Origin of the sequence: Oceanihabitans sp. 2_MG-2023, from assembly GCF_030547245.1 — a bacterium.
GTDB lineage: Bacteria > Bacteroidota > Bacteroidia > Flavobacteriales > Flavobacteriaceae > Oceanihabitans.
On sequence record NZ_JAUOQT010000011.1, the window covers coordinates 1 to 57671 of the forward strand.

The 57671-nt window shown below is 31.0% G+C and carries 58 protein-coding genes and 1 tRNA gene (1 of these 59 running past the window's edge); 38 read left to right on the forward strand and 21 right to left on the reverse strand.

The genetic code is table 11. The features are described from left to right. From Q4512_RS15580 to Q4512_RS15590, 3 genes are all read left to right on the forward strand, one after another. A partial coding sequence (locus tag Q4512_RS15580; RefSeq protein ID WP_303426256.1) for a gliding motility-associated C-terminal domain-containing protein occupies positions 1–1179 on the forward strand: 1179 nt, incomplete at its 5' end. Between the two features lie 62 nt (positions 1180–1241). Then, on the forward strand, positions 1242–2177 hold the full coding sequence (locus Q4512_RS15585; protein WP_303426257.1) for a type IX secretion system membrane protein PorP/SprF: 936 nt from the start codon (positions 1242–1244) through the stop codon (positions 2175–2177). Between the two features lie 10 nt (positions 2178–2187). Next, positions 2188–4131: an OmpA family protein gene (locus Q4512_RS15590; protein ID WP_303426258.1), complete on the forward strand. Its 1944-nt coding sequence runs from the start codon at positions 2188–2190 to the stop codon at positions 4129–4131. Between the two features lie 111 nt (positions 4132–4242). Here Q4512_RS15590 and Q4512_RS15595 read toward each other — a convergent pair. Together Q4512_RS15595 and Q4512_RS15600 are read right to left on the reverse strand one after the other, a co-directional pair. After that, positions 4243–4316 (reverse strand) — tRNA-Arg (locus Q4512_RS15595). Between the two features lie 238 nt (positions 4317–4554). Continuing rightward, entirely contained in the window at positions 4555–4707 is a 153-nt protein-coding gene (locus tag Q4512_RS15600; RefSeq protein WP_303426259.1) for an SsrA-binding protein, read from the reverse strand. Between the two features lie 606 nt (positions 4708–5313). Here Q4512_RS15600 and Q4512_RS15605 point away from each other — a divergent pair. Further along, positions 5314–7293 (forward strand): endonuclease, encoded by a 1980-nt coding sequence (locus tag Q4512_RS15605; protein ID WP_303426260.1) that lies wholly within the window; start codon positions 5314–5316, stop codon positions 7291–7293. A 58-nt stretch (positions 7294–7351) separates the two neighbouring features. On the opposite strand, the gene Q4512_RS15610 is transcribed toward Q4512_RS15605, so the two are convergent. Together Q4512_RS15610 and Q4512_RS15615 are read right to left on the reverse strand one after the other, a co-directional pair. Further along, positions 7352–9007 (reverse strand): M56 family metallopeptidase, encoded by a 1656-nt coding sequence (locus tag Q4512_RS15610; RefSeq protein WP_303426261.1) that lies wholly within the window; start codon positions 9005–9007, stop codon positions 7352–7354. A gap of 2 nt (positions 9008–9009) precedes the next feature. Continuing rightward, positions 9010–9369 carry a BlaI/MecI/CopY family transcriptional regulator gene (locus tag Q4512_RS15615; protein ID WP_303426263.1) on the reverse strand — a complete coding sequence of 120 codons (360 nt, stop codon included), beginning with the start codon at positions 9367–9369 and terminating at the stop codon, positions 9010–9012. Positions 9370–9534: 165 nt separating this feature from the next. Between Q4512_RS15615 and Q4512_RS15620 the strand changes: the two genes are divergently transcribed. Continuing rightward, positions 9535–10476, forward strand: a complete 942-nt coding sequence (locus Q4512_RS15620) for a calcium/sodium antiporter (RefSeq protein WP_303426264.1) — start codon at positions 9535–9537, stop codon at positions 10474–10476. Between the two features lie 59 nt (positions 10477–10535). On the opposite strand, the gene Q4512_RS15625 is transcribed toward Q4512_RS15620, so the two are convergent. Then, entirely contained in the window at positions 10536–11561 is a 1026-nt protein-coding gene (locus Q4512_RS15625; protein WP_303426266.1) for a glutamine synthetase beta-grasp domain-containing protein, read from the reverse strand. A 179-nt stretch (positions 11562–11740) separates the two neighbouring features. Here Q4512_RS15625 and Q4512_RS15630 point away from each other — a divergent pair, with 179 nt between their 5' ends. The 8 genes from Q4512_RS15630 to Q4512_RS15665 all read left to right on the forward strand — a co-directional run bounded on the left by Q4512_RS15630 (position 11741) and on the right by Q4512_RS15665 (position 21390). Beyond that, entirely contained in the window at positions 11741–13927 is a 2187-nt protein-coding gene (locus Q4512_RS15630; protein WP_303426268.1) for a glutamine synthetase III, read from the forward strand. Between the two features lie 461 nt (positions 13928–14388). After that, positions 14389–15060 (forward strand): Curli production assembly/transport component CsgG, encoded by a 672-nt coding sequence (locus tag Q4512_RS15635; RefSeq protein WP_303426270.1) that lies wholly within the window; start codon positions 14389–14391, stop codon positions 15058–15060. A gap of 41 nt (positions 15061–15101) precedes the next feature. Continuing rightward, a complete protein-coding gene (locus Q4512_RS15640) occupies positions 15102–16280 on the forward strand; it encodes an AIR synthase related protein (RefSeq protein WP_303426272.1) in 1179 nt (392 codons plus the stop codon). Positions 16281–16639: 359 nt separating this feature from the next. Continuing rightward, positions 16640–17047: a hypothetical protein gene (locus Q4512_RS15645; RefSeq protein ID WP_303426273.1), complete on the forward strand. Its 408-nt coding sequence runs from the start codon at positions 16640–16642 to the stop codon at positions 17045–17047. 123 nt (positions 17048–17170) lie between these two features. Continuing rightward, on the forward strand, positions 17171–18136 hold the full coding sequence (locus tag Q4512_RS15650) for a DUF3078 domain-containing protein (protein WP_303426274.1): 966 nt from the start codon (positions 17171–17173) through the stop codon (positions 18134–18136). A 400-nt stretch (positions 18137–18536) separates the two neighbouring features. Further along, complete coding sequence (prfA, locus tag Q4512_RS15655) at positions 18537–19613, forward strand: peptide chain release factor 1 (protein ID WP_303426275.1); 1077 nt, start codon at positions 18537–18539, stop codon at positions 19611–19613. A 128-nt stretch (positions 19614–19741) separates the two neighbouring features. Beyond that, positions 19742–20560, forward strand: coding sequence for an orotidine-5'-phosphate decarboxylase (gene pyrF, locus Q4512_RS15660; RefSeq protein ID WP_303426276.1), 819 nt, complete (start codon positions 19742–19744; stop codon positions 20558–20560). Between the two features lie 44 nt (positions 20561–20604). After that, positions 20605–21390: an ABC transporter substrate-binding protein gene (locus Q4512_RS15665; RefSeq protein ID WP_303426277.1), complete on the forward strand. Its 786-nt coding sequence runs from the start codon at positions 20605–20607 to the stop codon at positions 21388–21390. On the opposite strand, the gene Q4512_RS15670 is transcribed toward Q4512_RS15665, so the two are convergent. From Q4512_RS15670 to purU, 4 genes are all read right to left on the reverse strand, one after another. Further along, positions 21362–21508: a hypothetical protein gene (locus Q4512_RS15670; protein ID WP_303426278.1), complete on the reverse strand. Its 147-nt coding sequence runs from the start codon at positions 21506–21508 to the stop codon at positions 21362–21364. The genes Q4512_RS15665 and Q4512_RS15670 overlap by 29 nt on opposite strands. Positions 21509–21598: 90 nt before the next feature. After that, positions 21599–21796 carry a Lacal_2735 family protein gene (locus Q4512_RS15675; protein ID WP_303426279.1) on the reverse strand — a complete coding sequence of 66 codons (198 nt, stop codon included), beginning with the start codon at positions 21794–21796 and terminating at the stop codon, positions 21599–21601. Positions 21797–22032: 236 nt separating this feature from the next. Then, positions 22033–22737, reverse strand: a complete 705-nt coding sequence (locus Q4512_RS15680; protein ID WP_303426281.1) for a DUF4197 domain-containing protein — start codon at positions 22735–22737, stop codon at positions 22033–22035. A gap of 132 nt (positions 22738–22869) precedes the next feature. Next, positions 22870–23724, reverse strand: a complete 855-nt coding sequence (gene purU / locus Q4512_RS15685; protein ID WP_303426282.1) for a formyltetrahydrofolate deformylase — start codon at positions 23722–23724, stop codon at positions 22870–22872. A gap of 199 nt (positions 23725–23923) precedes the next feature. On the opposite strand from purU, the gene Q4512_RS15690 reads away from it, so the two are divergent. From Q4512_RS15690 to Q4512_RS15715, 6 genes are all read left to right on the forward strand, one after another. Beyond that, entirely contained in the window at positions 23924–27337 is a 3414-nt protein-coding gene (locus Q4512_RS15690; RefSeq protein ID WP_303426283.1) for a methylmalonyl-CoA mutase family protein, read from the forward strand. A gap of 39 nt (positions 27338–27376) precedes the next feature. Then, entirely contained in the window at positions 27377–27850 is a 474-nt protein-coding gene (locus Q4512_RS15695) for an OsmC family protein (protein ID WP_303426284.1), read from the forward strand. A 91-nt stretch (positions 27851–27941) separates the two neighbouring features. After that, positions 27942–28445, forward strand: a complete 504-nt coding sequence (locus Q4512_RS15700; RefSeq protein WP_303426285.1) for an antitoxin Xre-like helix-turn-helix domain-containing protein — start codon at positions 27942–27944, stop codon at positions 28443–28445. A 10-nt stretch (positions 28446–28455) separates the two neighbouring features. Next, the gene (locus tag Q4512_RS15705) at positions 28456–28920 is read left to right on the forward strand and encodes an RES family NAD+ phosphorylase (RefSeq protein ID WP_303426287.1); all 465 of its coding nucleotides are present in this window, start codon (positions 28456–28458) and stop codon (positions 28918–28920) included. Between the two features lie 245 nt (positions 28921–29165). Further along, positions 29166–29705 carry a sigma-70 family RNA polymerase sigma factor gene (locus Q4512_RS15710; protein ID WP_303426289.1) on the forward strand — a complete coding sequence of 180 codons (540 nt, stop codon included), beginning with the start codon at positions 29166–29168 and terminating at the stop codon, positions 29703–29705. A gap of 62 nt (positions 29706–29767) precedes the next feature. After that, complete coding sequence (locus Q4512_RS15715) at positions 29768–30382, forward strand: DEAD/DEAH box helicase (RefSeq protein WP_303426291.1); 615 nt, start codon at positions 29768–29770, stop codon at positions 30380–30382. Here the strand turns inward: Q4512_RS15715 and Q4512_RS15720 are convergent, their stop codons facing one another. Beyond that, the gene (locus Q4512_RS15720; protein ID WP_303426293.1) at positions 30383–30778 is read right to left on the reverse strand and encodes a hypothetical protein; all 396 of its coding nucleotides are present in this window, start codon (positions 30776–30778) and stop codon (positions 30383–30385) included. A 117-nt stretch (positions 30779–30895) separates the two neighbouring features. Between Q4512_RS15720 and Q4512_RS15725 the strand changes: the two genes are divergently transcribed. After that, entirely contained in the window at positions 30896–31336 is a 441-nt protein-coding gene (locus tag Q4512_RS15725; RefSeq protein ID WP_303426294.1) for an Lrp/AsnC family transcriptional regulator, read from the forward strand. A 191-nt stretch (positions 31337–31527) separates the two neighbouring features. Here the strand turns inward: Q4512_RS15725 and Q4512_RS15730 are convergent, their stop codons facing one another. Continuing rightward, the gene (locus Q4512_RS15730; RefSeq protein ID WP_303426296.1) at positions 31528–32757 is read right to left on the reverse strand and encodes an MFS transporter; all 1230 of its coding nucleotides are present in this window, start codon (positions 32755–32757) and stop codon (positions 31528–31530) included. Between the two features lie 277 nt (positions 32758–33034). On the opposite strand from Q4512_RS15730, the gene Q4512_RS15735 reads away from it, so the two are divergent. Continuing rightward, on the forward strand, positions 33035–33634 hold the full coding sequence (locus Q4512_RS15735; RefSeq protein ID WP_303426298.1) for a DUF1684 domain-containing protein: 600 nt from the start codon (positions 33035–33037) through the stop codon (positions 33632–33634). 40 nt (positions 33635–33674) lie between these two features. On the opposite strand, the gene crcB is transcribed toward Q4512_RS15735, so the two are convergent. Both crcB and Q4512_RS15745 read right to left on the reverse strand, forming a co-directional pair. Then, the gene (crcB, locus tag Q4512_RS15740) at positions 33675–34040 is read right to left on the reverse strand and encodes a fluoride efflux transporter CrcB (RefSeq protein ID WP_303426300.1); all 366 of its coding nucleotides are present in this window, start codon (positions 34038–34040) and stop codon (positions 33675–33677) included. A gap of 69 nt (positions 34041–34109) precedes the next feature. Next, positions 34110–35147 (reverse strand): GyrI-like domain-containing protein, encoded by a 1038-nt coding sequence (locus Q4512_RS15745; protein WP_303426301.1) that lies wholly within the window; start codon positions 35145–35147, stop codon positions 34110–34112. A gap of 495 nt (positions 35148–35642) precedes the next feature. Between Q4512_RS15745 and Q4512_RS15755 the strand changes: the two genes are divergently transcribed. Beyond that, complete coding sequence (locus Q4512_RS15755; RefSeq protein ID WP_303426305.1) at positions 35643–36029, forward strand: nucleoside triphosphate pyrophosphohydrolase family protein; 387 nt, start codon at positions 35643–35645, stop codon at positions 36027–36029. A 49-nt stretch (positions 36030–36078) separates the two neighbouring features. On the opposite strand, the gene Q4512_RS15760 is transcribed toward Q4512_RS15755, so the two are convergent. Next, complete coding sequence (locus Q4512_RS15760) at positions 36079–37122, reverse strand: branched-chain amino acid aminotransferase (protein ID WP_303426306.1); 1044 nt, start codon at positions 37120–37122, stop codon at positions 36079–36081. Positions 37123–37263: 141 nt separating this feature from the next. Here Q4512_RS15760 and Q4512_RS15765 point away from each other — a divergent pair, with 141 nt between their 5' ends. The 3 genes from Q4512_RS15765 to mnmD are packed head-to-tail and all read left to right on the forward strand — an operon-like array spanning position 37264 to position 38894. Next, positions 37264–37779 carry a DUF4920 domain-containing protein gene (locus Q4512_RS15765; protein ID WP_303426307.1) on the forward strand — a complete coding sequence of 172 codons (516 nt, stop codon included), beginning with the start codon at positions 37264–37266 and terminating at the stop codon, positions 37777–37779. After that, on the forward strand, positions 37780–38211 hold the full coding sequence (locus tag Q4512_RS15770; RefSeq protein WP_303426308.1) for a hypothetical protein: 432 nt from the start codon (positions 37780–37782) through the stop codon (positions 38209–38211). Between the two features lie 8 nt (positions 38212–38219). Next, positions 38220–38894 carry a tRNA (5-methylaminomethyl-2-thiouridine)(34)-methyltransferase MnmD gene (gene mnmD / locus Q4512_RS15775; RefSeq protein WP_303426310.1) on the forward strand — a complete coding sequence of 225 codons (675 nt, stop codon included), beginning with the start codon at positions 38220–38222 and terminating at the stop codon, positions 38892–38894. Here mnmD and Q4512_RS15780 read toward each other — a convergent pair whose 3' ends face one another. Then, positions 38895–39329, reverse strand: coding sequence for a hypothetical protein (locus Q4512_RS15780; protein WP_303426311.1), 435 nt, complete (start codon positions 39327–39329; stop codon positions 38895–38897). Positions 39330–39558: 229 nt separating this feature from the next. Beyond that, complete coding sequence (locus Q4512_RS15785) at positions 39559–40227, reverse strand: YceI family protein (protein WP_303426313.1); 669 nt, start codon at positions 40225–40227, stop codon at positions 39559–39561. A 158-nt stretch (positions 40228–40385) separates the two neighbouring features. On the opposite strand from Q4512_RS15785, the gene Q4512_RS15790 reads away from it, so the two are divergent. The 6 genes from Q4512_RS15790 to Q4512_RS15815 all read left to right on the forward strand — a co-directional run bounded on the left by Q4512_RS15790 (position 40386) and on the right by Q4512_RS15815 (position 46636). Further along, on the forward strand, positions 40386–40910 hold the full coding sequence (locus Q4512_RS15790) for a nucleotide exchange factor GrpE (RefSeq protein WP_303426314.1): 525 nt from the start codon (positions 40386–40388) through the stop codon (positions 40908–40910). Between the two features lie 7 nt (positions 40911–40917). Then, the gene (dnaJ, locus tag Q4512_RS15795; RefSeq protein WP_303426315.1) at positions 40918–42042 is read left to right on the forward strand and encodes a molecular chaperone DnaJ; all 1125 of its coding nucleotides are present in this window, start codon (positions 40918–40920) and stop codon (positions 42040–42042) included. A gap of 350 nt (positions 42043–42392) precedes the next feature. After that, entirely contained in the window at positions 42393–43319 is a 927-nt protein-coding gene (locus tag Q4512_RS15800) for an ABC transporter ATP-binding protein (protein ID WP_303426316.1), read from the forward strand. A 4-nt stretch (positions 43320–43323) separates the two neighbouring features. Further along, the gene (locus tag Q4512_RS15805) at positions 43324–44634 is read left to right on the forward strand and encodes an ABC transporter permease (protein ID WP_303426317.1); all 1311 of its coding nucleotides are present in this window, start codon (positions 43324–43326) and stop codon (positions 44632–44634) included. Position 44635: 1 nt separating this feature from the next. After that, the gene (locus Q4512_RS15810; protein WP_303426318.1) at positions 44636–45460 is read left to right on the forward strand and encodes a mechanosensitive ion channel family protein; all 825 of its coding nucleotides are present in this window, start codon (positions 44636–44638) and stop codon (positions 45458–45460) included. 12 nt (positions 45461–45472) lie between these two features. Beyond that, on the forward strand, positions 45473–46636 hold the full coding sequence (locus Q4512_RS15815; RefSeq protein WP_303426320.1) for a sigma-54 dependent transcriptional regulator: 1164 nt from the start codon (positions 45473–45475) through the stop codon (positions 46634–46636). 64 nt (positions 46637–46700) lie between these two features. Here Q4512_RS15815 and Q4512_RS15820 read toward each other — a convergent pair whose 3' ends face one another. Further along, positions 46701–47216 carry a flavodoxin family protein gene (locus Q4512_RS15820; protein WP_303426322.1) on the reverse strand — a complete coding sequence of 172 codons (516 nt, stop codon included), beginning with the start codon at positions 47214–47216 and terminating at the stop codon, positions 46701–46703. A 127-nt stretch (positions 47217–47343) separates the two neighbouring features. After that, on the reverse strand, positions 47344–48558 hold the full coding sequence (locus Q4512_RS15825) for a hypothetical protein (RefSeq protein WP_303426324.1): 1215 nt from the start codon (positions 48556–48558) through the stop codon (positions 47344–47346). Between the two features lie 153 nt (positions 48559–48711). Between Q4512_RS15825 and Q4512_RS15830 the strand changes: the two genes are divergently transcribed. From Q4512_RS15830 to Q4512_RS15850, 5 genes are all read left to right on the forward strand, one after another. Then, positions 48712–49590 carry a PPK2 family polyphosphate kinase gene (locus Q4512_RS15830; RefSeq protein ID WP_303426325.1) on the forward strand — a complete coding sequence of 293 codons (879 nt, stop codon included), beginning with the start codon at positions 48712–48714 and terminating at the stop codon, positions 49588–49590. Positions 49591–49601: 11 nt separating this feature from the next. Next, positions 49602–49967: a DUF2200 domain-containing protein gene (locus tag Q4512_RS15835; protein ID WP_303426326.1), complete on the forward strand. Its 366-nt coding sequence runs from the start codon at positions 49602–49604 to the stop codon at positions 49965–49967. 40 nt (positions 49968–50007) lie between these two features. After that, complete coding sequence (locus tag Q4512_RS15840) at positions 50008–50826, forward strand: alpha/beta hydrolase (RefSeq protein WP_303426327.1); 819 nt, start codon at positions 50008–50010, stop codon at positions 50824–50826. Between the two features lie 27 nt (positions 50827–50853). Continuing rightward, entirely contained in the window at positions 50854–51267 is a 414-nt protein-coding gene (locus Q4512_RS15845) for a hypothetical protein (RefSeq protein WP_303426329.1), read from the forward strand. Between the two features lie 124 nt (positions 51268–51391). Further along, a complete protein-coding gene (locus Q4512_RS15850) occupies positions 51392–52795 on the forward strand; it encodes a M20/M25/M40 family metallo-hydrolase (protein WP_303426331.1) in 1404 nt (467 codons plus the stop codon). Between the two features lie 25 nt (positions 52796–52820). Here Q4512_RS15850 and Q4512_RS15855 read toward each other — a convergent pair whose 3' ends face one another. Continuing rightward, entirely contained in the window at positions 52821–53333 is a 513-nt protein-coding gene (locus Q4512_RS15855; protein WP_303426332.1) for a nuclear transport factor 2 family protein, read from the reverse strand. Between the two features lie 276 nt (positions 53334–53609). On the opposite strand from Q4512_RS15855, the gene Q4512_RS15860 reads away from it, so the two are divergent. Next, a complete protein-coding gene (locus Q4512_RS15860; RefSeq protein WP_303426333.1) occupies positions 53610–54605 on the forward strand; it encodes a T9SS type A sorting domain-containing protein in 996 nt (331 codons plus the stop codon). A gap of 39 nt (positions 54606–54644) precedes the next feature. Here Q4512_RS15860 and Q4512_RS15865 read toward each other — a convergent pair whose 3' ends face one another. Both Q4512_RS15865 and lysA read right to left on the reverse strand, forming a co-directional pair. Next, positions 54645–55583: a sterol desaturase family protein gene (locus Q4512_RS15865; RefSeq protein WP_303426334.1), complete on the reverse strand. Its 939-nt coding sequence runs from the start codon at positions 55581–55583 to the stop codon at positions 54645–54647. Between the two features lie 133 nt (positions 55584–55716). Beyond that, the gene (lysA, locus tag Q4512_RS15870) at positions 55717–56955 is read right to left on the reverse strand and encodes a diaminopimelate decarboxylase (protein WP_303426335.1); all 1239 of its coding nucleotides are present in this window, start codon (positions 56953–56955) and stop codon (positions 55717–55719) included. A gap of 198 nt (positions 56956–57153) precedes the next feature. On the opposite strand from lysA, the gene sucC reads away from it, so the two are divergent. Beyond that, a protein-coding gene (sucC, locus tag Q4512_RS15875; RefSeq protein ID WP_303426336.1) for an ADP-forming succinate--CoA ligase subunit beta crosses the window boundary here: on the forward strand, positions 57154–57671 show its start. It continues 676 nt past the right edge of the window; 518 of the gene's 1194 nt are visible here — the first part of the coding sequence; its start codon is at positions 57154–57156; its stop codon lies beyond the right edge, outside the window.

The window sequence follows — 57671 nt, forward strand, 5'->3', positions numbered from 1 at the left end:
ACAGATGGAGACGGACTTACAGATTGTGAGGAAACTACAGGAATCGATGATCCAAATACACCATTAGATCCAAATGATTTCGGAGATGGTATTTCAGATCCAACAGATCCATGTGATCCAATCGGAATTGATAGTACAGATACGGATGGAGACGGACTTACAGATTGTGAGGAAACTACAGGAATCGATGATCCAAATACACCATTAGATCCAAATGATTTCGGAGATGGTATTTCAGATCCAACAGATCCATGTGATCCTACAGGTTTATGTGATACCGATGGAGATGGAGTATTAGACGCTACTGAAATCTTAAATGGTACAGATCCAACAGATCCTTGTTCTTATAATGTTGAAGATGTTACAGAACCAATTATAGCAGCAATAGATTGTGATGGTGATGGAGTTATTGATGCTGACGAGATTATAGATGGTACAGATCCAACTAATAGCTGTGATTTCATAATTGATAGCATGACACAAGAACCATCTGCAGCTTGGGCAGCAGGTGATTGTGATAATGATAATGTACTAAATGGAGAAGAGTTAGGTTATGGAGATACTGATGGAGATGGCATGCCAAACTTTAATGATACGGATGATGATAATGATGGTGTATTAACTATTAATGAAGATTATACCGATACAGATGTGTCTGATGGAGAAGTTGATCCGACAGGAGATAATGATCCAACAAACGATGATACTGATGATGATGGTACACCTGATTACTTAGATACGGATGATGATGATGATGCGATCCTAACTAGTGATGAATATCCTGGAGATGGTTTTGGCTTCGATGCATTTGATAGTGATGGTGATGGTTTGCCTGATTACTTAGAAGTAGATAATGGGGTATTAACAGAATCCGATGATGATATTGAAATATTCAATGCTGTAACCCCTAACGGAGATTACGATAATGATGTATTTACAATTGAAAACATTGAGCTATTCCCTGAGAACCAAGTAAGAATCTATAATAGATGGGGAGTATTAGTATATGATGCTTTAGGATATGGACAAAATGGAGAGTATTTTAGCGGTAGATCTAACGGTAGAGTTACTATTAGTGAAGATGAATTATTACCAGCAGGAACTTACTTCTATATTGTAACCTATGTTAAAAATGGGGAAACTAAAGAAAAAGCAGGTTATTTATACATTCATAGATAGAATTAAAAAGGAGGTAGATTAATGTCTACCTCCATTTAAAAAATAAAACATAACAAATTAGAATGAAAAATAAAATCTTACTACTAGTTATTAGTATTAGCACTATTTTTTGCTTTGAAAATTTTGCGCAGCAAGAAGCACAATATACTCAGTACATGTATAATACAATGAGTATAAACCCTGCATATGCTGGATCAAGAGAAGTCTTAAGTATAGTTGGTTTATACCGAACACAATGGGTTGGCTTAGAAGGAGCTCCAAATACACAAACATTAAGTGTTCATTCTCCAATTGGAAGTAGTGAAAAACTAGGTTTAGGATTATCTATTGTTAATGACAATATTGGTCCAACACATGAAACTAATTTTGATATTGATTTATCTTACACCTTGCATACTTCAGATAAAGGAAGATTCTCCTTTGGTTTAAAAGCAGGAGGTCATTTAATGAATATTAATTATGATGAATTAAATCGATACAATGAAGGAGATGCTGTATTGCCAACGGGTTCTATAAGTGAATTTTCCCCAAATGTAGGTGTTGGTTTATATTATCGTCATGCTGATAAATGGTATTTAGGTGTTTCTGCTCCTAACTTATTAGAAACAGAACATTTAGATGAAATAAGCTTATCTACAGCAAAAGAAAGGATTCACTATTACTTAATTGGTGGTTATGTTTTCGATTTAACAGAGAATTTAAAATTCAAACCAGCATTTTTAGGTAAAGCTGTAGAAGGTGCTCCATTACAAGTAGATTTAACCGCAAATTTTTTAATTAACGACAAACTTACTCTAGGAGCTGCATATAGATGGAGTGCTGCAGTTAGTGCTTTGGCTGGTTTTCAAATTACAGAAGGATTAATGATTGGTTTAGCATATGACAGAGAAACTACTGAGCTTGGTAAAACCAAATTTAATGATGGTTCTTATGAAATCATGCTAAGATTTGAATTGTTTAAAAAAGATAGTAAAATTATTTCTCCTAGATTCTTCTAAATAAAAGATTATGAAATTATATAAACTTACATTAATTGCATTTTTTGGTCTCTTTGTATCTTTCGGATATGCCCAAAAAGGAAAAATAAAAAAAGCAAATAAAGATTACGACCAATTCAGCTATGTAAAGACAAGTGAAGTTTTACTAGAAGTAGCAGAAGCAGGTCACAAATCTGTCGATTTATTTCAAAAATTAGGTAACTCATTCTATTTTAATAACAAAATGGAAGAAGCTGCTAAATGGTATGGAGAATTAATGGATTTAAACGAACCTATAGATGCTGAATATTACTTTAGATATGCACAAGCATTAAAATATGGTGAAAACTATGAAGAGTCCGATAAATGGATGCAAAAGTTTAATGATTCTAGATCTAATGATTCTAGAGGAAGAGCTTTTGCTTCTACAGTAGATTATCTTGCTAAAATTGAAAAAGCTAGTAAAGATTTTGAAGTAACCAATATGGACTTTAATTCTGAAGTTTCTGATTTTGGAACTACACAATATAAAAACAAACTAATATTTGCTTCTTCAAGAGGGGATGGTAATATTTATAAATGGAATGATCAACCATTCTTAGATTTATACGCTGTAGAAAAACAAGAAGATGGCTCTTATATTAATGTAGAAAGCTATGATGAAACTGTAAATACTCCTTATCATGAATCTACACCTTCATTTACTCCAGACGATCAAATAATGTTTTTTACACGTAATAATTATACGAATAAAAAACTAAAAAAAGATAGTGAAGATGTTACTAGATTAAAACTATATAGAGCTAGATTACAGGAAGATGAAACATGGGGAGATGTTGAGTCAATTCATTTTAATAGCAATCAGTATAGCGTTGCACATCCAACAGTTAATGTATATGGTACAAAACTATATTTTGCTTCCGATATGCCAGACACACAAGGTGAATCAGACTTATATGTTGTAGATATTAATACAGACGGTACTTTAGGTACACCAAAAAATTTAGGATCTAGAATTAATACAGAAGGACAAGAAACATTTCCTTTTATAAATGAAAAAGGAGATTTATTCTTTTCCTCTAACGGCTATCCTGGTTTAGGAGGATTAGACGTATACGTGATTAGAGATTTTGAAAATAAATACGAAAGCGCTTCTACATTAGTAGTAGAAAATATAGCGAAACCAATTAACAGTCCGCAAGATGATTTTGCATACTATGAAAACTTAGGAACTAATGAGGGATTCTTTTCTTCAAATAGACTAAACGGAAAAGGCGATGATGATATCTATAGTTTTGCAGCTATTGAAAATAAATGCGAACAAATAGTGGAAGGTATTGTTAAAGATAAAAATACAAGAGAATTATTACCAGAGTCTACAGTTATCTTATTTGATAAAGACGGTAAAGAAAAAGAAAGGTTAGTTGTTGGAGAAGACGCTACTTTTGCTTTTAACCTAGCATGTGAAGAAGAATATTTAGTTCGTGCTCAGAAACAAGATTATGCTTCCGATGAAGTACGTTTTACAACACCTAGTACTAAACAAGAATTAGAGTTAGAGCTTAACTTATCTAAAGAAGTTAGAGAAATTAAGGTAGGAACAGATTTAGCTAAAGTATTAGATATTCCAATTATTTATTTCGACTTTGATAAATCTAATATTAGACCAGATGCTGCTTTAGAATTACAAAAAGTAATTGCTGTTATGAAGCAATATCCTAATATGAAAATAGATGTACGTTCTCATACAGATTCTAGAGCTCCTTATGCGTATAACGAAGCCTTATCTAAAAGAAGAAACAAATCTACTATAGCACATATCATTAACGTTGGTTTAATCGATGCTAATCGATTAACAGGTAAAGGATATGGAGAAAGAGTTTTAACGAATAGATGTTCTGATGGTGTACCATGTACAGAAGAAGAACACCAACTTAACAGACGTAGTGAATTTATTGTAGTTTCGATGGACTAATAATAAAAAAATAGTAATAAAAAACCACCAATAAATTGGTGGTTTTTTTATTTAAAATCCATTTTTTATTTAAAAAAAAGCAAGCTTAAATTAAGCTTGCTTTTTTTGTAGTGACCTCGACAGGATTCAAACCTGTAACCTCTTGAGCCGTAATCAAGTGCGCTATTCAGTTGCGCCACGAGGCCATTTTTGTGGGTGCAAATATATTTCTTTTTAATAGAATCACAAAGTAAAGAGGAAATTTATTTTAAATTTTATTAAAGAGAAAAACTTCTAATTCATAACATGTGTTTTAAAGCATTTATGAAGATAAGGTATATTATTGTGTTACATTTTATTTCATAGCCTAAAAGCATAAGAAAATAGCTCTAAGAGATGAAATACAAGGTAGAAACTAATGTAAGATGAGCATATGTATAACGCTTAATCCAAAGCATTTTTAGTCACATAAACTTTCCAACCAAAAATTGCCATTTGTATTTTTGAAGCTTTACTTAAATCTAAACCTTGTTTTGTGTAACTAGGCAATACTATTTTATTCGCTTTAGCTAACAATTTAAATATTTTCTTTTTCATGACTTAAAAGCAATGTATTAAGTTGTAAACTTATTGCTTTACATGCACTTTGCCAAATATTGATTATAAAGAGTAAAACTCATTCTAGACTAAGTTTTACTTTTGTTACATACTATAAATTAGTAAGTATTAGTTCAATTAATGTTTTAGCAAGAGTTAGCATAGTTTTTAGTTTTTAAAGATTAATAAGCGTTTTGTTTTTGTAATGTTTTTTCAATATATATTTTTTCGAAACTATAGTCCAAATGTTTCTAATAAAAAGAATGGTTTTGAATATTATATTACAACAAAAATAACGCATTGTATATTAAATTGTAACCTTATCCTCTTAGTTTGTGTTTTGTTTTGTAGCTGTTAACCGGTTTTATGTTTTATAGTGTTATTTTTTAAGGAGGTTTTTAGCATTGTTTTAAATATTGTAGGCAATTTTTTGTTAAAAAAGAATGTTTTAATTCGTTATCCTCTTTTTTTTAGTATTAAAAACATTAAAAAACAGGATTTTTTATTTTGTAGATTTTTTTCTATAAGTGTTAAAGTTATGTATTTCTAGAGGTTAAAACTCTCTTAAACTTAAATGGATATGTACTTTTACTAAAAATTTCCCTAATGAAAACAAATTATACTTTATTACTATTTTTATTGATATATCAATTTTCTTTTAGTCAAATTGTAATTAATGAAGTCGATTGCGATACACCAAGTACAGATGATAAGGAGTTCATTGAACTTAAATCTGACACACCAAACTTTCCTTTAGATGGTTATGTTTTGGTTTTGTTTAACGGTAATGGAGATGATAGTTACTTTACTTTAGATCTAGATGGATACCAAACAGATCCAAACGGTTTACTTTTAATTGGTAGTGATTCTGTAACACCTTTTCCGCAAGTATTAATCTCATTAAATACCATTCAAAATGGAGCTGATGCTGTTGCTATATATTTAGGAAATGCTTCTGATTTTCCTGAAGAAACACCAGCTACACAAACTAATTTAATCGATGCTTTGGTTTATGATACTTCCGATTCGGATGATACAGAACTAATGGCAGCCTTAGGTGTTACAGAGCAAATAAATGAAGGTTCTGGTAATAATACCAATTCGATTCAACTTTTACAAGATGGTTCATATATCTCTACAACACCTACGCCAAGAGCGATTAATGATGGAGTTGGAGAAGCTGTTGTTGCTATTAACATGTCTACAGATCAAATAATATATAATGAAGGAGATGTTTTTGATATTGTTTTTTCAACCGAAGAAAACGTAACAGAAGATGTAACCTTTAGTTTTACTTTAGATAATTACGGATTTAATACTACCGATTTTACAGGAAATACAACTGTAACAATAGCTAACGGTTCAAATTCTGTAACAACTACAATAACCATAATTAACGATACCTTAGATGAAGGTGATGAAGAACCTATAGTGAAGTTCGTTCCTCTAGATTGGCCTTATATAGCTAATAATAATTTTTTAAAATTAAGAGCTGTGGATGATGATTATACCATGGCTAATTTTGGTACACCTTCCAATCAATTTAATCCATTTTTAGGAAATGTAACAAGTACACAACCAGAAGGATATTATGACAGTTTACATGGTTTACAAGACGAAGAATTACGTCAAGCGCTTCAAGATATTATTGCAGAAGAAGGTGTGGTAAGAGCACAAACCTATGCAGATGTAATTGATATTTTAAAAGAAGCAGATCAAAACCCAGAGCATAGTAACGAAGTTTGGTTATTATACACAGAGCAAGGTAGATCGAAGTTAGAAAATCATACAGGAGGTAGCAGTACAGGTAAATGGAATAGAGAGCATACGTACCCTAGATCTCGTGGTACTTTTTATGATATCGATGCAGATGATATAGCAGATGGAAAAGAAGTTTTTTGGAACACTACTGCAGATTCACTTCGTCATGGATATTCTGATGCACATGCTTTAAGAGCTGCAGATGGACCAGAGAATAGCTCACGAAATAATAAAAATTATGGAGATCCTGCTTTTGGAGGGTATGATGGTCCAAATAATACTGCTGCTAGTTTTTATGGCGATGTTGCAAGAAGTGTGTTCTTTATGGCTGTTCGTTACAACGGATTAGCTCTTGTAAATGGTTATCCTGAAGATATAGATGAAAATGACGGAACTCTTGGTGATCTAGCAACCTTGTTAGAATGGCATAGAAATGATCCTCCAGACGATTATGAAATGAACAGAAACAATGTAGTATATACTTGGCAGATGAATAGAAACCCTTTTATAGATCAACCAGATTTAGTAGAATATATTTGGGGAAATCAAGTAGATCTAGATGTAACTTGGGATCAAGGATTGAGTATTTCGGAAACCAATGCGCTTCAAGTGCAAGTGTATCCTAATCCAGCGAGAAATGTTGTTTATATTAACGGACTTTTAAATAAAGCTACTGTAGAAGTTTTCTCTGTGGAAGGACGAAAAGTAGAAACCTATAACATCCATGGTAATTCGGTTTTAAATACTAACCTTTCTAGTGGAATGTATTTGTTTAAAATTACTTCTGAAGATAAAACCACAATAAAGAAAATAGTGATTCAATAGAATTTAATCGCATAAAAAAAATCGCAAACATAATGTTTGCGATTTTTTTTTTTTTTAATTATTTCTTGGTCTTTACTTGTATAACGCCATCCTTCGCCTTACCTCCATAAATTCTTGTATGCTTTTCTCCTTTTAATACATTTATGGTTTCAATATTATTTGGATCTAAAGCTTCTAATTCTTCACTAGTAGATTCTTTGTCGTCAATAAAAATTAATGGACTATTTTCACTATCGGTTGAAATAACAAGTTTATTGTCTTTCGTTTTTGTTTTAACAACTTTTATGTCATTTGCTCCACCTTCTTCAACAACCCAAGTTTGTTTTTCTTTGGAGTTTTTAATTTCTTCTTTAACAACGTTTCCATCTTTATCTTTGGCAATAAAATAAACTTTTTCATTATTTTCTGATGCATCCGAATTTAAATCAATAACATTCGTATTTCTTTTTATAATTACTTTGGTGTCTTTAGGATTTCCTTTATCGTCTTCCGTTAAAACAACCAAATTACTACCAGAACCAGATTTTACAACTTTAGTGTTTTCATCCTCAATAATATAAATTTCGTTTTTTTCTATGGTACCAATCGAAATACTTTCCTCATCACTATTATAAGTTATTTTAATTGGTTTTATAGCATTGCTAGAATTAGAACTAAAGTTTGTTTTCGTGTTTTTAGATTTTGCTTCAATTTTAATTGTAATAATTTCATTTTGTTCATTGCGTTCAATGCTTTTAAAATCAAGATGTACACCTTTATTTTTAAAATCACTTTTTACTTTTTCTAATGCAGCATCTGTAAAATCTTTATTTATAATAAGGACTTCAATATCCCCAACAGTTTGTATGATGGTTGAATAGCTTTGATTTACATACAATTCTTTTGTACTAAAACTCATTAAAAATACCGTTAATAATGGTAGAACTAAGGTGTACTTTAAAACGTTTAGTTTATTGGATTTTGATTTGTGTAACATAACGATTCGTTTTTTGATTAAGGAGGTGTAAAAATTATTTGTAAGTATTAATTGCATATTGGAAACGGTTGTTTTAAGTAAAACATATTCGTAACTTTTTTTACAGGAGGAAATACTTTGTGCATTTTTATCGGCAATAAATTCTAAATTTTGTTGTATTTCTTTTTTGTAAAACCAAATGAGCGGATTAAACCAAAAAACAATACTTGCTAACTGTGCTAATAAGATATCTATAGAGTGTAGTTGACTTGCATGCACTTTTTCATGATTTATAATATGTGCTAATTCAACAGTATTAAATTGTTTTGGATTGTATACTATATAACTGAAAAATGAAAAAGGCAAAACCGAATTTTCCGTTTCCAGGTATGTTAAACCATCCTTTTTATAAGATTTGTTTTTAAGAAGCAATCGAATTAGTGAAACGAATTCAAGTATTAGCTTTATTAAAAAGAAACTAACTCCAAGTAAATAAATACTTGATATTAAAATAAAATTATAATCCCACTTTGTTGTTGTTGCAGAAGTTGTATTTGTGGAAAAATCCGAAATGTTAACTACGGTATTTGGGTTTTCTATATAAATTGGAATTATTAAGAGCGGTAAAAAAAATGCAGCTAGTAAGCCTATAAATAAAAACAGCCTGTTACTTTCAAAAAAAGTTTCCCGTTGTAAAAATAGTTTATAACAAAAATAAAATATCGCTATAATAGCGGATGCTTTAAGTAAATATTCCATCCTTATTTTTTTTGTTCAATTATAGATATAATTTCTTTTAATTCGGCAATGCTAATTTTTTCTTCTTTAGCAAAAAAAGAAACGACACTTTTATAAGAACTGTTAAAATAGTTCTCTATTGCGGTGTTCATAAATTTCTTTTTATATGCTTCTTTACTTATAATAGGGAAGTATTGATGAGTTTTTCCAAAGGCATTATAACTAACATATTTTTTTTCTTCTAGATGCCTAATAATTGTAGAAAGCGTGTTATAATGTGGTTTTTCGTCTTTAATCTCTGCTAATACGTCTTTTACAAAAGCTTTTTCAAGTTTCCATAAAATGTGCATGATCTCTTCTTCTTTATTTGTTAGTTTTTGCATACTGCTGATTTTATACAAAGTAAAGCTATAACTATTATTGTAGTTATACAACTAATTGTGTAGTTATTTAACTAAATTTTAAGTTTTGCTTTTTCATTTAGAAGAAATACTATCTTCGCATTTTAAATTCTTCAAAGCTTTTGCTAAGAAGTCAAAAATATAAATATGAGTATTGCTTTTTTAATTTTAGGATTTGTTTTATTAGTAATAGGAGGAGAGTTTTTAGTTAGGGCTTCAGTAGCTTTATCTTTTAAACTAAACATATCTAAAATCGTTATAGGTATGACAGTGGTTTCCTTTGCTACTTCAGCGCCAGAGTTACTTGTAAGCTTAAATGCGGCATTATCTGGTTCGCCAGCAATTGCAATAAATAATGTTGTAGGTTCTAATATTGCTAATATTGGTTTGGTTTTAGGTATAACTGCTATAGTTGGTGCAATTGGTGTTGATAAGTCGTTTTATAAAGTGAATTGGCCTGTAATGATGCTGTTTTCTATAGCTTTATACTATTTTCTTTGGAATGATAGTCAACTTACAGCAATCGAGGGAGGCGTATTGTTTGCAGGATTACTTGTGTTTATCATCTTTTTAATAAAAAGTCAGAAAAATGAAGAGGTTTCCGATGAAGTTGATGATGCTTTAGCAACGGTTTCTAATTTTAAAATGACTATTTGGTTACTTATAGGAGCTCTAGCTTTATATTTTGGTAGTGAGTGGCTAGTAAAAGGAGCTACAGAAATAGCGACACAGCTTGGTGTGAGTGAAGCTGTAATTGGTGTAACTATGATTGCTATAGGAACAAGTGTTCCGGAACTTGCAGCTTCTATAATTGCTGCTGCAAAACAAGAAAAAGCTATTTCTTTAGGGAATTTATTAGGTTCTAATATCTTTAATATTGGTTCTGTGCTTGGTTTAACTTCTATAATTAAAACGATTCCTGTAACAGAGCCTTTAATATTATCTCGGGATATCTTTTGGATGTTAATTTTTGCTTCTAGTGTTTTAGTACTAGCATTACTACCAAAGCGACATGAGATAAATAAAATAAAAGGATTTACACTAGTTGTACTTTATGGTATTTTTATTTTCTTAGTATTTAGAGGATAAAAAAAAGGTTATCAATTAAGATAACCTTTTTAGTGGATAATTAAATAATGTAAACGGTATTAGCTAATATTTGCAGATTTAACTGTTTTAATAATTCTACCAGCAATTTTATATGGATCTCCATTAGAAGCAGGTCTTCTGTCTTCTAACCAACCTTTCCATCCTTTTTCTACGGTAATAATTGGAATACGAATAGATGCTCCTCTATCAGAAACTCCCCAAGAGAAATCTGTAATAGCAGCTGTTTCATGTAAACCAGTTAAACGTTGATCGTTAAACTCTCCATAAACAGCAATATGTTCTTTTACAACTGGACGGAAAGCTTCACAGATTTTTCCGTAAATTTCTTCAGATCCACATGTTCTTAAAACTTCATTTGAGAAATTTGCATGCATACCAGATCCATTCCAGTCCATATCCTTACCTAATGGTTTTGGATGATAGTCAATGTAAAAACCATATTTTTCAGTCAAACGGTCTAGTAAATATCTAGCAATCCATATTTCATCTCCTGCTTTCTTAGCTCCTTTAGCAAACAATTGGAATTCCCATTGTCCTGAAGCAACCTCTTGGTTTATACCTTCAAAGTTTAATCCAGCATCAATACATAAATCGGCATGTTCTTCAACTAAATCTCTACCATGTGTGTTTTTTCCACCTACAGAACAGTAATACATTCCTTGAGGTGCTGGATAACCACCAATAGGGAATCCTAATGGTAACTGTGTTTTGGTATCCATAATAAAATATTCTTGCTCAAAACCAAACCAAAAATCATTATCGTCGTCATCAATAGTAGCTCTTCCATTAGATACATGAGGAGTTCCATCTGCATTTAATACTTCAGTCATTACTAGGTATCCATTAATTCTGTCTGGATCTGGGTAAATTGCTACAGGTTTTAATAAACAGTCCGAAGCACCTCCAGAAGCTTGTCTAGTCGACGATCCATCAAAAGACCACATGCCTAATTCTTCAATAGTACCTTTAAAGTTTTCGTGCTCTTCTACTTTGGTTTTACTTCTCATGTTTTGTGTAGGGAAGTAACCATCTAGCCAAATGTATTCTAATTTAATTTTTGCCATAATAAAATTTTTGTTTTATCTAATATAATATTACAAATATTGCTTTTTTTTTTATTTAGTCAAAAAAAATGGGGGGTTTAAGTTGAAATAATGTTAATTATTATTATTAACCCTATTTTTTAGTAGGTAGTAATGTAAATATTAAAGATTTCGTATTTTTGAATAAAAATATTAATAATATGTCAACATTAAGATTTCACGCACTAAAAGAAACTTATAATAGAATACCAGTACTTATTGAAGAAAAAGAAAGACGTTCTTCTATTTTTGGAGCGAATGTTTTTAATGAAGATACCATGCTTCAATATTTAACAAAAGAAGCTTTTAATAGTGTTCAAGATGCTATTAAAAATGGTTCTAAAATAGATCGAGTAATTGCAGATCATATTTCAACAGGAATGAAAGAATGGGCGATTTCTAAAGGAGTTACACATTATACACACTGGTTTCAACCGTTAACTGGAGCAACAGCAGAAAAACACGATGCATTTTTTGAGCCAATTGGAAACACAAGGGCTATTGAAAAGTTTGAAGGTGGGCAACTAGTACAACAAGAACCGGACGCTTCCAGTTTTCCAAACGGAGGAATACGAAACACTTTTGAAGCTCGTGGTTATACCGCTTGGGATCCAACCTCTCCAGCATTTATTTATGGAACAACTCTTTGTGTGCCAACCGTATTTGTGTCTTATACAGGCGAAGCTTTAGATTATAAAACACCATTATTACGCGCTTTACAGGCTGTAGATCAAGCGGCAGTAGCTGTTTGTAAATATTTTGATAAAAATGTAAAAAAAGTAAATGCTTCTTTAGGTTGGGAGCAAGAGTATTTTTTAATAGATCTTGCTTTGGCTAATTCACGTCCAGATATAGTGTTAACTGGTCGTACTTTATTAGGGCATTCTCCAGCAAAAGGACAACAATTAGACGATCATTATTTTGGTACCATACCGAATAGAGCAATGGCTTATATGCGTGATTTAGAAACCGAATGCATGTTGCTTGGTATTCCTGTTAAAACGAGACATAACGAGGTTGCTCCTAATCAATTTGAATTAGCTCCTGTTTATGAAGAGGCTAACCTTGCAGTAGACCATAATTCGTTACTTATGGATGTTATGGATAAAATTGCAGCTCGCCATAATTTTAAAGTCCTTTTTCATGAAAAACCATTTGCAGGAGTAAACGGTTCTGGAAAGCATAATAACTGGAGCTTAACTACAGATACTGGTGTAAATCTTTTAAGCCCAGGTAAAACACCAATGAGTAATCTACAGTTTTTAACCTTTTTTATTAATACAATAAAGGCGGTTTATGATAATGAAGAATTACTTCGTGCAGCAATTGCATCTGCAAGCAACGATCATCGATTAGGAGCTAACGAAGCTCCACCAGCTATTATTTCTGTGTTTATAGGTGAGCAGTTAACAAAAACCTTAAGTGAGCTCGAAAACGTAACGAATGGTAAATTGTCTCCAGAAGAAAAAACAGACTTAAAACTAAATGTAGTAGGTAAAATACCAGATGTATTGCTAGATAATACTGACAGAAATAGAACTTCACCTTTCGCATTTACAGGAAATAAATTTGAATTTAGAGCAGTTGGTTCTACTGCAAATTGCGCAAACCCAATGACAGTTTTAAATGCAATAGTTGCAAAGCAATTAATAGAATTTAAAGGAGAAGTGGATGTATTAATCGATAAGAAAAACTTAAAAAAAGATGAAGCTGTTTTTAACATATTAAGAGAGTATATTAAGAAGTCTAAAAATATTTTATTTGAAGGAAATGGTTATGGTGAAGCTTGGGAAAAAGAAGCTAAAAAACGAGGGTTAAGTAATAATAAAACAACTCCCGAAGCTTTAAAAGCTAAAGTATCTAAAAAAGCAATCCATTTGTTTGGAGACCTAGGTATCATGAATAAAGTAGAAGTAGAAGCGCGTTACGAAATAGAAGTAGAGCAATATACCATGCGCTTACAAATAGAAAGTCGTGTGCTTGGTGATATCGCTAGAAATCATATTGTACCAACTGCAGTAAAATACCAAAATGTTTTAATAGAAAATGTTAGAGGTCTTAAAGAAATCTATGGCACAAGTTTTAAAAAGTTAGCTAAAGAGCAAATGCTTTTAATTGAAGACATTTCTAGTCACTTAGAGTCTTTAAATTCTAATGTAACTAATATGACTAATGCACGTAAAACTGCTAATAATCTAGAGGATATCGAAAAAAAAGCAGCGGCATATTGCTTTAAAGTAAAGCCAATTTTTAGTGATATTAGGTATCATTGTGATAAATTAGAATTACTAGTAGACGATGAGCTTTGGCCATTAACAAAATACAGAGAATTATTATTTACAAATTAAGAAAAATCGTACGTTTTATTAGGCTACTTCACTAGAAGTAGCTTTTTTTTTACTGCTAAATCTTCTTGATTGTAGTTTGTCTATATTAATTTGCATATCAACGAATTAATAAAAAAATAATGATTTGCCATCTCCTTTTTTATTATTTTAGCACTGCTATTAATCAATAATCAATTTAAAATGAAGAGGCTTTTCTTAAGTGTCCTTATGCTCATGGTTGCGACATTCATATTCTCGCAAGCTAGTAAAGAAAAAGAGGATCAAGATTTCAAAAAAGATTTAGTACAGAATCAACAAAAGGTTCAACATAATATTAACTAGTTTTAGTTAGTAAATAACGCTACAAGTTATTTTGTGTTAATTTAAGTTTTTAAGTATTTTAAAATAAAGACAAATGGACTTTCTTCATTTGTCTTTATTATTTTTATGATATGCATCTTTTACCCCAAAAAACAATTACAATGATTTCTAATTACAAACAGCTTTTTATTATTTTCTTTCTGTGTTTATTTGTTTTACAATCAAGTGCGCAAAATAAAAATGAAGAGGATAAAGAAACTATAGATAAATCACATGAATTCTTTTATAAGTATCGCGGTGATAATGTTTTTACAGCTGCTCTAGGTACTGCAGTTATTAATGGAGATTTTCCAGATCCTTTATTCGAATTTTATGGACAAGTAGGTTTTAAAAGGTATATAAATCCTTATGTTAACGTGAATTTTACGTATAATAAATTTAATCTTGCGCATAAAAATATTAGTAATACTGGTTATATGTCTTTTGATCTTAATGTAGAAAGTACCATTATGCCAGATCGTTTTTTTACTCCTTTTGTTTTTGCTGGTGCAGGTATTAATGCTTCAAACTATTTTAACGAAACTGGAATGAAAATTCAAGGAGGTTTTGGTATAGAATACATAATTATGGAAGATTTTGGAGTTAAATTATTTACAGATTATAATCATACTTTTTCTGATGACCTAGATGGAAAAGTTTATGGAAAAGCGAATGATACTTTTTGGCGAATAGCTTTTGGCCTTAATTATTACTTTGGTAATTCAAATAAAAAGCAGCAAATACCTGAGGATGCACCAACAATTATTAATTCCAATCCAATAATTCATAAATAACTAAAATACTATTCTTATTTTTGTTGCTCAAAATATATTTCATGAGCCAAGATGTAAGTAAAAGATATGCGCAAAGAGGAGTTTCTGCTTCTAAAGAAGATGTGCATAACGCTATAAAAAATATAGATAAAGGATTGTTCCCAAAGGCATTCTGTAAAATTGTTCCAGATTATTTAACTAATGATGATGATTATTGTTTAATCATGCATGCAGATGGAGCAGGAACAAAGTCTTCGCTTGCATACATGTATTGGAAAGAAACAGGAGATATATCTGTTTGGAAAGGCATTGCTCAAGATGCTCTTATCATGAATATTGACGATTTACTTTGCGTTGGCGCTACAGATAATATCATGCTTTCTTCGACCATAGGTAGGAATAAAAACTTAATACCTGGAGAGGTTATTTCTGCAATTATTAACGGAACTGAAGAGTTAATACAAGATTTAAAAACCTTTGGTGTTACTATTCACTCAACAGGAGGGGAAACAGCAGATGTTGGAGATTTAGTAAGAACCATCATTGTAGACTCTACGGTAACTGCAAGAATGAAGCGTGAAGATGTTATAGACAATGCTAATATAAAACCAGGAGATGTAATTGTTGGCCTTGAAAGTTTTGGTCAAGCTACTTACGAGAAAGAGTATAATGGAGGAATGGGAAGTAATGGTTTAACTTCTGCAAGACATGATGTGTTTTCAAAATATCTGGCTGAAAAATATCCAGAAAGTTTTGACGCTTCTGTTCCAGAAGATTTAGTGTACTCTGGAAATACCAAACTAACAGATGCTGTAGCAGACGCACCTATAGATGCAGGAAAACTAGTATTGTCTCCTACAAGAACATACGCGCCAATTATAAGTGCAATCTTAGCTAAATATAATAGTGATACACTTCACGGAATGGTACACTGTTCTGGAGGAGCACAAACTAAAATTCTACACTTTATAGATAACCTTCATATTGTAAAAGATAATATGTTCGTTGTTCCACCTTTATTTAAACTTATTCAAGAACAATCTAAAACAGATTGGAAAGAAATGTACCAAGTATTTAACTGTGGACATCGAATGGAATTATACGTAACTCCTGAAATAGCTGAAGATATAATCGCTATTTCTAAATCTTTTAATGTAAATGCTAAAGTAATTGGTAGTGTGGAGGCCTCAGAAAATAAAAAATTAACAATTAAAAGTGAATATGGTGTTTTTGAGTACTAGACTTTCTTGTTAAGTTTTCATTCAGCATATTAAAAAATAACTTTATTCATTAAAACGAATAACTAATGAGTTTTGAGAAAAAAATCCTACTTATTATATCTCTACTATTATTCGTAATTAATATATATGTGATTTCAGAATATACCATTCTAGAAAACAGAATATTAAGATTGGTAAGTGTTTTTCTTTATTTTTTACTTTTCATTTATTTTAAAGGGTATAGAAACAAGGCTATATTATATGTTTTTATATGTTTTTTATTTTCAGGTTGTTTCTTGCTTTTCTATGAAAATCCAATCTATAATAAATTAACGTCTTTATTTTCAATTACAGGGTATTTAATCCTATTGGTTTTTGGATTGAAAAAGATTCAATTAAAAAAAGTAAATAAACTGCTTATTGCTTTTTTTGTGATTATAATCTCTTTAAATTTCTTTTTTCTAGATCAATTAATTCGTTTTATTACATATAAATTACATGATGATTTGCAGCAAATCATACTCTATTTTTATGGTATAATACTTGTTTTATCCTGTGTGTTTGCTGGACATTATAATTTTACTACCAACACCACAAAAGCAATGTATTTTATGTACTTTGTTTTTGGTTTTGCACTATCCGATTTTTTTGCAGTATTAGCTTACTATTTTAATATCAACTTATTATATGTGCCAGCAACATCCTTTTACTTTTTTGCTTTCTTTTTTATCATAAGGTATGCTATCCATGATTATAAAGAAGAAGAACAGGTGTTATTAAATCCGTAATTATAGAAACTAATCTTGGGTATTTCGATTATTTATGTACAGTTTGTTTTCTTGTTAAAATTTGTTAAAAACATTAAATATTTTCTTTAAGTATTTAAATTCGTATGCTATTAAATTTTACAAATGAAAAAAATTTTAATTCTATTACTCGTTCTTTCTGTACAGTTCACTTTTGCACAATCCCCTGTTAAAGTTGTTGATACCACTACAAAAAAGAGTTTTCCTAAATGGAAAAATAAAAATATAGCTACTTTAGATGTTAGTGAAGTAGCTTTTGTAAACTGGAATTCTGGAGGAAGTAATTCTATTTCCGCATTATTAGGATTTGTAAGTGAAGCAAACTATAAATTCAAACACTTTTTTTGGAACAACAATATTAATATTCGATATGGTATTAATAAGCAACAAAGTCAAGAGCTAAGAAAAACCGAAGATTTAATAGAGGTTAACTCTAATATTGGTTATCGAAAAGATAGTTTAACCAATTGGTTTTTTACTTCAAAGTTTAATTTTAAAACGCAATTTACAAACGGTTATACCTATCCAAATACCACAAATGCAATTTCTAAATTCATGGCTCCAGGCTATTTATTTTATGGCGTTGGAATTGAATATGGAAAAAACATAGAAAAACTATCTGTGTACTTTTCTCCTGCAACTACTAAATCTACTTTTGTTTTAGATCAAGAATTAGCAAATTCAGGAGCTTTTGGTGTAACTCCAGCGGTGCTAGACGATGAAGATAATGTAATAAAGAAAGGAGAACGAGTACGAAATGAATTCGGTATACTCATTACCAATGCCTACGAAACAGAAATTGCTAAAAACATTTATATGAAGCATTTAGTTAGTTTATATACAGATTATTTAAATGATTTTGGTAACATAGATGCAGATTGGCAAGTAAACTTAGACTTTAAAGTAAACAACTATATTAGAGCAAATTTAGGTTCACATTTAAAATATGATAACGATGTGAAAAATTTAATGGCTATTAACGAAGAAACAGAAGAGGAAGAATATGTAGAAGAAGGGGCTAAAGTACAATGGAAACAAATTCTTGGTATTGGTGTTGTAGTAGATTTTTAAACAAACCCTTTTATTATAAAGATAAATATACTAGCTACTAAACAGTCTATTAAAAATAAAAAACTAAGAAGTTTTAGGTTAGACACACCGACCATTTTATAAAAGCCAATTCTTTTTCTAACACTAAAATCATTGAGTAGTAAACCAAATAAAATAACAACAAATAACTTTGTTAGAATAGTAAGTAAAAAACTTTGACTAACTATTAAAACAATAATATTTATAGAAAAAGACCACAAAAATAGTGGCTTATAATACGCAAGTATTCCTTTTAGTAGTTTCATTAGTAATATTAAAACGCAAAAGAGACCTAATTATTTTCATAATAATATTGCTTGTATATACACTATAGAAAATCCATAAATTATCGTATTTTTGACACACAATTTTTAGAAGATACATGTTAGAGAAATTACAAATAGTAAAACAGCGTTTTGATGAGGTTAGTGATTTAATCATTCAGCCAGATATTATTACAGATCAAAAACGTTATGTAGAATTAAATAAAGAGTACAAAGACTTACGCTTGTTAATGGATAAACGTGAGCAATATATAGAGTATACAAATAATTTAGCTGAAGCGGAAGAAATTATTTCAGACGGTAGTGATGCCGAAATGGTAGAAATGGCCAAAATGCAATATGAAGAAGCTAAAGAGGCTATACCTAAGTTAGACGATGAAATTCGTGTATTATTAATTCCTAAAGATCCTCAAGATTCTAAAAATGCAGTAGTAGAATTACGTGCAGGAACTGGAGGAGATGAAGCGAGTATTTTTGCAGGAGACTTATTTAGAATGTATTCTAAGTATTGCGAAAGTAAAGGTTGGAAAGTAGATACTGTCGATTATAGTGAAGGGACTAATGGCGGATTTAAAGAAATTCAGTTTGAAGTAACCGGAGACGATGTTTATGGAACGTTAAAATTTGAAGCTGGTGTGCATCGTGTACAACGAGTACCACAAACCGAAACACAAGGACGTGTTCACACAAGTGCTGCAACGGTAATGGTATTTCCTGAAGCCGAAGAATTTGATGTAGAAATAAATCCAAAAGATGTACGTATCGATTTTTTCTGTTCTTCAGGTCCAGGTGGTCAGTCTGTAAATACTACTTATTCTGCAGTACGTTTAACACATATCCCAACAGGATTAGTAGCACAATGTCAAGACCAAAAATCACAACATAAAAATAAAGAAAAAGCATTTAAAGTATTGCGTTCTAGGTTGTATGATATGGAATTGGCAAAAAAGATGGAAGAAGATGCAGCGTTACGTGGTACCATGGTAACCTCTGGAGATAGAAGTGCAAAAATTAGAACCTATAATTATTCGCAAGGTCGTGTAACAGACCATAGAATCGGATTAACATTATACGATTTATCTAATATAGTAAATGGTGATATTCAAAAAATTATAGACGAGTTACAACTAGCAGATAATACAGAAAAGTTAAAAGCTAGCGACGAACATTTATAGATTCAAGCCTCTTTTTGAGGCTTTTTTTATATCAAATACTATTAATTTATTTTTTACGTAATCCATACGAAATCCTAAAATATAAAATAAGAATCTGCATTTAGTACAGAAAAGTCAAAGCATTATCCATGACAACAGAACAACTTACTGCTCAAATTCAAAAGAAAAAATCCTTTCTTTGCATAGGATTAGATGTCGATTTAAATAAAATTCCGGAACATTTATTAGAAACCGAAGATCCAATTTTTGCTTTCAACAAAGAGATAATAGATGCAACGCAGCACCTTTGTGTTGCATATAAACCAAATACTGCTTTTTATGAAGCTTATGGTTTAAAAGGATGGAAAGCTCTAGAAAAAACGATTCATTATCTAAATGAAAAGCATCCAGAAATTTTCACTATTGCTGATGCAAAACGTGGCGATATAGGTAATACAAGTACCATGTATGCAAAAGCTTTTTTTGAAGATTTAGCTTTTGATAGCGTAACAGTAGCTCCATATATGGGAAAAGATTCGGTAGAGCCTTTCTTAGCTTTTGAAAATAAACACACTATTATGTTGGCTTTAACTTCCAATGCAGGTGCTTTCGATTTTCAAACCAAACAAGTAGAAGGAAAAGAATTATACAAACACGTTTTAGAAACTTCTAAAACTTGGAAAAATTCTGAAAATCTCATGTATGTTGTTGGTGCAACTAAAGCAGAATATTTTTCGGAAATAAGAAAAATTATTCCAGATAGCTTTTTGCTAGTTCCAGGAGTTGGAGCGCAAGGAGGAAACCTTCAGGAGGTTTGTAAATACGGAATGACTGCACAAGTTGGTTTACTAATTAATTCATCTAGAGGAATTATTTACGCTTCCAAAGAAAAAGATTTTGCACATGCAGCTGCTAAAAAAGCAAAAGAACTACAAGGGCAAATGGAAGTTATTTTGAATAATAAATAAAAGTAGAATGTCATTGCATGATTGAATGACGAAGCAATCTCATTATGAAATTCAAAGACCAAATAGGAAGAGAATTAAAATTTAATTCGGTTCCTAAGCGAATAATCTCATTAGTTCCATCGCAGACCGAATTATTATATGATTTAGGTTTAAAAACTTCAATAATTGGAATAACTAAATTTTGTGTGCATCCTATTCATTTAATAAAAACAAAAACTATTGTAGGTGGTACAAAACAAATTAATATTGAAAAGATTAAAGCCTTACAACCAGATATTATTTTGTGTAATAAAGAAGAAAACACAAAAGAAATTGTAGCGGCTTGTAATAAGATTTGCTCGGTACATGTTTCTAACATTGAATCAATTTTAGATTGTATTACAATGATTAACCAATATGGAGAAATTTTTAAGAAGGAAAAAGAAGCTTTAGTAATTTCAGAAAAAATTAAAACAAACCTAAAAGACTTCCAAAGCTTTATTAAAGAAAAAAATACTTTAAAAGCTGCTTATTTTATCTGGAAAAACCCATTCATGGTTGCGGGAAATAATACATTCATCCATTATTTATTGGCGTTAAATAAGTTTGAAAATGTATATGCAGATTTAGGAAGATACCCAGAAATCAATCTCAAACAACAAGAAAATGTTGATGTTGTTTTTTTATCTAGTGAACCGTACCCTTTTAAAGAAAAACATATAGAAGAATTACAAGCATATTATACTAATGCCAAAATACTATTAGTAGATGGCGAAATGTTTTCATGGTATGGTTCTAGACTAATTAAGTCTTTTTCGTACTTTAAGTTGCTACATCAAAATCTTGTGTAGATTTTTGATTGGTTACAGATTCTACTAATTGTTTCGCTTTGTTTTCTATAGCTTTTATGCTAAAAACTTTATTTTCGTTTGGCGTTTTTTTACCAACCTTACAATAATGTGTACTCATAACTAATTCTTTACTTGTTCTTTATATATAAAGTACGAGTAAATCGCTAAATTGGATGTTAGTTAAAGGTTAAAGAATGTATAATTATTGTTAAATAGTAGGTTGCGAGTGTTCTCTGGATAAATATTTAAGCTTATTTAATTTGCTTAAAAGCTGGATTGCTTTGTATTCCGAAATATCACTTAAAGCATGATCGGTTTGCCTAAAATTATAAGCTTGTTCGATAAGAAACTTATATTTTTTATTAAGCTTGATCTGGTTTTGCTTTATTAATTCTATTTGGTTCATTAGGTTAGTTTTAGGGCATTAGATAATCCGTAATTAAATATACATTATTTATTTAAAAATGTAAAAAAAAGCTTAAAAAAATAACAAAAAAACCGATTTAAGGTTTTAAATCGGTTTTATTCTAATAACTAACTAACTCAAAAACATGGAGTTCTATTCTTGATAGTACAAATGTATGTTTGTTTTATTGTAAAAAGGTTATGCTAATATTAGATTTTTGTTAAGTTCGTTTTTTATTAATCCTGAAGTGCAAAAACTTTACGTAATAAATCGGTAGATCTTGAAGATACTTTACTACGTATTTCTTCTTCTTCTACAGCAATCATTTTATATACGCCATTTAAGGCTTCACCTGTAACATAATCTGTTAAATCCGGATTTACATTACTTGTAAAAGGAATGGCGTTATACTTGTTAATAAGGTTAGCCCAAATTTGATCTGCTCCAACTTTGTCAAAAGAAGCTTTAATTACTGGATTAAATTTAGCGTATAATGCCGTTTGTGTTTTGCCAGTTAAATATTGTGTAGCTGCATCATTGTCTCCTAGAAGTATGTTTTTAGCATCTGTAAACGTAATGTCTTTAACTGCATTTACAAAAATTGGTGTTGCTTCTCCAACGGCATCTTCTGCAGCTCGATTTAATACTTTTAAACCTTCATCGGCTAAACTACTTAGCCCTATGTCACGAAGTGCTTTATCTACTTTTTGCAATTCTTCTGGTAGTAAGATTTTCACCAAATCGTTTTTATAAAAACCATCGGTTTGCGTTAATTTGGTTACTTGTTTGTCAATACCAAGATCTAAAGCTTCTCTTAATCCAGAGCCTATTTCAGATTCTGAAAGCGTGCTTACTTCTTCAGGTAATTGATCTATTACTTGTTGTAATTCTGCACAGGCAGTAAAGTTTAAAATAATAGCGAATACAAATATTTTTTTCATAATTTCTGTTTTTTTTAATGTAAAGATACGTATTCTTTAGATGCGTTTTTAGAACAAAAACTGCGTATTATTTCTATTTTTTTTTCGATTAGCAAGAAAATCCTTATTATTAAAGGGTTAGTCAAATAATAGTTAGGAGAAAATAACGGTTTTATTGTTAAAGACCATTACCTTTCTTTTAATGTGAAGTTTTATAGCATTGGCTAATACAATTTTTTCTAAATCACGTCCTTTGGCTATTAAATCTTCAATAGCATGTGTGTGGGAAACACGTTCAACATCTTGTTCTATAATTGGTCCAGCATCTAATTCTTCGGTAACATAGTGACTCGTTGCTCCAATTATTTTAACGCCTCTTTTATATGCGGAATGATAGGGTTTTGCTCCTACAAAGGCTGGTAAAAATGAATGATGAATATTTATTACTTTATTAGGATATTGATTAATTACTTTGCTTGAAACAATTTGCATATAACGAGCAAGAACTATAAAATGAATACCGAATTTTTCACACAGTCTTAATTGTTCATCTTCTGCTTTTGCTTTAGTGTCTTTAGTGACAGGAATGTGATAAAACGGAATTTTAAAACTATCAGCAATTGGCTTTAAAGTTGCATGATTACTTACAATAAAAGGGATGTCAACATCTAGTTCTCCAGAATTATAACGTCCTAAAATGTCATACAAACAATGGTCGTATTTAGATACAAATAAGGCCATTTTTGGTTTGTCTTCGGCAGCATAAATACGCCATTTCATATTAAACTGTTCTGCTAAGTTTATTTTGAAATTTTGTTTAAAGTCTTCTATTTCAAATTTTTCCGTTTCAAATTCACTCTCTAAACGCATAAAAAAGATATCTTGTTCTCTATCTACATGTTGATCGATGTAAACAATATTTCCTTTATTGTTTGCTATGAAATTAGTGACAGTTGCAATAATTCCGGATTGGTCATTGCAGTTTATTAGTATGGTTAATTTTTTCATATTTATTTTCCGCGAAAGCCAGAATTGTTTATGTTCTCGTTATTTGTTAACGAAAATTTATTGGCTAATATTTATACTAAATTAGTCTAAAAAGTCGAAGTTATTTTTTCGTTTTTAACTTTTAGATTATTACAAATAATTGAGTGATATTTTTGAATATTCCGTAAATTGCAAGCCTAAATCAGATTATATTTTAAGAATGATACAAGCAAAACCATACAAGCCAAAACATAAAGTTAGAATTGTAACTGCAGCAGCCTTATTTGATGGTCACGATGCATCTATTAACATTATGCGTCGTATTATTCAATCTACGGGAGTTGAGGTAATTCATTTAGGCCATGATAGGAGTGTAGATGAGGTGGTGAATACTGCAATTCAAGAAGATGCAAATGCTATTTGTTTAACTTCATATCAAGGTGGTCATAACGAGTATTTTAAATACATGTACGATCTTTTAAAAGAAAGAGGGGCACAACACATTCAGATTTTTGGTGGTGGTGGAGGTGTAATTCTTCCTTCTGAAATTAAAGAATTAATGGATTATGGTATTGCACGAATTTACTCGCCAGATGATGGTCGAGCTATGGGATTACAAGGTATGATTAATGATTTGGTTGAAAAATCTGATTTTGCAATTGGGGATACTTTAAATGGAGAAATAGATATTTTGCCAACTAAAAATCCAAAAGCAATTGCTAGAGTAATTTCTTCTGCCGAAAATTTTCCAGAAGTAGCTAAAGTGACTTTAGATAAAATTCATATCAAAAATAAAAATTCTAACACCCCGGTTTTGGGTATTACAGGAACTGGTGGAGCTGGAAAATCATCGTTAGTAGATGAACTGGTTCGTCGTTTTTTAATCGATTTCCCAGACAAAACAATAGGTCTAGTTTCTGTAGATCCTTCTAAACGAAAAACCGGAGGTGCACTTTTAGGAGACAGAATTCGAATGAATGCGATTAATTCGCCAAGAGTTTACATGCGTAGCTTGGCTACACGTCAATCTAATTTGGCATTATCAAAATATGTAAACGAAGCAGTTCAGGTTTTAAAGGCAGCCGAATATGATTTAATTATTTTAGAAACTTCAGGTATTGGACAATCGGATACCGAAATCATAGAGCATTCGGATGTTTCTCTATACGTAATGACTCCAGAGTTTGGTGCAGCAACACAATTAGAAAAAATTGATATGTTGGATTTTGCAGATTTAGTTGCCATAAATAAATTTGACAAACGAGGTGCATTAGATGCCTTGCGTGATGTGAAAAAACAATTCATGCGCAACAATAATCTTTGGGATATTCCGCAAGAAGATTTGCCAGTTTATGGTACAATAGCTTCTCAGTTTAACGACCCAGGAATGAATACGCTATACAAAGCAATCATGGATAAGCTAGTAGAGAAAGCGGATTCTGTTTTAAAATCTACTTTCCACATTTCAGACCAAATGAGTGAAAAGATATTCGTAATTCCTCCTTCAAGAACACGTTATCTTTCTGAAATTGCTGAAAATAATCGCAGTTACGATAAAACAGCTAATACACAAGTAGAAGTTGCTCAAAAACTTTACGGAATTTATAAAACATTAGAATCTGTTTTAAATACAACGCCACAATTAGATAAAGCAGGAATTGCTTCAGATTCTTTTACAACAACCGAAGAGAACAAGGATTTTATAAGACTATTAGTTTCCGAATTCGACAGAGTAAAACTAAACTTAGACCCTTATAATTGGGAAGTGATTACTGGTTGGGATGAAAAAGTAAACAAATATAAAAACCCTATTTATAGCTTTAAAGTAAGAGATAAAGAGATTAAAATTGAGACACATTCGGAGTCATTATCTCACTTACAAATTCCGCGTGTAGCTTTACCAAAGTACCAAGCTTGGGGAGATTTATTACGTTGGACCTTACAAGAAAATGTGCCAGGGGAATTCCCGTATACTTCCGGATTATACCCATTTAAACGAACAGGAGAAGATCCAGCACGTATGTTTGCTGGTGAAGGAGGTCCAGAACGTACCAACAGACGTTTTCATTATGTAAGTGCAGGGTTGCCAGCAAAACGTTTGTCGACCGCTTTTGATAGTGTAACACTTTATGGAAACGATCCAGATTTACGTCCGGATATCTACGGAAAAATTGGTAATGCAGGCGTTTCTATTTGTTGTTTAGACGATGCTAAAAAACTGTATTCTGGTTTCGACTTGGCAAATGTTATGACGTCGGTAAGTATGACAATTAATGGTCCTGCACCTATGTTGCTTGGCTTTTTTATGAATGCAGCTATAGACCAACAATGCGAATTTTACATTAAAGAAAATGGTTTAGAAAAAGAAGTAGAGACAAAAATTGCAAAAATCTATAAAGGCAAAGAACGTCCTTCTTATAATGGCGAATTACCAGAAGGGAACAATGGTTTAGGTTTAATGCTTCTTGGTGTTACTGGAGATCAAGTGTTGCCAGCAGACATTTATGCAGAAATTAAAAAGAATACCATTGCACAAGTTAGAGGAACAGTGCAAGCAGATATTTTAAAAGAAGATCAAGCACAAAATACTTGTATTTTTTCAACAGAATTTGCTTTGCGTTTAATGGGAGATGTGCAAGAATATTTTATCGAGAATAATGTACGTAACTTCTATTCGGTTTCTATTTCGGGATACCATATTGCAGAAGCAGGAGCCAATCCAATTACGCAATTAGCGCTTACTTTATCTAATGGTTTCACGTACGTCGAATATTATTTAAGTCGTGGCATGGATATCAATAAATTTGGACCGAACTTATCGTTCTTTTTCTCTAACGGAATCGATCCAGAATACGCAGTAATTGGTCGTGTAGCAAGAAAAATTTGGGCAAAAGCCATGAAGCATAAGTATGGAGCAAATGCCAGAGCGCAAATGTTGAAGTATCATATTCAAACCTCTGGGCGAAGCTTACATGCACAAGAAATTGACTTTAACGATATTCGTACCACACTGCAAGCATTGTATGCTATTTATGATAACTGTAATTCCTTACATACGAATGCCTATGATGAAGCGATAACGACACCTACAGAGGAATCTGTTAGACGTGCGATGGCTATTCAACTCATTATCAATAAAGAATTAGGACTAAATAAAAATGAAAATCCAATACAAGGTTCTTTTATTATTGAAGAATTAACCGATTTAGTTGAAGAAGCTGTGCTTTTAGAATTTGACAGAATTACAGAAAGAGGCGGTGTTTTAGGTGCCATGGAAACCATGTACCAACGTAGTAAAATACAAGAAGAGAGTTTATACTACGAAACCTTAAAACACAATGGGAAATTCCCAATTATAGGAGTGAATACGTTCTTGAGTTCTAAAGGATCTCCAACGGTTATTCCTGCGGAAGTGATTCGTGCAACAGAAGAAGAGAAGCAATTTCAGATAAAAACCTTAGAGCATTTACATCAAGCAAACGATACTAAAGTTTTATTGAAAGATTTACAAGACAAAGCTATTAATAACGAAAATATTTTTGAAGCTTTAATGGATGTTTGTAAAGTATGTAGTTTAGGCCAAATTACTTCGGCATTGTTTGAAGTAGGAGGGCAGTATAGAAGAAATATGTAAGTAGAGAACTGCTTTTTTTACATCAAAAAAACAACAAAAATGTCTATCAATCATACCTTTAAAGCTACTGTAAATTGGGCAATAAACGAAGGAGGGAGCACACAAAACCCAAGAACTTTTAGTCGAAACCTTAACGTTGCTATTGCTAATAAAACGATGCCGTTACAAATGTCTGCAGCTAAAGCCTTTAGAGGAGACGATACATTATATAACCCGGAAGATTTATTATTATCCGCTTTAGCATCTTGTCACATGATGTCTTATTTATACGTGTGTGCTCAAGAAGAAATAGAAGTCTTAAGTTACATAGATGATGCAGAAGGAGATTTGGTAGTGGAAAGTTCAGGAAGCGGAAGTTTTAAAATGGTGAGATTAAAGCCAATAGTAACTATTAAGAATGCGAATCAAAAAAGGCTAGCACTCGATTTACATGAAAAAGCAAATAGCTTATGCTTTATTGCTAACTCTTGTAATTTTCCGATCTCTCATGACGCCATAATTAGGGTTTTCTAACTAGTTTTTGTTTTTATTAGTTGTGTTAAAAACTGTAAAAACGACTTAATAGACGACAAAAATACGTATATTTGTGTAAAATGTCGTGATTATGGAGAATTTTAAACTTGAAAATGCAATAAAAAATTTGGCAAATGAGCCAGAAGCTTTTTATAATTTACAAAATAAATACGATAGAATTATTAGTGTTCTTGGTGGTAGCTTGCAAGTTGGGCAAACCATATCTAATGATTTTGATCTCATAGAAATCACCCGAAAAGGTTTACCAAAATCGGTGGTAAATACTATTAGTAATTTGCTTGGTATTTCGATGGAGAAAATGAGTGCTTTAATTCATGTTTCCCATCGTACTATACAGCGAAAAAGCGATGTAGAATTATTAAATGTATATCCTACAGAGCAAATTTTAGAAATTGCCGAAGTTATTTCTAGAGGTATTGAAGTGCTTGGTACACTAGAAGCCTTTACTTCTTGGTTGCACAGCGAAATACGTGTTTTAAATTATCAAAAACCAATAAATTTTCTAGATACAAGTTTTGGTACAAGTTTAATTAAAGATACGCTTGGTCGTATTGAATTTGGTGTTTATTCTTAAAACAATTCTTTTGAAAATTTACAGAATAGCAAAAAAACAATATTTAAAAGATTTATCGGGAGAAGGAGCTCGTTTATATGGAGGACGATGGAATAAGAAAGGATATAATATGGTCTATTTTTCCGAAAGTCTATCCCTTGCTGTTTTAGAAATATTGGTGCATATAGATTTTAAGTTTTTAACCAATGATTTTGGGTTTTTAGAAGCTCAAGTTCCAGATAGTTTAATTTCCCCAAAACTAAAGGAGTCTAAATTAGACACCAATTGGCGGCATAATCCACCTTCAAATTATTCTATGCAATTTGGAACAGATTGGTTAAAAACGAATGCGAATTTAGCAATGCAAGTACCTTCCGCTATTTTACCAATGACAAATAATATTTTGGTAAACCCAACGCATTCCCTAATTAAAGAAGTGAAAATTATTAAAACAGGGGTTTTAGATGTGGATTCTAGAGTTTTTCAAAAAAAATAATCTACATAATATGCATCTTTCTTAATACTTTCTCGTCTATTATAGGAACATAAAACTCTTATATTATGAAAAATAAAGAATGCACGTGTAACTGTGATGGTTGCGCAAAAGGAAATTGTCAAAATTGTACTTGCGATTCTTGTACATGTACTAGTTGTAACTGTTAAGCAATACTTAAAGACAGTAATAACAACGCTAATCTTAGTAACTTTGTACTAAGATTAGCGTTATTTTAATAAATGGTTATGGATACTCAAGACATTTGGAAATTACATGCAGACGACATTAAATATTTTATTCTTAGTAAAGTAAAAGATGTCGCTGTTGCTGAAGATTTACTCCAGGAAACTTTCATTAAAGTACACACCAAACTAAATACGTTAAAAGACGAAGGAAAATTGAAGTCTTGGTTGTTCGCTATAGCAAGGTATACTGTTTTAGACTATTTTGGAAGTAAAAAATTGGTGTATGAAACCACAGACGAAGATTTTGTTTTTGAAGAACAAAAACTAGAACATACTGAAGCCGATTGCTTACACGGAATAATTAAAAGCTTGCCTAAAAAGTATCGAGATCCATTGTTTTTAAGCGACATAAAAGGTGTCAAACAACAAGAAATTGCTGAGCAATTGCACTTGCCATTACCTACCATAAAATCTCAAATACAACGTGGACGTAAAATGATTGCGCAAGGTTTTGTAGACTGTTGTGATTTTGTAATAAATGAAGAAGGTTATTTGGTAGGTGAAATCAAAGACAAAGCAGACTGCAAAATGTGTCATTAATATGTACCTTTGTGCAGAATTAAGATGATTCATTTTGTTTTACAACTTCAAATTTACGTAACATGTCCTTTAAAAAATTAAACCCAGTACTAAAAGAAGCTTTAGAAACATTAAATTATGAGGCGCCTTTACCTTTTCAGAAAGAAATATTACCAAAAATAAAAGGAGGAGCAAATGTATATGGATTAGCACCAAAAGGGGCTGGAAAGACTACTATTTTAATCATTGCCATCATTCATAAATTAAAAGCAGCTGCTTTTGAAGATTCGCCTAGAGCATTGATTATTGTAAAAGACAAACAAGCAGCGTTAGATCTAAAAGAAACGTTTGAAAAATTTACCAAGTACATGGATTTAAGAATCTATGCCGCTTACGATGAGCAAACTTTAGACCAACAACGTGAGGAAATTTATTATGGAGTCGATGTTTTAATAGCAACACCAAAACGTTTAAATAAATTATATTTTATGAATAGTTTGCATTTAGGACAGCTTAAATTATTAGCTTTAGAAGATGCAGAGTTTTTAATACGAAATAATTATCATAACGATGTTTTGCGAGTAACAGAGAGCTTACAGAAATGTCAATATGTGCTTTTAGCAGAAAAAATGCATCCTAAGTTTGAACGTCTTCAAGATACTATTATGTATAATTCGCAAACAATTGAAGCTAAATAATTACAAAGTTAGCATCCAACTATTTTGTAATTTTTTAAAGGTTTTAAGTTCTTTTCTTAAAATAGGAATATAATCCTTGCCGTTACTATTACATTTTTCTAAACGTCTACAGTGACTATATAATCTGTTCGTTAATTTTCTAACAGAAGCAATATGTTTGTGTTTTTTATCCGAATAGCGTTCCATTTCTGCATTAATAATTTCTGGCGCTAAAGAAACCGAATGCTGAACAATATCTCCAGAAAAATAAATATTTGCATCTTCTGAACCATCTTCTTGTAAGTATGCTAAATCTTGATTTAGATAGGTAGAAATACTTCTAGATAAAATAAAAATATGCAAAGCTTGCTTATATATAGGTAGGTCTGAAAGATGTGATGGGATGTGGGCTAACATGATATTTTTCGATTTCCATCAAATTTAGTTACAAGACAGCAGTAAACACTTTCGATTTTAAAGAAAAAACGTATATTTACTTTAAAAATTAAATTATTTTAATATTAAACTTTAATAATGAGCTTAGATAATCTTAACTGGAAGATATTGAAGTGTTTGCAAGAGAATTCGCGACAATCTAATGCTGCTATTGGTAGACAGGTTGGTATTACTTCTCCTGCAGTTTCAGAGCGAATAAAGAAGATGGAAGATTTAGGGATTATTCAAAATCACATCACATTAATTTCTCCTTTCGAGGTTGGTTACCAACTAAAAGCACTTATAACTTTGCATGCTTTTATGGGGAAACTAAAACCTTTTTTAGAAAAAGTAAAAACTTTTGATGAGGTGATTAATTGCTATAGAATTACCGGAAATGAAAACATTGTTATGGAGGTTGTTTTAAGAAACCAAAAACATCTAGAAACATTTATAGACCAACTTATTGTATATGGAGAAAGTAAAACACAAATAGTACTATCACATGTTGTTAAAAATAATGTAATAAAGAGGTTTTGATTGAAGTTTAAAATATTTGATAATCAGTATGTTAGAAATTTAAATTCTCGCATGCGTTTAGTTATTTATAGGTTTAAGTATTAGCGCTTTTTAAAATATTAGGTTTTTCATAAATTATATAGAATAATAACAGGTTCTCAATTTAGTTTTCTTTTCAGATGAATTACAACTTAATACTAAAAGGGCTAAAATTATAACGTATCATTTTGTACCGATTTTGTTATGTTTTTTTTCATATATATATTTAAACCAAATAATAATAATGCACACAGAACTCCCAGTAAGGTCATAATAGACCATGTATTATTAAATCCAAATCCATCGGCAAACTGCATTCCTGCATTATGTCCAAAGATATGAGCAAAAGAAAACGCTATAGAATATAAAGCCATATACTCTCCTTGATTCCCTTTTTTTGCACGTTGCATGGCAAATGCATTAGAAAACGGAAAAGCAATCATTTCACCAATTGTCATTAAAAACATACCAATAATTAAAATTCCAGACCAAGTGGTTAGGTTTAAAACTATAAAGCTTAAAGCAGTTAATGCAGCACCAAAAAACATTAAACTAGATTTAGAGTATTTAGAATTTTCTAACCATTTTATTAAAGGCATTTCTAAAAGAAAAATAAAAAATCCGTTAGCCCCAAGAAGTAACCCAATTTGTAATTCTGTTAAAGTATGTGTTTCTCTATAGTATATTGGCATGGTAGAAAAGTATTGCAGAAAAACAAAGCCAAACAAGAACATCGCAACTAGAAAAATCAAGAAAGCTTTATCATTATAAGCAGAGTCAGGGTTTTCAACAATAATATTGTCTAATATTTTAGCCTTTTTAGGGTTTAATACAAGAATTAGCACCAAAGTGGCAAGTATACATGTGATGCCATCTACCCAAAATAAACCACTATAACTCATTGTTGTAATAATTAAACCACCAACAGCTGGTCCTGCAGAAAAACCTAAGTTTATAGCAAGACGAATGAGGGTTACGCTTCTGGTCTTATTTTCGGGTTTACTGTAGGCGCTTAATGCAACAAACATTGCTGGTCGAAACATATCTGCAACTAACATCACTAAAAAAATACCAATACATAACGATGTGAAAGTGTTTAAAAATTGTAATGCTACAAATAGTATTCCTGTAAATAATAGGCTTCTAACCATTACTTTGTAATAGCCAATTTTGTCTGTTAATTTTCCTCCTAACCAAGATCCAACAACAGAGCCTAAGCCAAAGGCAGACATGATCCAGCCAACATCTTTAAGTGTAAAGTTTAAATCTTCTGTTAGATATAGCGAAAGAAAAGGTATCACCATAGTTCCTGCTCTATTAATTAAAGTTATTAGTGCAAGCCACCATACTTCAGTAGAGAGCCCTTTAAATGTGTTTATATAGTTATGGAATAGTGTTTTCATGTTGGTTGGTTTAATGGATTCTTGGTTTATTTCATTTGCAAAAGGGTTACTTCGTTTATAGACCTAAAATAAAAAAGTCCAACTACGAAGTTGGACTTTTAATATTGTATTAATTGATATTTACATCATCATAACATATAAGTAGCCCAACTTGTAACTCTACAAGAGGTATATTGCTTATAATTTTTAATGACTAAATTCATTTTATTTATATTTTATGATTCAAAGCTAAACAAAATAATTAGAAATTGTATTTTTAAGCCGAAAAAATTTCAACATGAAGTATTTACTCTATCTATTTTTATTTACATCTGTACTAAGTTGTGCGCAACAAAAACAACCTTTATTAGGGGAGACAGATTGGCAACGAGAGCAAAATGCAGATTTTAAAGATGCTTCTAAATCGCCTTTAAAAGCTAAAGATAGAAAGACTTTTAGAACCCTGGATTTTTTTAAGTTTGATTCTACTTTTGTAGTTTCTGCTACTTTAAAAAGAACACCAGATTCTAAGTGGTTTAAGATGAAAACAACTACAAATCGTGTTTCTAAAGAACGAGTGTTTGGTGTTTTATCGTTTCCATTAAATGGAAAAACATATCAGTTAAAAGTATATCAAGGTCAAGACTTAATGCAAAAAGAAGGTTTTGAAGATTATTTGTTTTTACCTTTTTTAGATACTACTAATGGAGATACTACTTATGGAGGTGGACGTTATATTGATTTGCGTATACCGAAAGACGATTATTTAGTAATTGATTTTAATAAAGCTTATAATCCATATTGTGCATACAACGAAAAGTATTCCTGTCCAATTGTTCCAAGAGACAATTATGTAGATGAAAATATAGAAGCAGGAGTGAAGGTTTTTGTCAAGTAGTTTATTTATGTAATAGATATGTGGCGTTTTTATTTCAGTATTATTTTGTTAAAAACATTCCTAAAAATACCGCTAGAAATCCTAATATAAAACTAGCAATAGTATACACTGCAAAACTGGTGAAGTCACCAGTTTTTAAAAACATATGATTTTCATAAGCAAAGGTAGAGAAGGTTGTAAATCCACCACAAAATCCTGTAGCTAAGAGTAGGGTTTGGTTAGAAGATAAACTGTTATTTTTAAGCGCATAACCAAGGATTAAACCAATTAGTAAACTTCCTAAAATGTTGGCTATAAATGTTCCGTAAGGGATTCCGTTTTGGCTGTTGTTTAAATATTTTCCAATAATATAACGTAATACACTACCAAAACCTCCTCCAACAAATACAAGTAATAAATTCTTCATAAGAACAAAAGTAAATAAAAAACCTTGCAGATTTTAGTTGCAAGGTTTTAATGGTTTAAATATTACTAATTATTTAATAGGGTAGTAAATATCTGTTTCAATTTCTTCTGGTTTAACAGTGGTTGGATCATTTACATAAAGTTCCCATACAGATTCACCATTCATCTCTAATTTTTTGTCCTGCATGTATTTTCCAATAGCCATATGTGCTTCATAATCGCCTGAGCCATAATTACCATATTTAGCAATTTTAACTGCATTTCCCTCCGGTATATTAAAAGCTGTCATTCCTTGTGCAGGAGGGATTTCTTTTTTTAATAATAAACCAATGTAAAATTCTGCTTCTTTTGTTGTTTCATCCCATTTGGTGTAGTAAGTTCCGGGAACATAATCGTTATGTGTTAATTTGTTAGCTGCATATAATCCAGCTTTAGGCATGAATTCCATAAACAATTTTGTCATTTCTTCTTGTGGCATATCTGTAGAAGTATTTTGTTTGTATCCAATAAATTTTTGAGCAGGTAGCTCAACTTCAACAACATCACCTAGTTTAAAATCTACTTTAGGTAATTTTTCGTATGCTTCGGTTACAATACGGTCTAATTTGTTAAGTCCTTTATCGAACATGATACCAAGATTTTTTTCCATTCCACCTTGCGCTGCAGCAAAAGCTTTAAAGAGAAAATTCATTTTATCATGTTTCATTCCCCAAGTTACTTCTGTGCCTTCTTCTACTTCTTTAAATTTCCAATACACATCATTTGGTTCCATACCGCCAAAAGATATTTCTTGATCTATAGATTGGTTTGGTGTTACAGCAATGGTTTCCATATAACCAGGGCCTTCTGCACCTTCCCAAGAATAATTACCACCAATTCCTGAAGTTTTTTCAGGGTACGTAATTGTCATGGTAGGATCTTCTTCTTTCCATGGTCCCCAATTTTCCCAATTTTTAAAATCGTTAATCTGATTAAAAACCATACTAGCAGGAGCTTTAATTAATTTAGTTCGTTTTACATCATAGCTGTTTGGTTGTACAGCAATATAAATTGAAAAACCAATAATTAAAATAAGTAAAACGAAAAGAATGTATTTAAATGCTTTCATTGTTTGTTTATTTGAGATATTATCAAATATAATGAAATATTTTTCAGTATTGAAAACGATTGATTTGCAGGTCTTTATTAAAACTAAATTTGAATATTTCGAAATTTATAAAAAAATGTAACAGTAAGCATTATGTGGTAAACCTTTGTTTAATAGTGTTTTTACAACTTTGCTCATAAAATTTTTATTTAAAATGAATATTTTAGAAAACAAAAATAGTGTTTGCTGAATTATTTAAAGAAGTGTTTTATAGAAACTATAAAAAGAATAAAACAAATAAAAGCAACTAAAACCCAGATACTTCCTTTATAATGTTGCTTGTGCAGTTTAATGTCTTTTCTGTAGGTATATGTTATCGCTATAATAAATGCGATTGCAAATAAAATTCCGAAAACGATTTGACCATTACTAAACATATATCTATTTTTATGCAAAATTAAGAAACAAAACCATAAGATTTCCGTTTTTACGGAAATGAAAAAATAAAAATAGGATATGAAAAATAAAATTGAAGCTGTAAAGGCATTCCATACTGCTTTTAAAATAGGACACAGAGAAGCTCCAAAAGCAGACTTAGGTATAGATAAAAACACCCTTCGTTTTAATTTAATGAAAGAGGAAAATGAAGAATATCTAGAAGCTGCCAATAGTAATGATTTAGTGGAGGTTGCAGATGCTCTTGGTGATATGTTGTATATACTTTGCGGAACTATTATAGAACACGGAATGCAACATAAAATAGAAGAAGTTTTTAACGAAATTCAACGCAGTAATATGAGTAAACTTGGCGAAGATGGGCAACCTATTTACCGCGAAGATGGCAAAGTGCTTAAAGGGCCAAATTATTTTAAACCGAATATCGCCGAAATATTAGATAAGTAAACAAAAAAGAGAAGCAATTGCTTCTCTTTTTTGTTTAAATCATTTAGTATTATACTTTATAGCGCCATCCATGTTTATCTTCTGATACGTTGTATTGTATATCATTTAGTTGTTTTTTAAACATGGTATAATATGTGTTTTCTGGTTCCACAATATCAAAAGCTTCATCCGCATGCTTAAAAGCTGAAATAGGACTTACAACTGCAGCAGTACCACTACCAAATATTTCCTTTAGACTTCCGTTTCTTGCAGCCTCTTTTATTTCTTTAACTGTAACAGGTCTAATTTCTATTTCAATATTATTGTCTTTAGCAATTTGTAGGATACTTTTTCTTGTAATACCATCTAAAATTCTGTCACTAGTTGGAGCAGTTATTAGTTTGTCGTTTACCCTAAAAAAGATATTCATAGTTCCTGCTTCTTCAAGATATTCATGCGTATTTGCATCTGTCCAAATTACTTGTTGATATCCTTCTTCTTGTACTAAATTGGTTGGATAAAATTGTGCAGCATAATTACCAGCAGCTTTTGCAAAACCAACTCCGCCATCAGCAGAACGGCTATATTTTTCAGCAATAACAACTTTTACAGTACCTTTATAATAGGCTTTAACAGGAGAACAAATAATCATGAATTTGTACTCATTAGCTGGAGATGCAGAGATTGCAGGTTCCGATGCAATAACAAAAGGTCTAATATAAAGTGCATTGCCTTCCCCTTTTTTAACCCATTCCTTATCTAATTTTAGTAAAGTTTCTAGTCCTTCAAAAAAGTATTCTTTAGGAAATTCAGGCATTGCTAACCTTTTAGCAGAAATATTTATTCTATTAAAATTGTCTTCCGGTCTAAATAACCAAACAGCATCATTTTCATCTTTAAAAGCTTTCATTCCTTCAAAAACAGCTTGTCCATAATGAAAAACTCTAGCAGAAGGATCTATAGTAAGCGGTTGATAAGGGGTTATTTTAGGTGTTTGCCACTTTCCATCTTTAAAATCGCAAGTAAACATATGGTCTGTAAATTCACGACCAAAGTCAATATTTTCAAAATCTACATTATCTATTCTAGACTTCTCTACTTTTAGTATATCCATTTTTTTTACAATTTTTTCTTGATATTAATAGCTAATATAAGGAAACAAATTTACAGAATAATAGTGGTATAAAAAAGATTAATTATTTTAAAAAACACTATCTTTAGGGCTTTAAAAAACTAATGTATAAAATATAAACAAATGAAAAAAATAGCACTAATAATGATGTTCTTAACGGTTTTTGTAGCATGTAAAGAAGAAACAAAAAAAGAAACTGTTGTTGTAGAGGAAACAAAAAAAGAAACTGCTTATAAATCTTTTGGTAAAGAAATTATTGCAGACGATGCTATAACAGCAAAATCTATGGCAGAACATTATAAGTCTATGAAAGTTGGAGATAGTATTAACTCTAAAATGATAGCGAAAGTAGGCGATGTTTGTCAGGCAAAAGGTTGCTGGATGAAATTAGACCTAGAGAATGGGGAGCAGGTGATGGTTAAATTTAAAGACTATGGTTTTTTTATGCCAAAAAATATTGCAGGACAAGAAGTTATTATAAACGGAAAAGCATATGTTAACGAAGTCCCAGTTGAAGAGTTGCGTCATTATGCAGAAGATGCAGGGAAATCTGCAGAAGAAATTGCTTTAATTACAGAGTCTAAAAAAACGTATTCTTTTGAAGCAGATGGTGTTTTACTTGTTGAAGAAGCGTTATAAATGAAAAAGCTAATTTGGTTGGTTTGTTTCGCTTTTTTGATAAGTTGTAATACAAAAGAAAAACAAGTCGAGAAAAAAGAAAAAAAAGTTTATGATATGTATGAGCCATCCGAAATGGCTATACTCATGAACAAAATGTATGCGCATAATTTAAAGATTAAAAAAGAAATTATTGCAGGTGAAATACCAACAGAATTCCCATTAGATTTTTTAGAAATTCATACTGCAGAACTTTCCGATTTTAAATCTAGAAGTGAGAGATTTCAAGCTTTCTCTTCCCTCTTTGTTACTGCAGAAAAGGAAGTTTTTAATTCCCAATCTAATCTTCCAATAAAAGACAGGTTTAATAATGCTGTTGGGTTATGTATTTCTTGTCATCAAACAGAGTGTACAGGGCCAATTCCAAGAATTAAAAAGCTATTAATTAAATAGTTCTTTTATTGAAACGTAAAATAATAATTACAGAAGACGGCTCTACAAGTATTCATATTCCTGAATGGAATGAACAATATCATTCCAAACATGGAGCCATACAAGAAGCACAGCATGTTTATATTAAAAACGGATTGCACCATTTTGTTGCTAAAAATAATTCGGAAAATATAGCCCTTCTTGAAATTGGTTTTGGTACAGGTTTAAATGCTTTTATGACTTTACTGGAGGCCGAAAAATGGAACCTTAATATAGCCTATATAGGAGTAGAGGCTTTTCCTGTTACTACAGAAGAATTTATACAACTTAATTACGCTGAAGAATTAAAAGCGTCAAATAAAGAGCATCTATTCAAAAAATTACATGAAATTATTTGGGAAGTACAAGAACAGATAACTACTAATTTTAAACTAACAAAAGCTAAAAAAGATTTTTCAGAAATAAATGAAAATGAGGTTTTTAATCTTATTTATTTTGATGCTTTTGGCGCAGAAGTACAGCCGGAATTATGGACAGAAGAAATTTTTAAAAGCATGTTTGATGCACTTAAAAGCAATGGCGTATTAGTTACCTATGCAGCAAAAGGAAGCGTTAAAAGAGCGTTAAGAAGTGTAGGTTTTACTTTGGAGCGTTTGGCAGGCCCTCCTGGAAAAAGACATATGTTAAGAGCAACTAAATTATAATTAATGGGTGCCAACTAAACTGTTGCTTTTTTTGCATTGCGAATAGTAGTGATCATACATTGCGGTTATTGTTTTGTAAAAAGAAATTTTATTTTTATAATTAACTATATACTTACAGCTTCCTTCTAATTCTACCAATTTTTGAAAAGCTAAAATTAATGTAGCCTTATCTTCTTTAAGCATGTCTAAGGCAGTTAATATATTCCAATAGTGAATAACACTATAGTTTTCTACATTACTATTTAAAGACTTTTTGGTTTCTGTAATTACATATTCAGCAAAACTAAAGTGATCATTTGTTACATGCTTTTTCTGTACCGGATTGTATGTGAAAAAGTCGGTTTCAAAATTTTCAAAACTTAATGGCGTCGATTCTTGGCTAAAACTCGAAGCTACACAAGTAAGTGCAACTAAAAATGTAAAAATAAATTTCATTGTTCTTTTTTAAGATTTAAGGCTTTCTCAAAATAATAGATTGTGAAAATATACCTTCTATTTGTTAAATGTAAAATAATGCATTAATAAGTTTTAATTATTCGATAAACTACTAATTTAATCGATTTTTTAAATCTAAATTACTGATAATTACTATTTTATATGATTTAACGCAAAAATAAAGCCATACTTTTAAGTATGGCTTTATTTTATTAAATAGATGTTTTATCTAAGCTTTTTTAGCCTTAATAGTGATTTTTAATTCCATTTCGTCATTAATAAACTTGTCTCCAAGATTGTCAAAAACAGATTTAGAACCATAGTTAATTCCCCATTTTGTTCTATCAATAGTAAAAGCATCACTAGAAATAGTCATTATATCACCTTCACTTGTAATAGTAACAGGAAATGTAACATTGTGTTTGTTTCCTTTTAATGCTAAGTTACCAGAAAGCATTGTTTTTCCTGCTTCAGCAGCTTGCGTACCAGTAATTTCAAATGCTCCAGTAGGGAATTTGTTTACATCAAAAAAGTCACCTTCTTTTCCCTCTACAGTCCCCATTAAATGTGCATCAAGATTCTTTTTTTGATCTCCTTCAACATCTGTAGAGTTTATGGACTTCATGTTAATTAAAAAAGTACCGCTTTGTAAAACGCCATTATCGACATGAAATACACCACTTTCAACATTCACAGTTCCATTATGTGTACCTGTAGGTTTAAAACCTTTCCATTCAATAGTAGACTCAGAGACATTTGCTACATATTTTGCAGTAGTACTTTCACTAACAGCAGCAGCTTCTGCTTCACTTGTACTAGCTTCTTTTGCTTTTTTACAACCAATAACTGCAGTACATAAAGCAATAACAGTAAAAATATTTAATACTTGTTTTTTCATAATTATAGTTTTTTTAGTGTTAAAGTTCAAAAATACAAATTGTTAATTTAGTTAAATAACAAAAAGGATAAAAAAAGTCAATGACATTTTGACATTTTAATAATAATGGCAGTACTTTTGCCATCTGTTAAAAGTATTTATAAAAACTAGGTACAAAAATGAGCAAGAAAAATAAAGAAGAAGTTATAGACGAGCAAGTAGAGCAATCAACAGAAGAAACGCAAGAGTTAACTGTTGAAGAGCAACTACAAATAGAATTAAAACAAGAAAAAGATAAATTTTTACGTCTTTTTGCGGAGTTCGAAAATTATAAAAAACGTACATCTAAAGAACGAATCGAATTGTTTAAAACGGCAAGTCAAGATGTAATGGTGTCACTTTTACCTGTTTTAGATGATTTTGAACGTGCTTTAAGTCATATTGAAGACGACAAAGAAGCAGAAGAGTTACGTAAAGGAGTACATTTAATTTATCAGAAATTACTATCTACACTAGAACAAAAAGGTCTAGCAGCAATAGAAGTAATAAAAGGAGATGTTTTTAATGCAGACGACCATGAAGCAATTACACAAATTCCTGCACCTTCAGAAGATTTAAAAGGAAAAGTGATTGATGTAGTTGAAAAAGGATATAAATTAGGAGATAAAGTAATCCGTTTTCCAAAAGTTGTAATCGGACAATAATACAAGAATGGCAAAGAGAGATTATTACGAAATATTAGGAGTAAGTAAAAGCGCAACAGCTGCAGAAATTAAAAAAGCCTACAGAAAAATGGCTTTAAAATTTCATCCAGACAAAAATCCAGATGATAAAGATGCAGAAGGAAAGTTTAAAGAAGCAGCAGAAGCTTATGAAATTTTAAGTAACGCAGATAAAAAAGCACGTTATGACCAATTTGGACATCAAGCATTCGATGGCTCCGGTGGTTTTGGAGGTGGCGGAGGTGGTATGAATATGGATGACATATTTAGCCAGTTTGGTGATATCTTCGGTGGCTTTGGCGGAGGTGGCGGTTTCTCTGGTGGCTTTGGCGGAGGTGGTCAACGTAGAGTTAAAGGTAGTAACCTTAGAATTCGTGTTAAACTTACTCTAGAAGAAATTGCCAATGGAGTTGAAAAGAAAATTAAAGTAAAACGTAAGGTTCAAGCTCCAGGTACAACGTACAGAACCTGTTCAACCTGTAATGGTTCTGGTCAAGTAACTAGAGTTACTAATACTATTTTAGGAAGAATGCAAACGGCTGCCACCTGTACAACTTGCGGTGGAGCTGGACAAACAATCGATAAAAAACCAGCAGAAGCAGATGCGCATGGTTTAATTATAAAAGAGGAAACGGTTTCTATTAAAATTCCTGCAGGTGTTGTAGATGGAATGCAATTAAAAGTATCTGGAAAAGGAAACGAAGCACCAGGAAATGGAATTTCTGGAGATATGCTAGTTGCTATAGAAGAGCAAGATCATGAAACACTACAACGCGAAGGCGATAATTTACATTACGATATGTATGTAAGTCTTCCAGACGCTGTTCTTGGTACCTCAAAAGAAATAGACACGGTTACAGGTAAAGTGCGAATTAAAGTAGAAGCAGGTGTACAATCTGGTAAAATTTTACGCTTACGCGGAAAAGGTATACCAAGTATTAATGGTTATGGTAAAGGAGATTTATTAGTGCATGTAAATGTTTGGACACCAAAAACGTTAAACAAACAACAAAAAGAATTTTTTGAATCGATGCGAGAAGATGAGCATTTCTCACCAAAACCTGAAAGCTCAGATAAATCTTTTTTCGAAAAAGTTAAAGATATGTTTTCTTAATAAAACACAGCTAAAAATCAAGAATCCACTTTTTTAAGTGGATTTTTTTAACAAATCTGTTTCAATTAACATTTATTTAGCAAAAAATAGTATATTTGAATTATCGCTAGTTAATTTTAGCGATAATTTTTCTTTTTCATAGCAATTTTTTCCCATCCTTTCACTTTAAGTAAAAGGGTGGGTTTTGTTTTTTAGCACTTCTTATTTCTTTAAATAATGAAAACAAGGATGTAAATAGTTTAAACTCTTTTGTATATCTTTAATTTAAAACAAATGCATGCTATTTCTCTTGTAACATTTTCTATCTTTACAAGCCTTAGATATTAATAAAAAGTTACTAAATATTAAATATGAAAAACCTCTTAGAAGCACACGCAGTTTCTAAAAATTTTGGAGATTTTACAGCGTTAAATAACGTTTCTATTTCTGTTCCTAAAGGAAGTGTTTTTGGTTTGTTAGGTCCAAACGGAGCAGGAAAAACAACCTTAATACGTGTAATAAACCAAATTACAATGCCAGATTCTGGACATGTTATTTTAGATGGCGAACCTCTACAATCCCATCATGTGCAAAATATTGGTTATTTGCCTGAAGAACGTGGCTTGTACAAGTCTATGAAAGTTGGCGAACAAGCATTGTATTTAGCACAATTAAAAGGATTAAGTAAAGCAGAAGCCAAAATACGATTAAAATATTGGTTCGAACGTTTAGAAATTGGAGACTGGTGGAACAAGAAAATTCAAGAGCTTTCTAAAGGAATGGCTCAAAAAATACAGTTTGTTGTCACTGTCTTGCATGAACCAAAATTGTTGATTTTTGATGAGCCTTTTTCTGGTTTCGATCCAATTAATGCCAATCTAATTAAAGACGAAATTTTACGCCTTAAAGAGAATGGAGCAACGGTAATATTTTCTACACATAGAATGGAATCTGTGGAAGAACTGTGTGACCATATTGCATTAATTCATCAATCTAATAAAATATTAGATGGTAAATTAACAGATATAAAAAGACAATATAAAACCAACACCTATGAAGTAGGTATAAATGCTCCCGATAAAATAACACTTGCCGAAACTATCTCGAAAAAATTTAATGCTTCGCTTACAGATTTTAGATCTTTAAATGACGAATTAAAACTAAATATAAAGCTTGCCGAAAACGAATCGGCTAATGATTTATTGAGCTATTTAACAAGTATAGGTCAAGTTTCTCATTTTGTAGAACTAATCCCTAGTGCAAACGATATTTTTATTCAAGCAGTTAAGAATAACTAATTTTATGAACCATTTACCACTTATAATAAAACGCGAATATTTAACAAAAGTTAAAAACAAATCGTTTATTATCATGACTATTTTAAGTCCTATTATTATGATAGCACTTATTGCAGTTGTAGCTTATTTATCGCAATTAAATAATAATAAAATACGTACTATTTCTGTTTTAGATGAATCTGAATTGGTAACTGATATTTTTCAAAATCAAGAATATACAAAGTATAATATGCTTAACAATGTATCTTTAGACGATGCAAAAACTATTGTTGAAGCAGCAGAAACCTATGGTTTGTTGTACATACCAAAACAAGATAGCGTTACTGCATTGGTAAAACATATTAAATTTTATTCTAAAGAATCTCCTTCATTATCTGTTATCTCTGGTTTAGAAAGTAAATTAGAAAATAGATTAAGAGATCTTAAATTACAAGAGCAAGGTATCGATTTAGAAAAGTTAACTGCATCTAAGATCCATGTAAATATTGAACAAGAAAGTTTTATTGGAGAAAAGACATCTAAAATAGATAGCTATTTTAAATTAGGTTTTGGTTTGGCTGCTGGGTATCTATTATTCATGTTTATTATTATTTATGGGAATATGATTATGCGAAGTATTATTGAAGAAAAGACAAGTAGAATTATAGAAGTTATTATTTCTTCAGTAAAACCAATACAATTAATGCTTGGTAAAATTATTGGCACTTCTTTAGCAGGAATAACACAATTTGTTATCTGGATTATTATTGGAAGTGTTTTAATGACAGTAGTTTCTGCTATTTTGGGTATAGACTTAATGCAGCAAACACCGCAGAATGACATGATGCAACAGGCAATGGAAAACCCAGAAGTAGCTGTAGAAATGCAAAATGCAATGTCTGCGTTTTGGAATTTACCAATAGCCAATCTTATTATTGCATTTATCCTATTTTTTGTAGCCGGGTATTTATTATATAGCTCGCTATATGCCGCAATTGGTGCTGCAGTAGATAATGAAACGGATACACAACAATTTATGTTTCCTATTATCATGCCATTAGTTTTAGCCGTATATATAGGTATATTTACAGTAATAGAAGATCCTCATGGTACGGTTTCTACCATCTTTTCTTTTATACCATTTACCTCTCCGGTGGTAATGCTAATGCGTATTCCTTTTGGCGTGCCTGTTTGGCAACAAGTACTTTCTTTTTTTATATTAGTTGCTACCTTCATGTTAACCGTTTGGTTTGCAGCCAAAATATATAGGGTAGGTATTTTAATGTATGGTAAAAAGCCAAGTTATAAAGAGATTATAAAATGGATTAAGTATTAAAATGAAAGAAATAAAAACCATATTAAATAAATCAATTAATATATCTAAAGATGTAGAAATTAGTGTGCAAAACATCTTGGTTTTACTTTTAGTTTTAGTATTTGCTACTGTTTTTTTAAGACTTCTTAGAAGGTTAATAAGTCGCAAACTACCAAGCGATGATAAACTGAAGTTTAGAGCTGTTTTTTCTTATGCAACTTGGTTTAGCTATGTGATTATAGTTTTAATTACCTTACATACTGTTGGTGTAAACGTAACCGGTATTTTTGCAGCTTCAGCAGCATTATTAATAGGTATTGGTTTAGCATTACAAACACTTTTTCAGGATATTATTTCTGGTGTGTTTATTTTAATTGATCAATCCGTGCATGTTGGAGATATAATTGAATTAGATGGAAAAGTAGGTCGTGTAGAAGAAATTAAACTACGAACAACAAGAGCAGTAACCATAGATAATAAAGTACTAGTAATTCCAAACCATTTATATCTAACTAATAGTTTATACAATTGGACGCAAAATGGAACAACAACAAGAGAGAGTGTAGAAGTAGGTGTAGCTTATGGAAGTGATGTGCAATTAGTAAAAAAAATACTTTTGCAAGCAGCCAACGATAATAAGTCTGTTTTAAAATTTCCTGCTCCTACCGTATTATTTACTAATTTTGGGGATAGTTCTCTAGATTTTAAATTAGTATTTACTTTAAATGATAGTTTTCAAGCATCTATTCCAAAAAGTGAAATACGTTTTGAAATAGATAAATTGTTTAGAGAAAACAATATTTCTATACCTTTTCCACAAAGAGATATTCATATTATTCAGAAATAAAAAAAATATAAGATGCCGAAAATATTAGTAATTGAAGATGAAGCAGCAATACGAAGAGTATTAGTTAAAATACTTTCCGAAGAAAACGACACCTATGCCGTGGAAGAAGCTGAAGATGGTTTAGTTGGAATTGAAAAAATAAAAAAAGAAGACTACGATTTGGTACTTTGTGATATTAAGATGCCAAAAATGGATGGTGTTGAGGTTTTAGAAGCCGTTAAAAAAATAAAGCCAGAAACACCAATGGTAATGATTTCTGGACATGGCGATCTAGATACAGCAGTTAATACAATGCGTCTTGGTGCTTTTGATTATATATCTAAACCGCCAGATTTAAATCGTTTATTAAATACCGTTCGTATTGCTTTAGATAGAAAAGAGCTTGTTGTAGAAAACAAAAGACTGAAAAAGAAAGTAAGCAAGAACTACGAAATGATTGGTAAAAGCGACGCTATTTCTCATATCAAAGAAATAATAGAAAAAGTAGCACAAACCGATGCTCGTGTTTTAATTACTGGGCCTAACGGAACAGGAAAAGAATTAGTAGCACATTGGTTACACCAAAAAAGTGATCGCTCTAAAGGGGCAATGATAGAAGTGAATTGTGCTGCAATACCAAGTGAACTAATAGAAAGTGAACTTTTTGGCCACGTTAAAGGTGCTTTTACAAGCGCAAATAAAGATAGGGCTGGTAAATTTGAAGCAGCTAATGGAGGTACCATTTTTTTAGACGAAATTGGAGATATGAGTCTTTCTGCGCAAGCAAAAGTACTTCGTGCATTACAGGAAAGTAGAATACAACGTGTTGGTAGTGACAAGGACATTAAAGTAAATGTTAGAGTAGTAGCAGCAACCAATAAAAACCTTAAAAAGGAAATTGAAGAAGGAAACTTTAGAGAAGATTTATACCATAGACTAGCTGTAATTCTTATTAAAGTTCCAGCACTAAATGATAGACGTGATGATATTCCATTGTTAATAGAATATTTTTCTAAGAAAATTGCAGACGAGCAAGGTACTGCTCAAAAAAGCTTTTCAGCTAAAGCTATAAAATTATTACAAGAGTATGATTGGACTGGTAACATTAGAGAACTACGTAATGTTGTAGAACGTTTAATTATTCTTGGCGAAAAGGAAGTAAGCGAAAAAGATGTAAAACTGTTTGCTAGTAAGTAATATTTCTTCTTAAACAATTTTTTTAAGAATTCAAGACTATCTAAAAAGCATAAAATACAGCTTTTTAGATAGTCTTTTTTAATGTTGCCAAAAAGGTGTCTAAGATATTATTTACTTCTTCCGGGATTTTTTCTTGCTCCACCCAAGTATGTATATCTCCTAAATATTGCATGCCTAAATATTTAGCAGATTCTACAAAAGGCATATTAAAACCTTTAACTAAATCATTGCCATTACTTGTGCTTATCATGGCCATTTTTTTTCCTCGTAGTTGTCTTCCTAAATCTTTTTCTGTTCTAATAACATCTGAAATGCGATCAAAAAAAGCTTTCATAATTCCACTCATAGTGTACCAATATACTGGAGTTGCAAAAATTATAGTAGAATAGTTTGTAATAACATCAGTTATCAAAGGCATAAAATCATCAGCAGCATTTTTATACTCATAATCATAATGACCAATGTTTTTTGTATTTAAATCAATAATATCAAAGTTTGATTTTAATGCGAAACTATTCACTATTTTTTGTGTATCGCCAAAGCTTCTAGAGCTTCCTTGAAGTATTACCGTTTTATTCATGAATAAATTAATTTGTTTAGCTAAATAATAATATTCTTCTAACTAAAACTTTAATTTCTAATAGAAACAATTAATGGTATAACAGAAAATATTGATGTGCTTTCGAATAATTCAAAAAGTGTGACTTTTATATTTTAAAACTAACACTAATTCCAGTTTGTATATCTGGACTATTATTTACAGTAAGATCTTGTTGTAAATAAATAGTGGTTGTAATCTTTTTGGTAAAGGAATATAACAAAGTCCAATAATTATTGTTTTTATACAAGTTGGTAGTGCCAATTCCCCATGCTTGCTCTGCATCTGGATGGCGAACAGGAATAATATAGTCTAGTTCTTCTTTTTTATTTAAACTAGTTTGAATATAAAAGTCTAAACCAATAGCATGCGTTGTTCCTTTTTTGGATACAAAGTTATATTCTAAAGCACTCTCTAAAAATGCGATGTATTTATTGGTGCCAAATTGCACATTCTCTTTTTTTAAGTCGATTGCATTTTTTCTTAACGTACCAAAACTGGCACCTATATGTGCATAGTTTTTATTTTTAAAAGCAATTTTTTTAACTGCATTTATAGATCCACCTAAGTCAAAAGAAGTATTATATTTAGACAGGTTTGTTCCAAGGTGCGCACCAAGATTCATAAAAAAACTTTTATTTTTATTTATTAGCCATTCCGGATAATAATAGTATGTAGTTTCTATTCCGCTCAAAAAAACATCATTTTTTTCTAATTCTGCAGTGTTGCCATTCCTGTCAGTATATTTAATTCCTGCTTCATTTAATTTAAAAGCCTTTCTGTCAAAAGGATCTTCTCCACCTGCAATTTTGCTGTGAAAATCTTCAATAAACTTATCACTTGTAAAAAAAGAAAGCGGATATTCTCCATTCGTTAACATGGCAACGCGTAAAGCAACTACTAATTCTTTATTGTTACTTAAATTAAAAGCAATATTGGCCTTTATACTTTTAATAACACCATCTATTTGCAATTGAAAAGTTTCTGCGTCTAAGTCTTCTACATCAAAATGATATTGTGCCAAATCCCAATCGTATTTTCTGGCTTCATTTCTTGTCGCTTCATCATTTGGTATATAGGTGGTTACAGGAGCTCCCCAAACATTGGCGCTTTCTAAGCTAATATTAACCATGTTATTTTTGGTGGCATGCATTTTAAAATTACCTTGAAGCCTAGAAAAAAAGATACCAAATGGATGTGAAGATAAAATACTGGGTTTTGTAATTCCGTTTTTAATAGTAGTTTCTATCCTATCAGTTTGTTGCGAAAAAGTAATAAGCGGAAATAGAATAACTAGAGATAAACTCAAGTAAAGTGTTTTCATAAAGATTAATTAGCGTATGGATAAAACTACAACATTAATAATAACCATACCAATTAAAGGGTAAACATATTATATGCGGCTATTTCGTTTTAGAATTTCTATTAATAAAAAATATTAATATCTTTAAACATAATTTATAAAGAGCCCATAAAATTGAAAGCAATTAAAATAAACGACTTTAAAATACAATCACAAATAGAAATTTCGAAACTTACAACAACTTATAATTTAGAAGTAGATGAAGACGATGTAAAAGACGAATTAAAAAAGGTAAGACGAAAACTTGGCGAATTACAGGATACCCTTTATGCGCATGGTAAATACGCCGTTTTGGTTTGCTTACAAGGTATGGATACGGCAGGGAAAGATAGTTTGATTCGTGAAGTATTTAAAGACTTTAATGCTAGAGGAGTTGTAGTACATAGTTTTAAAGTGCCAACAGAATTAGAGTTAAAACACGATTTTATCTGGAGACATTATATAGCACTTCCTGCTCGTGGTAAATTTGGCGTATTTAATAGAACGCATTATGAAAACGTATTAGTTACGAGAGTGCATCCTGGTTATATTATGGGCGAAAATTTACCACACGTAAATTCGGTAGATGATGTAAATGACGCTTTCTGGGATGCCCGTTTTGAGCAAATTAATAATTTTGAAAAGCACATTGCAGAAACTGGTACGGTTATTTTTAAATTCTTTTTAAATCTATCTAAAGGCGAGCAGAAAGATAGATTACTTCGTCGTTTGGATAAGAAATCTAAAAACTGGAAATTTTCTCCAGGTGATTTAAAAGAACGTAAATTATGGGATAAATATCAGGAATGCTATGAAGATGCAATCAACAGAACATCTAAACCTCATGCGCCTTGGTTTAATATTCCTGCAGACGATAAACCAACAGCAAGACTTATAGTGGCTAAAATAATGTACGACACATTAAAGGAGTATACCGATATTAAAGAGCCAGAATTGGATGATGATGTGAAGGCAAATATTGCTTTATATAAAGAACAACTTAGTAAAGAGTAATACTTTAGAAAATGAAAGATACAAGTAATCACGATACGCGCATTGCAAAAATGACCTTTGCTTCTGTATATCCGCATTACATTACCAAAGTAGAAAAAAAAGGAAGAACCAAAGGAGAATTACATCAAGTAATTCAATGGCTAACGGGTTGTAATGAACAAAAGTTAGAAGCATTAATAACTGAAAAAGTAACTTTTGAAATGTTCTTTAAAAACGCATCCTTAAACCCAAATACACCATTAATTAAAGGTGTGATTTGTGGTTACAGAATAGAAGATATTGAAAATCTGCTAACCAAAGAAGTACGCTATTTAGATAAATTGGTAGAGGAATTAGCAAGAGGGCGAAAAATGGATAAGATATTGCGAGTAGCATAATTTTTATTTTTTTTAGTTCAATATTAATCCCAACAACAAAATGAAGAAATCTATTTATTATTTATCGGTTATAGCACTCTTAACCTTTGGTTGTGTTAATACAGCTAGGGTTCAGGATATTATTCCTAATCACGATAGTTTCACTATACTCTCTAGTTTTGTAAACGAAACACGCGTCATTAATGTGTGGCTTCCACCAAATTATAAAAATAGTACGGATGCTTTTCCTGTGTTATATATGCCTGATGGCGGAATAAAAGAAGATTTTCCACATATAGCGAATTCCATAGCCAAACTAGTTGAAAGCAAAAATATTCCACCAGTAATTCTTGTGGGTATTGAAAATACAGAAAGAGGAAGAGACTTAACAGGTTTTTCGGAAGTGGAAGCGGATGCTGAATATTGTCCGTTAACCGATGGTGCAAAAAACTTTAGAGCATTTATAACCGAAGAATTAATGCTTCAGATAAATACAAAATACAGAACAAGTTCACAAAAAGGTATTATTGGTGAATCTTTAGCAGGTCTTTTTGTTATGGAAACCTTCCTTGTACAACCAAATGCATTTGATTTCTATATTGCAATGGATCCTTCGCTTTGGTGGAATAATCACTATCTAGAACAAAATGCTTCCACATACCTAAAAGCTTTTCCAAATAAAACAAAGAAACTGTGGTTTGCTGGCTCGGGAGTAGAAGACATTTCCATACATACCAATAATCTTGCAAAAACCTTAAAAAGTAATTCGACTAGTGCGTTAATTTGGAAATATGAAGATGCACCTAATGAAAAGCATAGCACCATTTTTAGAGCTAAAAAAGAACAAGCTCTGACTTGGATAATGAGTGAAAACAACTAATCTAATATTATATAATAAAAAAAACAAATGAAAAACAAATTAAAAATCATAGTATTCTTACTATTAGCAACGACATCGATAGTACATGCCCAAAAAGTAAAGCTTAAAAAAGGTAAAGCTTTAATTGAAGATGTACATGTATTTAATTGTGAAAAAGGACCCGCAGAATGGGTGACTCTAATGGATAAGGAAACTGGAGAAGAGCTGATTTTTATAAGAATAGAGTTTGGAGCAAAACAAGGAAAACAAGACTATACTATTTACAAATTTATTAAGGAAAATATAATTGTTGAAATTTCAGGTTATAGTTTTTTAAAAAATCATGTGAAGTTTTTATACAACAACAAAGTATTTGATTTAAACGGGAAATTAGATCTTTCTAAAATAAAATTATTAAAAGAAAAGTTTGATGAAGATATTACGAATAGAACCAACTATTAAAAATAAATAATAAAAGTAGAAGTGTTTTATACTTTAATTAAGAATCTTAATTTCTAGAAGCAGTATCTTTAAACTTCAATTTGACATTCCTGTAAAAGTAGGAATCGACATTCAAAATAATAATATGAAAAAATTCCTTCTTTTACTTTTAGCTTTAAGTTCAATTACAAGCTATTCTCAAACAGACCAAGAAATTCTTAAAAAAATATACTCGCAATCATTAACTAATGGTAAAAGCTATGAGTGGTTAGATTATTTATCCAATCAAATTGGAGGGCGTTTATCTGGATCTATTCAAGCAGAATTTGCTGTACAATGGGGAAAAGAGGAACTAGAAAAACTTGGATTAGATAAGGTTTGGTTACAAGAAGTTATGGTGCCAAAATGGGTTCGTGGAGCAAAAGAATATGCATTTATGGAGTCTTCAAAAAAACAAACTACAAATGTTAATATTTGTGCGCTTGGTGGCTCTGTAGCAACAAATCCTTTAGGATTAAAAGCAAAGGTTATAGAAGTGCACGATTTTAAAGCATTAGAAAAATTAGGAGAAGAACAAATTAAAGGTAAAATCGTTTTTTTTAATAGGCCAATGCAAGAAGATTTAATAAGTACTTTTAACGCTTATGGTGGCTGTGTAAATCAGCGTTATAGTGGAGCTGTAGAGGCTGCAAAGTATGGAGCTGTTGGTGTGATTGTTCGTTCTATGAATCTTCGTTTGGACGATTTACCACACACAGGAAGTATGACCTATGATAATCTACCTATAGAAAAACGAATACCAGCAGCAGCAATAAGTACTAATGATGCAGAGTTATTAAGTACTTCATTAAAATTAGATGAAAACTTAGAGTTTTATTTTAAACAAAGTTGCTCACAATATAAAGATGTACTGTCTCATAACGTAATTGGCGAGATTACAGGGAGCGAATTTCCTAACGAATATTTTGTGGTAGGTGGTCATTTAGATTCTTGGGATTTAGGAGATGGTTCGCATGATGATGGGGCAGGAGTTGTACAGTCTATGGATGTTTTAAGACTTTTAAAAGCTTCTGGAATTAAACCAAAAAGAAGTATTCGTGTCGTTTTATTTATGAACGAAGAAAACGGATTACGAGGAGGAAATAAATATGCAGAAGAAGCAAAACGTAAAAACGAGAATCACGTTTTTGCCTTAGAGAGTGATGCTGGCGGTTTTACACCAAGAGGTTTTAGTTTTGATTGTAGTGATGCTAATTTTAACCAAGTATTAAGCTGGAAACCTTTATTTGAACCATATTTAATTCATTATTTTGAAAAAGGGGGAAGTGGAGCAGATGTTGGACCATTAAAAAATGATAGTAATGTTTTAGCAGGATTACGCCCAGACTCTCAACGTTATTTCGATCATCATCATGCAGCTAACGATACTTTTGATGCGGTTAATAAACGCGAATTAGAACTTGGTGCAGCAACTATGACTGCTTTAGTGTATTTGTTTGATAAGTATGGCACGAACCCTTTGCCAAAACAAAGTGGGGTTAAAAATTAATATCTATAAAGCAGGTGCTATTTTTTTAACGAATAAAAATAGTGTCTGTTTTTTTCATGTCTTCAAGTTGCTGTAGTGCTAAAACTAATTCGCTAGCATCCCAATAGCCATATTCAAGCACTATTTTCTTATTAATAAATTGATAGGTAATATGTACAGGCATTTCAATTTTTTTATTGTTTTCTAATAGATTGCCTTCCCATATACCCCAAAAGTTCACCCATTTTTTTCCATTGTCATCCGTTACCATTTCAAATTCTCTTCTATTTTCTTCAAATGCTCTTGTTAAAAAACTAGAATCATTTTTTTTATGATACTCGGGCAAACTTGTAGCTGTAAAATACTTGTTTCTAGTGTTGTAATACACTTTTGCAGTATCTGCATACTGCATAGTTAAACTATCCCATTTTTGATAGTCATAATTATTAATAACAGCTTTAACAATGTCAATTTCTGGAGATTTTTGCGTGTAGCGATTTTTTTTGGTACAGGAAACTAGTACAAATAATAACAATCCTAATGTGATAATTTTTTTCATGAAACTAAAATTTAAATGAATAAACCGTTTTCATAAATAAATAGGAAGATTTTCAATAACTGTAAAAATGAGGCAATGCTAATTTAAATTAGTAATATGATGCTTATAAAGATACAAAATAAAAATATTAATTGTTGATTTTTAGTGAATTAACAATTGGTTAGCATGTATTCATTTATTTGATTAAACATTAAATAATTATTATTTTTTAATTAAATATTAGATGGTTTGTTTCATTTTAGTATTTTTATAGCACTATTAATCAACCTTTTAAAAATGAAAAAAAAATTACTTTATTTAGCCTGTATAATTACAAGCTTTACTTTTGCACAAACTATTACTACATTTAACAGTACAGATGGGGCTACCTATGCTATAGTGAATGGTACTATAGATCAATCGCCTACAGGAGCAGGTACTTCGTGGAGTTTTACTGGTTTAACAACAACAGAAAACTCTGTAGATACGTATGACGCACCAACAGCTACACAAATTACAAATTTTCCAGGCACTACTAATGTTTATAAAAATACTGCAGGAACAACTGTAAACAATATTCTGTTAAAAGAAAACGGAACAGAAATATCTTTAACAGGAGCAACAACACCAGATATAGAGTTAAATTATAGTAATGATAATGCACTTATTGGTACCTTTCCTTTAAGCTTCGGATATAATAATTCCGATCCAGTCGCTGGAACTTTTACTTATCAAGGTACTAGTGGTACATTTGCAGGGAATATTGAGAAAACAGTAGAAGCCCATGGTACATTAAACATGGATGTTGATGCAATAGGGGCTTTTACAGGAACTGTTACTCAATTGAAAACAGTACAAACAGTTAGTTTGAGTATTCCACCAATTTTTAATAATATCGGTACAGCCACACAAACTACACATAATTATTATGATAATACTAGTGGGGACCTTGTGTTTAGAGTAACAGAATTAAATATAATAAGTGGGTTTTTAGGTGTTAATGAAACAGATACTATAGCTGAAAGTTTAGCTGCATACTTATTGAATGTTAATGAAAATGTTATTACAGAATTTTCTGTAACTCCTAATCCAGTACAATCTGTTTTAAACATTAATTTAAAATCACCAACAGCAATCAAATCAGTTAGTGTTTTTGATATTAATGGTAGGCAAGTTTTAAGTTCATCTAATATTACATCAGTAATAGATGTTAGTACTTTACAAGCAGGGATGTATATTGTTCAGGTGTATACCAATAAAGGAACACTTACAAAAAAGTTTATTAAAAAGTAATATTTTAGTTTTTATACTAGAAACACAAAACCTGAAAAGTTAATTTTTCAGGTTTTGTGTTTCTAGTTGTTTTCTTATTTGTTTTATGGTAAGTGTACTACCATCATGACTCCAACCAGGAGCAGCAAAAGCATACATGAATTTATGATACCAGTTTTTCGATTTCTTCATATCGTTCCAAATATCTTTGTATTCATGCGTTAAAATAATTAACGGATTATACGAATTTGGTGCGTGAGTAACACCATATTTAATTTCAATATTTTCATCTAAGGCTTTCCAAGTACCAAAAATTTTGTCAAAAATATTTAAAAATCCACCATGATTTTTATCCATATATTCTATGTTTTGTGCATGGTGTACTTGGTGCATAGTATGTGTATTAAATACTTTTTCAATAATACCTAGTTTAGGAACGTAAACCGTATGTAATTGAAATTGCCAAAGCGATTCAATACCTAAGCAAACGACTACCATTTCAGGTGGAAAGCCAATTGCTGGCATCCACATATAAAATAACGGTTTGTAAAAAAGAGTAAACCATCCGTTTCTCACTGCTGTGCCTAAATTAAAATTATTAGAAGAATGATGTACAATATGTGCAGCCCAAAGAAAGCGTATATTATGGTTTTGTCGATGAAACCAATAGTAACTAAAATCATCACAAAGTTGGCAAATAAGCCAAACGTACCAGGCATATCCAAATGATTCGTAGCCCATAATATTAGTAGGTACACCATCTACTATAGGGTTAAAAAGGTGGTAAACATAGTTAAATAGTACAATAGCGGCAATTGTTTTTGTTAGTGGAGCAATAATCGCAGAGCCAACACCCATAGTTACACTTGCGGCTAAATCTTTCCAAGCGTATAATTTTTGACTTCTAGCTTCTTTATGATGTTTGCTATAACTAAGCTCTAATAAAATGAGTCCTAAAAAACATGGTACACCGTAAACTAAAGGGTTTGTGAAATTCATTAAAATTTATTTTAGTTTCAAAAATACCTTGATTTTGTACGAAAACCTTGATTAAATGGTTTTTCTTTAAAAAATAAATCCACTTAAAGCATATGATGTCTTCTAGTGGATTTATTTTTATTTTGAAAGTGTTTTATTTTGCTAGTACATTTTCAGTTTTACTACTCGTAATTTCAATTTCAATTTGATTGTTTAGTATATCATCAAAGGTTTCTCTTTTACGTATTAAATGCGCTTTGTTATCCATCCAAAGTACTTCTGCTGGACGATAACGAGAATTGTAATTGCTAGCCATAGAATAACAATATGCTCCAGCATTTTTAAAAGCTAAGATATCTCCTTCATTAATCTCACTAATTCTTCTATTATTTGCAAAAGTATCTGTTTCACAAATATAACCTACTACACTATAAAAACGTTCTCTTCCTTTTGGATTAGAAATATTTTCAATTTCATGTTGCGAACCATAAAGCATTGGTCTTATTAAATGATTAAAGCCAGAATCTACTTGAGCAAATACAGTTGAGGTAGTCTGTTTAACAACATTTACTTTTACTAAAAATTGCCCAGCTTCACTAACTAAAAACTTTCCAGGTTCAAAACCAAGGGTTAGTTCTTTACCGTATTCTTTGCAAAAAGCATTAAAACGTTTAGAAAGTTTTTCTCCAAACTCTTCAATATTGGTTTCAATATCGTCTTTTTTGTAAGGTACTTTAAATCCAGATCCAAAATCTATAAAATCTAAAGTTTTAAAGTGTTTAGCCGTTTCAAATAAAATCTCGCTGGCATATAAAAATACATCAATATCTAAAATATCACTTCCGGTATGCATGTGAATTCCGTTAATATGCATTTTAGTGTTTTCTACAATACGAAGTATATGTGGTATTTGGTGAATAGAAATTCCGAATTTACTATCTATATGTCCTACAGATATATTCGTGTTTCCTCCAGCCATTACATGTGGATTTATACGAATACAAACCGGTGTTTTTGGATGCTTTGTTCCAAATTGCTCTAAAATTGAAAGGTTATCAATATTAATTTGAACGCCAAGTTTTGCAGCAGTTTCGATTTCTTCTAAAGAAACACCATTAGGTGTAAAGATAATTTGATCTGGAGTAAATCCAGCTTTCAAACCTAAATTTACCTCTTGAATTGAAACAGTATCTAAACCTGCTCCTAAAGATTTCATTAATTTTAAAATGGAAATATTAGATAACGCTTTTACAGCATAGTTAAGCTTTACTTGTTTCACCTTCTTAAAAGCAGAAGTTAAACGCGTATACTGAAAACCAATTTTTTCGGCATCATATACGTAAATTGGGCTTCCAAAATCTTTGGCTATTTGTAATAATTGATTGTTTTTCATCTAAATATTTTTTTCAAAGATATTTTTTTCAACGTGTTTTAAAATTAAAATGGTATAATATTACATATTTAAAACAATTTGTTAATTATTTAACAAATTTGAATTTATATCGTTTGTTGCTTTTTTTCATAATTAAATATTAGGGTAAGTTCTTGTGATTATTTACTTTTGTAAATCTAAAATTTTACTTTAAACAAGATGAATTTACACGAATATCAAGGAAAAGAATTATTAAGCAGTTTTGGCGTACGTATTCAAAGAGGAATAGTTGCACAAAATGCTCAAGAAGCAGTAGCAGCTGCTAAAAAATTAACAGAAGATACAGGCACTGGTTGGCACGTGATTAAAGCACAGGTCCATGCTGGTGGTCGTGGTAAAGGTGGAGGAGTTAAGCTTGCAAAAAGCTTAGATCAAGTTGAAGAAATTGCAGGACAAATTATTGGAATGGATTTGGTTACACCTCAAACTTCTGCCGAAGGTAAACGTGTACACCAAGTTTTAGTTGCAGAAGATGTGTATTATCCTGGTGATTCTGAACCAGAAGAATATTATATGTCTGTACTTTTAAATAGAGGAACAGGTAAAAATATGATTATGTATTCTACTGAAGGTGGAATGGATATCGAAACAGTTGCTGAAGAAACTCCTCATTTAATTTTTCATGAAGAAATAGATCCAGCTTTAGGTATTATGGGTTTTCAAGCTAGAAAAATAGC

What these genes read in the sequence shown, in the direction of transcription:
- Q4512_RS15680 (WP_303426281.1), bottom strand. Translation starts at nt 22,737, where the DNA reads ATGAAAAAAATATTTGTATTCGCTATTATTTTAAACTTTACTGCCTGT.
- Q4512_RS15730 (WP_303426296.1), bottom strand. Translation starts at nt 32,757, where the DNA reads ATGAAAACACTATTCCATAACTATATAAACACATTTAAAGGGCTCTCT.
- Q4512_RS15820 (WP_303426322.1), bottom strand. Translation starts at nt 47,216, where the DNA reads ATGAATAAAACGGTAATACTTCAAGGAAGCTCTAGAAGCTTTGGCGAT.
- Q4512_RS15605 (WP_303426260.1), top strand. Translation starts at nt 5,314, where the DNA reads ATGAAAACAAATTATACTTTATTACTATTTTTATTGATATATCAATTT.
- Q4512_RS15760 (WP_303426306.1), bottom strand. Translation starts at nt 37,122, where the DNA reads ATGGATATACTAAAAGTAGAGAAGTCTAGAATAGATAATGTAGATTTT.
- Q4512_RS15865 (WP_303426334.1), bottom strand. Translation starts at nt 55,583, where the DNA reads ATGAATTTCACAAACCCTTTAGTTTACGGTGTACCATGTTTTTTAGGA.
- lysA (WP_303426335.1), bottom strand. Translation starts at nt 56,955, where the DNA reads ATGAAAAACAATCAATTATTACAAATAGCCAAAGATTTTGGAAGCCCA.
- Q4512_RS15625 (WP_303426266.1), bottom strand. Translation starts at nt 11,561, where the DNA reads ATGGCAAAAATTAAATTAGAATACATTTGGCTAGATGGTTACTTCCCT.
- Q4512_RS15670 (WP_303426278.1), bottom strand. Translation starts at nt 21,508, where the DNA reads ATGAGTACACATTATTGTAAGGTTGGTAAAAAAACGCCAAACGAAAAT.
- Q4512_RS15780 (WP_303426311.1), bottom strand. Translation starts at nt 39,329, where the DNA reads ATGAAATTTATTTTTACATTTTTAGTTGCACTTACTTGTGTAGCTTCG.
- Q4512_RS15600 (WP_303426259.1), bottom strand. Translation starts at nt 4,707, where the DNA reads ATGAAAAAGAAAATATTTAAATTGTTAGCTAAAGCGAATAAAATAGTA.
- Q4512_RS15590 (WP_303426258.1), top strand. Translation starts at nt 2,188, where the DNA reads ATGAAATTATATAAACTTACATTAATTGCATTTTTTGGTCTCTTTGTA.
- dnaJ (WP_303426315.1), top strand. Translation starts at nt 40,918, where the DNA reads ATGGCAAAGAGAGATTATTACGAAATATTAGGAGTAAGTAAAAGCGCA.
- Q4512_RS15850 (WP_303426331.1), top strand. Translation starts at nt 51,392, where the DNA reads ATGAAAAAATTCCTTCTTTTACTTTTAGCTTTAAGTTCAATTACAAGC.
- Q4512_RS15650 (WP_303426274.1), top strand. Translation starts at nt 17,171, where the DNA reads ATGAAAAAAATTTTAATTCTATTACTCGTTCTTTCTGTACAGTTCACT.
- Q4512_RS15630 (WP_303426268.1), top strand. Translation starts at nt 11,741, where the DNA reads ATGTCAACATTAAGATTTCACGCACTAAAAGAAACTTATAATAGAATA.
- Q4512_RS15635 (WP_303426270.1), top strand. Translation starts at nt 14,389, where the DNA reads ATGATTTCTAATTACAAACAGCTTTTTATTATTTTCTTTCTGTGTTTA.
- Q4512_RS15790 (WP_303426314.1), top strand. Translation starts at nt 40,386, where the DNA reads ATGAGCAAGAAAAATAAAGAAGAAGTTATAGACGAGCAAGTAGAGCAA.
- pyrF (WP_303426276.1), top strand. Translation starts at nt 19,742, where the DNA reads ATGACAACAGAACAACTTACTGCTCAAATTCAAAAGAAAAAATCCTTT.
- Q4512_RS15835 (WP_303426326.1), top strand. Translation starts at nt 49,602, where the DNA reads ATGAAAGATACAAGTAATCACGATACGCGCATTGCAAAAATGACCTTT.
- Q4512_RS15725 (WP_303426294.1), top strand. Translation starts at nt 30,896, where the DNA reads ATGAGCTTAGATAATCTTAACTGGAAGATATTGAAGTGTTTGCAAGAG.
- Q4512_RS15800 (WP_303426316.1), top strand. Translation starts at nt 42,393, where the DNA reads ATGAAAAACCTCTTAGAAGCACACGCAGTTTCTAAAAATTTTGGAGAT.
- Q4512_RS15585 (WP_303426257.1), top strand. Translation starts at nt 1,242, where the DNA reads ATGAAAAATAAAATCTTACTACTAGTTATTAGTATTAGCACTATTTTT.
- Q4512_RS15845 (WP_303426329.1), top strand. Translation starts at nt 50,854, where the DNA reads ATGAAAAACAAATTAAAAATCATAGTATTCTTACTATTAGCAACGACA.
- Q4512_RS15610 (WP_303426261.1), bottom strand. Translation starts at nt 9,007, where the DNA reads ATGGAATATTTACTTAAAGCATCCGCTATTATAGCGATATTTTATTTT.
- Q4512_RS15710 (WP_303426289.1), top strand. Translation starts at nt 29,166, where the DNA reads ATGGATACTCAAGACATTTGGAAATTACATGCAGACGACATTAAATAT.
- Q4512_RS15715 (WP_303426291.1), top strand. Translation starts at nt 29,768, where the DNA reads ATGTCCTTTAAAAAATTAAACCCAGTACTAAAAGAAGCTTTAGAAACA.
- Q4512_RS15620 (WP_303426264.1), top strand. Translation starts at nt 9,535, where the DNA reads ATGAGTATTGCTTTTTTAATTTTAGGATTTGTTTTATTAGTAATAGGA.
- Q4512_RS15765 (WP_303426307.1), top strand. Translation starts at nt 37,264, where the DNA reads ATGAAAAAAATAGCACTAATAATGATGTTCTTAACGGTTTTTGTAGCA.
- Q4512_RS15785 (WP_303426313.1), bottom strand. Translation starts at nt 40,227, where the DNA reads ATGAAAAAACAAGTATTAAATATTTTTACTGTTATTGCTTTATGTACT.
- Q4512_RS15700 (WP_303426285.1), top strand. Translation starts at nt 27,942, where the DNA reads ATGGAGAATTTTAAACTTGAAAATGCAATAAAAAATTTGGCAAATGAG.
- Q4512_RS15810 (WP_303426318.1), top strand. Translation starts at nt 44,636, where the DNA reads ATGAAAGAAATAAAAACCATATTAAATAAATCAATTAATATATCTAAA.
- Q4512_RS15615 (WP_303426263.1), bottom strand. Translation starts at nt 9,369, where the DNA reads ATGCAAAAACTAACAAATAAAGAAGAAGAGATCATGCACATTTTATGG.
- Q4512_RS15755 (WP_303426305.1), top strand. Translation starts at nt 35,643, where the DNA reads ATGAAAAATAAAATTGAAGCTGTAAAGGCATTCCATACTGCTTTTAAA.
- prfA (WP_303426275.1), top strand. Translation starts at nt 18,537, where the DNA reads ATGTTAGAGAAATTACAAATAGTAAAACAGCGTTTTGATGAGGTTAGT.
- Q4512_RS15690 (WP_303426283.1), top strand. Translation starts at nt 23,924, where the DNA reads ATGATACAAGCAAAACCATACAAGCCAAAACATAAAGTTAGAATTGTA.
- Q4512_RS15745 (WP_303426301.1), bottom strand. Translation starts at nt 35,147, where the DNA reads ATGAAAGCATTTAAATACATTCTTTTCGTTTTACTTATTTTAATTATT.
- Q4512_RS15815 (WP_303426320.1), top strand. Translation starts at nt 45,473, where the DNA reads ATGCCGAAAATATTAGTAATTGAAGATGAAGCAGCAATACGAAGAGTA.
- Q4512_RS15640 (WP_303426272.1), top strand. Translation starts at nt 15,102, where the DNA reads ATGAGCCAAGATGTAAGTAAAAGATATGCGCAAAGAGGAGTTTCTGCT.
- Q4512_RS15825 (WP_303426324.1), bottom strand. Translation starts at nt 48,558, where the DNA reads ATGAAAACACTTTACTTGAGTTTATCTCTAGTTATTCTATTTCCGCTT.
- Q4512_RS15860 (WP_303426333.1), top strand. Translation starts at nt 53,610, where the DNA reads ATGAAAAAAAAATTACTTTATTTAGCCTGTATAATTACAAGCTTTACT.
- Q4512_RS15665 (WP_303426277.1), top strand. Translation starts at nt 20,605, where the DNA reads ATGAAATTCAAAGACCAAATAGGAAGAGAATTAAAATTTAATTCGGTT.
- Q4512_RS15855 (WP_303426332.1), bottom strand. Translation starts at nt 53,333, where the DNA reads ATGAAAAAAATTATCACATTAGGATTGTTATTATTTGTACTAGTTTCC.
- Q4512_RS15770 (WP_303426308.1), top strand. Translation starts at nt 37,780, where the DNA reads ATGAAAAAGCTAATTTGGTTGGTTTGTTTCGCTTTTTTGATAAGTTGT.
- purU (WP_303426282.1), bottom strand. Translation starts at nt 23,724, where the DNA reads ATGAAAAAATTAACCATACTAATAAACTGCAATGACCAATCCGGAATT.
- Q4512_RS15720 (WP_303426293.1), bottom strand. Translation starts at nt 30,778, where the DNA reads ATGTTAGCCCACATCCCATCACATCTTTCAGACCTACCTATATATAAG.
- Q4512_RS15805 (WP_303426317.1), top strand. Translation starts at nt 43,324, where the DNA reads ATGAACCATTTACCACTTATAATAAAACGCGAATATTTAACAAAAGTT.
- Q4512_RS15840 (WP_303426327.1), top strand. Translation starts at nt 50,008, where the DNA reads ATGAAGAAATCTATTTATTATTTATCGGTTATAGCACTCTTAACCTTT.
- Q4512_RS15695 (WP_303426284.1), top strand. Translation starts at nt 27,377, where the DNA reads ATGTCTATCAATCATACCTTTAAAGCTACTGTAAATTGGGCAATAAAC.
- crcB (WP_303426300.1), bottom strand. Translation starts at nt 34,040, where the DNA reads ATGAAGAATTTATTACTTGTATTTGTTGGAGGAGGTTTTGGTAGTGTA.
- Q4512_RS15675 (WP_303426279.1), bottom strand. Translation starts at nt 21,796, where the DNA reads ATGAACCAAATAGAATTAATAAAGCAAAACCAGATCAAGCTTAATAAA.
- Q4512_RS15735 (WP_303426298.1), top strand. Translation starts at nt 33,035, where the DNA reads ATGAAGTATTTACTCTATCTATTTTTATTTACATCTGTACTAAGTTGT.